Source organism: Variovorax sp. AC103, from assembly GCF_979254005.1.
This window is the reverse complement of record NZ_CEEDFC010000029.1, coordinates 1-57,671: the sequence shown is the minus strand read 5'-3', so window position 1 is coordinate 57,671 and position 57,671 is coordinate 1. Positions and strand designations below refer to the sequence as shown.

At 69.1% G+C, this 57,671-nt stretch carries 41 protein-coding genes (1 of these 41 running past the window's edge); 20 read left to right on the top strand and 21 right to left on the bottom strand.

All coding sequences use genetic code 11. The features are described from left to right. Both AC0IYU_RS31070 and AC0IYU_RS31065 read left to right on the top strand, forming a co-directional pair. A protein-coding gene (locus tag AC0IYU_RS31070; RefSeq protein ID WP_435487923.1) for a UPF0149 family protein crosses the window boundary here: on the top strand, positions 1 to 264 show its end. The gene continues 546 nt to the left of window position 1, outside the view; only the last 264 of its 810 coding nucleotides appear in the window; the start codon falls outside the window, past its left edge; it ends in the stop codon at positions 262 to 264. 55 nt (positions 265 to 319) lie between these two features. Further along, positions 320 to 1,507 (top strand): MFS transporter, encoded by a 1,188-nt coding sequence (locus AC0IYU_RS31065; RefSeq protein WP_435439082.1) that lies wholly within the window; start codon positions 320 to 322, stop codon positions 1,505 to 1,507. Here AC0IYU_RS31065 and AC0IYU_RS31060 read toward each other — a convergent pair. Genes AC0IYU_RS31060 through AC0IYU_RS31045 form a run of 4 tightly spaced genes read right to left on the bottom strand, consistent with a single transcriptional unit; the run spans position 1,497 to position 3,407 of the window. Further along, positions 1,497 to 1,811 carry a GNAT family N-acetyltransferase gene (locus tag AC0IYU_RS31060; RefSeq protein ID WP_472125219.1) on the bottom strand — a complete coding sequence of 105 codons (315 nt, stop codon included), beginning with the start codon at positions 1,809 to 1,811 and terminating at the stop codon, positions 1,497 to 1,499. The two genes, AC0IYU_RS31065 and AC0IYU_RS31060, sit on opposite strands and share 11 nt — an antisense overlap. Next, a complete protein-coding gene (locus AC0IYU_RS31055) occupies positions 1,808 to 2,302 on the bottom strand; it encodes a nuclear transport factor 2 family protein (protein WP_472125217.1) in 495 nt (164 codons plus the stop codon). The genes AC0IYU_RS31060 and AC0IYU_RS31055 overlap by 4 nt, the downstream gene beginning before the upstream one ends. A 26-nt stretch (positions 2,303 to 2,328) precedes the next feature. Continuing rightward, positions 2,329 to 2,844, bottom strand: a complete 516-nt coding sequence (locus AC0IYU_RS31050; protein WP_472125215.1) for a CinA family protein — start codon at positions 2,842 to 2,844, stop codon at positions 2,329 to 2,331. A gap of 35 nt (positions 2,845 to 2,879) precedes the next feature. Then, positions 2,880 to 3,407 (bottom strand): phosphatidylglycerophosphatase A family protein, encoded by a 528-nt coding sequence (locus tag AC0IYU_RS31045; RefSeq protein WP_472125212.1) that lies wholly within the window; start codon positions 3,405 to 3,407, stop codon positions 2,880 to 2,882. Between the two features lie 183 nt (positions 3,408 to 3,590). Between AC0IYU_RS31045 and AC0IYU_RS31040 the strand changes: the two genes are divergently transcribed. Both AC0IYU_RS31040 and AC0IYU_RS31035 read left to right on the top strand, forming a co-directional pair. Then, positions 3,591 to 5,039 carry an MFS transporter gene (locus tag AC0IYU_RS31040; RefSeq protein WP_472125210.1) on the top strand — a complete coding sequence of 483 codons (1,449 nt, stop codon included), beginning with the start codon at positions 3,591 to 3,593 and terminating at the stop codon, positions 5,037 to 5,039. A 106-nt stretch (positions 5,040 to 5,145) separates the two neighbouring features. Further along, positions 5,146 to 5,856 (top strand): DUF3053 domain-containing protein, encoded by a 711-nt coding sequence (locus AC0IYU_RS31035; RefSeq protein WP_472125207.1) that lies wholly within the window; start codon positions 5,146 to 5,148, stop codon positions 5,854 to 5,856. Between the two features lie 35 nt (positions 5,857 to 5,891). Here the strand turns inward: AC0IYU_RS31035 and thiL are convergent, their stop codons facing one another. The 7 genes from thiL to apaG are packed head-to-tail and all read right to left on the bottom strand — an operon-like array spanning position 5,892 to position 13,425. After that, positions 5,892 to 6,848 carry a thiamine-phosphate kinase gene (thiL, locus tag AC0IYU_RS31030; RefSeq protein WP_472125204.1) on the bottom strand — a complete coding sequence of 319 codons (957 nt, stop codon included), beginning with the start codon at positions 6,846 to 6,848 and terminating at the stop codon, positions 5,892 to 5,894. Between the two features lie 24 nt (positions 6,849 to 6,872). Further along, the gene (locus tag AC0IYU_RS31025; protein ID WP_472125201.1) at positions 6,873 to 7,370 is read right to left on the bottom strand and encodes a DUF4411 family protein; all 498 of its coding nucleotides are present in this window, start codon (positions 7,368 to 7,370) and stop codon (positions 6,873 to 6,875) included. After that, positions 7,367 to 8,506: an ImmA/IrrE family metallo-endopeptidase gene (locus AC0IYU_RS31020; RefSeq protein WP_472125199.1), complete on the bottom strand. Its 1,140-nt coding sequence runs from the start codon at positions 8,504 to 8,506 to the stop codon at positions 7,367 to 7,369. Before AC0IYU_RS31020 ends, AC0IYU_RS31025 begins: the two co-directional genes overlap by 4 nt. A 39-nt stretch (positions 8,507 to 8,545) precedes the next feature. After that, positions 8,546 to 9,754: a YbdK family carboxylate-amine ligase gene (locus AC0IYU_RS31015; protein ID WP_472125196.1), complete on the bottom strand. Its 1,209-nt coding sequence runs from the start codon at positions 9,752 to 9,754 to the stop codon at positions 8,546 to 8,548. Next, entirely contained in the window at positions 9,751 to 11,022 is a 1,272-nt protein-coding gene (locus AC0IYU_RS31010) for a cation:proton antiporter (RefSeq protein WP_472125194.1), read from the bottom strand. Before AC0IYU_RS31010 ends, AC0IYU_RS31015 begins: the two co-directional genes overlap by 4 nt. After that, on the bottom strand, positions 11,019 to 12,992 hold the full coding sequence (locus AC0IYU_RS31005; RefSeq protein ID WP_472125191.1) for a site-specific recombinase: 1,974 nt from the start codon (positions 12,990 to 12,992) through the stop codon (positions 11,019 to 11,021). Before AC0IYU_RS31005 ends, AC0IYU_RS31010 begins: the two co-directional genes overlap by 4 nt. A gap of 37 nt (positions 12,993 to 13,029) precedes the next feature. Then, complete coding sequence (apaG, locus tag AC0IYU_RS31000) at positions 13,030 to 13,425, bottom strand: Co2+/Mg2+ efflux protein ApaG (RefSeq protein WP_435439050.1); 396 nt, start codon at positions 13,423 to 13,425, stop codon at positions 13,030 to 13,032. 59 nt (positions 13,426 to 13,484) lie between these two features. Between apaG and rpe the strand changes: the two genes are divergently transcribed. Next, entirely contained in the window at positions 13,485 to 14,180 is a 696-nt protein-coding gene (gene rpe, locus AC0IYU_RS30995) for a ribulose-phosphate 3-epimerase (protein WP_435487915.1), read from the top strand. A gap of 3 nt (positions 14,181 to 14,183) precedes the next feature. Here rpe and AC0IYU_RS30990 read toward each other — a convergent pair whose 3' ends face one another. After that, positions 14,184 to 14,441, bottom strand: a complete 258-nt coding sequence (locus AC0IYU_RS30990) for a hypothetical protein (RefSeq protein WP_472125188.1) — start codon at positions 14,439 to 14,441, stop codon at positions 14,184 to 14,186. Positions 14,442 to 14,606: 165 nt separating this feature from the next. Here AC0IYU_RS30990 and AC0IYU_RS30985 point away from each other — a divergent pair, with 165 nt between their 5' ends. From AC0IYU_RS30985 to ligD, 3 genes are all read left to right on the top strand, one after another. Then, complete coding sequence (locus AC0IYU_RS30985; protein WP_472125185.1) at positions 14,607 to 15,617, top strand: M14 family metallopeptidase; 1,011 nt, start codon at positions 14,607 to 14,609, stop codon at positions 15,615 to 15,617. A 73-nt stretch (positions 15,618 to 15,690) separates the two neighbouring features. Next, positions 15,691 to 16,665: a non-homologous end joining protein Ku gene (ku, locus tag AC0IYU_RS30980; protein ID WP_472125182.1), complete on the top strand. Its 975-nt coding sequence runs from the start codon at positions 15,691 to 15,693 to the stop codon at positions 16,663 to 16,665. Positions 16,666 to 16,680: 15 nt separating this feature from the next. After that, positions 16,681 to 19,233: a DNA ligase D gene (gene ligD, locus AC0IYU_RS30975; RefSeq protein ID WP_472125179.1), complete on the top strand. Its 2,553-nt coding sequence runs from the start codon at positions 16,681 to 16,683 to the stop codon at positions 19,231 to 19,233. A gap of 139 nt (positions 19,234 to 19,372) precedes the next feature. On the opposite strand, the gene AC0IYU_RS30970 is transcribed toward ligD, so the two are convergent. Further along, positions 19,373 to 20,188: a transglutaminase-like domain-containing protein gene (locus AC0IYU_RS30970; protein ID WP_472125176.1), complete on the bottom strand. Its 816-nt coding sequence runs from the start codon at positions 20,186 to 20,188 to the stop codon at positions 19,373 to 19,375. A gap of 347 nt (positions 20,189 to 20,535) precedes the next feature. Here AC0IYU_RS30970 and AC0IYU_RS30965 point away from each other — a divergent pair, with 347 nt between their 5' ends. Beyond that, entirely contained in the window at positions 20,536 to 20,685 is a 150-nt protein-coding gene (locus AC0IYU_RS30965; RefSeq protein ID WP_435437749.1) for a hypothetical protein, read from the top strand. Between the two features lie 32 nt (positions 20,686 to 20,717). Further along, complete coding sequence (gene katE, locus AC0IYU_RS30960) at positions 20,718 to 22,904, top strand: catalase HPII (RefSeq protein WP_472125173.1); 2,187 nt, start codon at positions 20,718 to 20,720, stop codon at positions 22,902 to 22,904. 36 nt (positions 22,905 to 22,940) lie between these two features. On the opposite strand, the gene AC0IYU_RS30955 is transcribed toward katE, so the two are convergent. From AC0IYU_RS30955 to AC0IYU_RS30945, 3 genes are read right to left on the bottom strand one after another with little or no spacing between them, the layout of a single operon-like run. After that, positions 22,941 to 24,602, bottom strand: a complete 1,662-nt coding sequence (locus AC0IYU_RS30955) for an SEL1-like repeat protein (protein ID WP_472125170.1) — start codon at positions 24,600 to 24,602, stop codon at positions 22,941 to 22,943. Between the two features lie 5 nt (positions 24,603 to 24,607). Then, a complete protein-coding gene (locus AC0IYU_RS30950) occupies positions 24,608 to 26,659 on the bottom strand; it encodes a phospholipase D-like domain-containing protein (protein WP_472125167.1) in 2,052 nt (683 codons plus the stop codon). Next, positions 26,656 to 29,487: a type VI secretion system Vgr family protein gene (locus AC0IYU_RS30945; RefSeq protein WP_472125164.1), complete on the bottom strand. Its 2,832-nt coding sequence runs from the start codon at positions 29,485 to 29,487 to the stop codon at positions 26,656 to 26,658. Before AC0IYU_RS30945 ends, AC0IYU_RS30950 begins: the two co-directional genes overlap by 4 nt. A 401-nt stretch (positions 29,488 to 29,888) precedes the next feature. Here AC0IYU_RS30945 and AC0IYU_RS30940 point away from each other — a divergent pair, with 401 nt between their 5' ends. Genes AC0IYU_RS30940 through AC0IYU_RS30930 form a run of 3 tightly spaced genes read left to right on the top strand, consistent with a single transcriptional unit; the run spans position 29,889 to position 39,290 of the window. Beyond that, positions 29,889 to 31,961: a CHAT domain-containing protein gene (locus AC0IYU_RS30940; protein WP_435488179.1), complete on the top strand. Its 2,073-nt coding sequence runs from the start codon at positions 29,889 to 29,891 to the stop codon at positions 31,959 to 31,961. A gap of 37 nt (positions 31,962 to 31,998) precedes the next feature. Then, on the top strand, positions 31,999 to 33,714 hold the full coding sequence (locus tag AC0IYU_RS30935; protein WP_472125161.1) for a ShlB/FhaC/HecB family hemolysin secretion/activation protein: 1,716 nt from the start codon (positions 31,999 to 32,001) through the stop codon (positions 33,712 to 33,714). Positions 33,715 to 33,716: 2 nt separating this feature from the next. Beyond that, positions 33,717 to 39,290, top strand: a complete 5,574-nt coding sequence (locus AC0IYU_RS30930) for a two-partner secretion domain-containing protein (protein WP_472125159.1) — start codon at positions 33,717 to 33,719, stop codon at positions 39,288 to 39,290. A gap of 10 nt (positions 39,291 to 39,300) precedes the next feature. On the opposite strand, the gene AC0IYU_RS30925 is transcribed toward AC0IYU_RS30930, so the two are convergent. After that, positions 39,301 to 40,167, bottom strand: a complete 867-nt coding sequence (locus tag AC0IYU_RS30925; RefSeq protein ID WP_472125156.1) for a glycosyltransferase family 25 protein — start codon at positions 40,165 to 40,167, stop codon at positions 39,301 to 39,303. Between the two features lie 80 nt (positions 40,168 to 40,247). Here AC0IYU_RS30925 and AC0IYU_RS30920 point away from each other — a divergent pair, with 80 nt between their 5' ends. Further along, a complete protein-coding gene (locus AC0IYU_RS30920; RefSeq protein WP_472125153.1) occupies positions 40,248 to 42,071 on the top strand; it encodes a glycosyltransferase family 2 protein in 1,824 nt (607 codons plus the stop codon). Here the strand turns inward: AC0IYU_RS30920 and AC0IYU_RS30915 are convergent. The 4 genes from AC0IYU_RS30915 to AC0IYU_RS30900 form a co-directional block, all read right to left on the bottom strand. Next, entirely contained in the window at positions 42,020 to 42,823 is an 804-nt protein-coding gene (locus AC0IYU_RS30915; RefSeq protein ID WP_472125151.1) for a hypothetical protein, read from the bottom strand. The two genes, AC0IYU_RS30920 and AC0IYU_RS30915, sit on opposite strands and share 52 nt — an antisense overlap. 33 nt (positions 42,824 to 42,856) lie before the next feature. Continuing rightward, positions 42,857 to 44,821, bottom strand: a complete 1,965-nt coding sequence (locus tag AC0IYU_RS30910; RefSeq protein ID WP_472125148.1) for a hybrid sensor histidine kinase/response regulator — start codon at positions 44,819 to 44,821, stop codon at positions 42,857 to 42,859. Further along, positions 44,818 to 45,891 carry an ABC transporter substrate binding protein gene (locus AC0IYU_RS30905; RefSeq protein ID WP_472125146.1) on the bottom strand — a complete coding sequence of 358 codons (1,074 nt, stop codon included), beginning with the start codon at positions 45,889 to 45,891 and terminating at the stop codon, positions 44,818 to 44,820. The genes AC0IYU_RS30910 and AC0IYU_RS30905 overlap by 4 nt, the downstream gene beginning before the upstream one ends. Before the next feature lie 154 nt (positions 45,892 to 46,045). After that, positions 46,046 to 47,983 (bottom strand): ATP-binding response regulator, encoded by a 1,938-nt coding sequence (locus AC0IYU_RS30900; protein ID WP_472125144.1) that lies wholly within the window; start codon positions 47,981 to 47,983, stop codon positions 46,046 to 46,048. Between the two features lie 161 nt (positions 47,984 to 48,144). Between AC0IYU_RS30900 and phnD (AC0IYU_RS30895) the strand changes: the two genes are divergently transcribed. From phnD (AC0IYU_RS30895) to tagF, 6 genes are all read left to right on the top strand, one after another. Continuing rightward, positions 48,145 to 49,194 (top strand): phosphate/phosphite/phosphonate ABC transporter substrate-binding protein, encoded by a 1,050-nt coding sequence (phnD, locus tag AC0IYU_RS30895; protein ID WP_472125142.1) that lies wholly within the window; start codon positions 48,145 to 48,147, stop codon positions 49,192 to 49,194. Next, complete coding sequence (gene phnD, locus AC0IYU_RS30890; RefSeq protein ID WP_472125140.1) at positions 49,191 to 50,267, top strand: phosphate/phosphite/phosphonate ABC transporter substrate-binding protein; 1,077 nt, start codon at positions 49,191 to 49,193, stop codon at positions 50,265 to 50,267. The genes phnD (AC0IYU_RS30895) and phnD (AC0IYU_RS30890) overlap by 4 nt, the downstream gene beginning before the upstream one ends. Positions 50,268 to 50,396: 129 nt before the next feature. Further along, positions 50,397 to 51,728, top strand: coding sequence for a type VI secretion system baseplate subunit TssK (gene tssK / locus AC0IYU_RS30885; RefSeq protein ID WP_472125138.1), 1,332 nt, complete (start codon positions 50,397 to 50,399; stop codon positions 51,726 to 51,728). A gap of 121 nt (positions 51,729 to 51,849) precedes the next feature. Continuing rightward, positions 51,850 to 53,181 carry a DotU family type VI secretion system protein gene (locus tag AC0IYU_RS30880; protein WP_472125135.1) on the top strand — a complete coding sequence of 444 codons (1,332 nt, stop codon included), beginning with the start codon at positions 51,850 to 51,852 and terminating at the stop codon, positions 53,179 to 53,181. Further along, entirely contained in the window at positions 53,178 to 56,780 is a 3,603-nt protein-coding gene (gene tssM / locus AC0IYU_RS30875) for a type VI secretion system membrane subunit TssM (RefSeq protein ID WP_472125133.1), read from the top strand. Before AC0IYU_RS30880 ends, tssM begins: the two co-directional genes overlap by 4 nt. Then, positions 56,777 to 57,436, top strand: a complete 660-nt coding sequence (tagF, locus tag AC0IYU_RS30870) for a type VI secretion system-associated protein TagF (RefSeq protein WP_472125130.1) — start codon at positions 56,777 to 56,779, stop codon at positions 57,434 to 57,436. The genes tssM and tagF overlap by 4 nt, the downstream gene beginning before the upstream one ends. Positions 57,437 to 57,671: the final 235 nt, after the last annotated feature.

The window sequence follows — 57,671 nt, the reverse complement described above, 5'->3', positions numbered from 1 at the left end:
GCGCTCGACAACATCGTGGCGCTCACCGAGGACGACACCGCCAAGCCCACGCTGTCGATGTACAGCGACGACGCCCCGCCCAGCGTGAGCCAGCAGCGGCTGGACGACTTCGGCGCCGCCATCTGGGCCGTGTACGACCTGCGCCAGCTCTGGAAGAGCCTGGGGCCGAAGGTCGAGACCCTCCGCAAGGAGGCCGAGCCGGGCCGCAACGACCCCTGCCCGTGCGGCAGCGGCAAGAAGTACAAGAAGTGCCACGGTGCCTGACACCGCGGCCGGCAGCGCGCCCCTGGCGCCCCTGACGGCACGTGCGGCCTGGACGATGGTCCTGGCGCTGTGCGCCGGGGTGGCGCTCAGCCAGGCCTTCCGCACGGTCGGCGCCATCATGGCGAGCCCGCTGCAGACCGACTTCCACCTCTCCGCGCAGGCCCTCGGGATCTTCTCGGGGGCCTTTCACTTTGCGTTCGGCGCCATGCAGCTCTTCATGGGCATCGGCATCGACCTGCACGGCGTGCGGCGCACCGTGCTGGTGGCGTTCCCGATCGCCATCGTCGGCGCGCTGCTGTCGGCGGTGTCGTCCAGCTACCTCGTGCTGGTGGCCGGGCAGGCGCTGATCGGCGTCGGCTGCGCGCCGGCCTTCCTGGTGTGCACCGTGTTCATCGCGCGGCACTTTCCGGCGGCGCGTTTCGCCACCGTGTCGGGCATGGTGCTGGCCATTGGCGGCCTGGGCATGCTGGTCACCGGCACGCCGCTGGCGTGGCTGGTGCAGGCGTATTCGTGGCGCGCGGGCTTCGTGGTGCTGGCCGTGGCCGCGGCGCTGGCCTGGCTGGCCATCTGGCACTGGGTGCACGAGCCGGCCTCCGCCACGCCGCGCACCCAGGAGTCGATTCCCGAGGCCATCCGCCAGTTCGGCGCGCTGTTCGCCATGCCGCACACGCTGGGCATCGTGGTGCTCGGCGCCGTGACGTATGCCGCCTTCATCTCGCTGCGCGGCCTGTGGCTCGGCCCGCTGATGATGGAACGCCACGGCTACTCGCTGGTGCAGAGCGGCAACGTGGCGCTGGCGGTGTCGGTGATCTCGCTGTTCGGCGCGCCGCTGTTCGGCCGGCTCGACCGCGACGGCGCCTCGCGCCGCCGCTGGATCGTGATTTGCGCGCTCGGCTACGCGGCCCTGTTCGCGCTCATCGCGGTGCTGCACTCGGCCTGGCTCGACATTGCGGGCATGGTGCTGATCGGCGTGCTCTCGGGCTTCATCGTGTGGCAGTACGCCGACGTGCGCGGCGCCTACCCGGCCACGCTCACCGGCCGTGCGATGGCCGTGTTCACCATGGCCATGTTCCTCGGCGTGGCCCTCATGCAGTGGGTGACCGGCGTGGCAGCCTCGGTGGCGTCGGCGCACGGCGGCGACCCGCTGACCGCCGTGCTGGGCACCATCGCCGCACTGCTGGTGCTGGGCATCGCGGCCTTTGCGTGGCTGCCCGCGCCGAAGGCCGACGCCCTCAGATCTTGAAGGCGCGCTGGATGTCCGGCCGCACCAGGTCGGCGTACTCGCGGTGCTTGCGGATGTACCCCGCGATGAACTGGCACACCGGAATCACGTGCAGCCCCTTGGTGCGGGCCTCGTCGAGCACGTGTTTCGCAATGCCCGAGCCCACGCCCTTGCCTTCGTGTTCCGGCAGCACCTCGGTGTGCGTGAACATGATCGCGTCGGTCAGCAGGTTGTATTCGGCATAGGCCGCGAGCTTGCCGTCCAGCGCGGCTTCGTAGCGGTGCTGGGCTTCGTTGTTCGAAAAGACGAGGTCGGTGGTGCTCATGGCTGGCGTGCAAGGTAGTTGACAAGGTTGGCCGAGGCGGTGGCGCGCACCTTCTTGCGCAGCATCGGGCTCCAGCCCAGCAGCAGGCCCGGCGTACCGAGCGCCTGGCGCGACCAGGTCCAGAACGCGAAGCTGTCGCGGTGCGTGGCGATGAGCCCGTCGGGCGTGAAGGTGAAGCGCGCGTCGACGCTGTTGTCCACGATGCGCCCGGTGGCGCTGAAACGGTAGTGCGCGTCCCAATGGGCGCTGCCGGCGGTGTCGTCGGCCTTCACGTCGCGCCAGGTCAGTCGCCACACGTCGGCGCCCTTGGCCTGCGTGGCCGACGCCAGCATGCGCCACATGCCGCCCACCTCGCGCCGCCCGCGCAGCGAGAAGGCCTCGTCGTCGAACACCGCGTCGCTGGCGTAGCACGCCTGCATGGTGGCGGCGTCGAGCTTGGCGAACGCGCCGTAGAAGCGCTCGATGGTCTGGGCATTGGTGGCTGCGGTCATGGGGCCTCTCGGGGTTGCAAAAAAGGTCAGCGGCCGAGCAGCTCGACCAGCGTGTTCAGCGCGTGCCGTACCGTGGCCGAGCGCACCGTGGCGCGGTCGCCGTCGAAGCGGCGGCGCTCGGTGCGCACGCTGCCGTCGACCGACCAGCCGAACCACACCGTGCCCACCGGCTTGTCGGGGGTGCCGCCGGTCGGGCCGGCCACGCCGGTCACGGCCAGCGCCACGCGCACAGGCACCGAGCGGGCCGAATGCGCGATGGCGCCCGTGGCCATGGCGCGCGCCACCGGCTCGCTGACCGCGCCGTGGGCGGCGATCACCGCCGCATCGACGCCCAGCAGTTCGGACTTGGCTTCGTTCGAATAGGTGATGAAGCCGCGCTCGAACCACGCGCTCGACCCGGCCAGCTCGGTGCAGGCGGCGCCGATCAACCCGCCGGTGCAGCTCTCTGCGGTGGCGAGCATCCAGCCCTTTTTCTGCAGCAGGCCGGCCAGCGCCACCACGAGCTCGGGCGTGTCGAGGTCGGCGGCGGATGCCGAGGACATGGGCAACGTCGAGGAAGAAGAGGAATCCATCAGGTTCACCAAGCGCGCCACAGCGCAATGACCAGCAGCGTGCAGAACGCCGCCACCAGGTCGTCGAGGATGATGCCGAAGCCCGCGTGCCACCAGCGCACCTGTGCCGCGTCGCGCTGCTTGAAGAGCGCGTCGGCCCAGGCCACCGGGCCGGGCTTGGCGGCGTCGAAGTAACGGAACAGCGCGAAGGCGATGGCCTGCGCCAGCAGCCCGGCCGGCGTGACCAGCCAGAGCACGATCCAGAAGGCGACCACTTCGTCCCACACCACGGCGCCGGGGTCGGCCACGTTCATGTCGCGCGCGGTCACGGTGCAGGCCCACCAGCCGACGGGCAGCGACGCCAGGATGATCCAGCCGATGGTGGCGGGCGTGAACCACAGCTGCATCACCGCGAAGGCCGCCCAGGCCCACAGCGTGCCCACCGTGCCCGGCGCGAAGCGCGGCATGCCGGAGCCCAAACCCAGCGCGATGAAGTGCGCGGGGTGCGACAGCAGAAAGCGCAGCGTGGGGCGGCGCATGGAGGGTCGGGGCATGGCGCCGGCGTCGGGTGTCGGTGTGGAAGAAGCGGCTTGCATCAGGGGCAGGAGTGTCGCGCATCTGTGGCGGCTGCTGCGGCGGCATCTGCACGGTGGCTTTTTATTTATCAAAGCAATAGCTTGTTTAATTGGCGCGCGCCGCCTAGTATCCGGGCTTCTTCTCGACCTTCGCATTCCCTCATGTCTTCCTCTTCCGCCGCCTTGCATCCACCCCCCGCCACTGCCGCCTGGAGTGAACTTTTCAGCGGCCGCAACGGCTGGCGCGCGCTGGCACTCACCGGCGGTGTCGCACTGCATGCCGTGAACGTGCACATCGTGACCACGGTGCTGCCGTCGGTGGTTCGCGAGATCGGCGGGCTCGACTGGTATGCATGGAGCACCACGCTCTTCGTGGTCGGCTCGATCCTCGGGGCCACGCTGTCGGTGCGGCTGCTCGCGGTGCTCGGGCCGCGCGGCGCCTGCCTGGCCGCGCTGGCGGTGTTCAGCGCCGGCTCGGTGGGCTGCGCGCTCGCGTCTGCCATGCCCTGGCTGCTCGCGGGCCGCACGGTGCAGGGGCTGGGCGGCGGGCTGCTGGCGGCGCTGAGCTACGGGCTCATCCAGCTGGTGTTCGAGCAGCGGCTGTGGCCGCGCGCGGTGGCGCTGGTGTCGGGCATGTGGGGCGTGGCCACGCTGTGCGGGCCGGCCGTGGGCGGGTTGTTCGCGCAGGCCGGGCATTGGCGCTGGGCCTTCTGGTTCCTGCTGCCGGTGGCGGCCGCGCAGGCGGTGCTGGTGCTGGTGCAGTTGCGCCCCTCGGCGGGGGTGACCCACGAGCCGCCGGCCACGCTGCCGCGCGTGCCCGGCGTGCAGATCGGCCTGCTCGCGGCCTCGGTGCTGGTGATCGCGGCCAGCGGCCTGTGGTCCAGCCTGCTGTGGCAGGCCGCCGGCGTGGCGGCGGGCCTGGCCATCGGTTTCGCGGCCACGCGCATCGACAGCCGGGCCACCGTGCGCGTGCTGCCGAGCGGCGCCTATGCGGTGAGCGCGCCGCTGGGCGCCATCTACGCGAGCGTGGCGCTGTTGCTGATCGGCACCACCACCGAGATCTTCGTGCCGTACTTCCTGCAACTGCTGCACGGCCACTCGCCGCTCGCGGCGGGCTACCTCACGGCGGCGATGGCGGGCGGCTGGAGCGCAGGCTCGCTGACCTCTTCGGGCCGCACCGGGGCGGGGGCCGACCGCATGCTGCGCGCCGGCCCGGTGGTCTGCACGCTGGGGCTCGTGGCGCTCGCGCTTTTGCTGCCGGCGCCGGGTCGCTTCGGCGCGGGGTTCGAGACCGTGCTGGTCGCCCTTGCATTGGCGGCCGTGGGGCTCGGCGTGGGCATCGGCTGGCCGCACCTGCTGACGCGCGTGATGTCGCTGGCACCCAAGGGCGAGGAAGGCCTGGCCTCCGCCTCGATCACCACCGTGCAGCTCTACGGCATGGCCGTGGGCGCCGCGGTGGCGGGCCTGGTGGCGAACGCGGCGGGGCTCACCACGCCGGGCGGCACGCACGGTGCGCAATCGGCCGCGGCCTGGCTGTTCGCGAGCTTCGCGCTCGCCCCCGCGGTGGCGGTCTGGCTTGCATACCGCGCTGTGGCCAGGCGCGGCGGCTGAGGGCCCGGCCGACCCGGCAAGACGCGGCGCTCGCCTGCATCGATGCCATTCGGCGCTCCCTATAATTTTTTGCTTTCACAACAAACACACGGGAGCGGACCGCCTCATGAGAAACATCGTTCAACGCATGGGAGCCCTGTCGCTCCTCGTGGCCTTCAGCTTCGCGCTGGTGGCCTGCGGCAACAAGGAGGCCGAGCAGCGCAAGGCCTTCACCACCTTCCTGCAGACCCGCGTGCTCGACAAGCCCGGCATTCGCGTGCCGACACCCAGCGCGGACGAGAAGGCTTCGTTCGGCGACTACGCCCAGCACTACGCCGTGATCACCGACTTCAACGAAGGCATGAACAAGTCGGTGGGCCAGCCCATGACGCAGATCATGGCCAAGGGCGGGCTGCGCTCCATCGGCGACCTGGTCTCGCGCCGCGACGACATCAAGGCCGCGAAGGACGGCCTGGCCGGCCTGCGCACCGCGCTCGACCAGCAGACCGCCAAGGCCGACGCCGCGCACGCGCAACTCAAGCAGCCCGACGACCTGAAGCAGGTCTACGACAAGGCCTACGACAAGACCGTGACGGTGCCTGCGACCACCTTCAAGGAGGTGTTTCCCGCGCTCGACACCGTGTTCGACAGTGCGCTGGCCATCGGCGGCTACATCGAGCAGAACAAGTCGAAGATCCAGGTCTCGGGCAGCACCATCACCGTGACCGACCCGGCCGTGCAGGCCGAGCTCAACAAGATGCTGCAGCAGCTGAACGCCCAGTCGAGCGCCATCAACGCGGCGCAGCAGAAACTGCAGACGGTGGTGCGCGGCTCCTGAGCGGCGCGGCGCGCAGCAGGTCGATTCGCCCCTTCTCAGATGAAGTGGTCGAACGAGCCGAAGCGCTGTGACACCGGCGCGCCGGCCGCATCCACGATGCGCAGGCCGGCATCGGCCTCGATGCGGCCGATGCGCGTGACGCGAGTGGCGCTGTTCGTGCCGGCCTGCGCGACCGCTTCGCGCGCCGAGGGCGGTGCGGTGAAGACCAGCTCGTAGTCGTCGCCGCCCGAAAGCGCGCAGGTGCGCAGGATCTCGGTGCGCAGGCCGGGCGCCTCGGCGGCAACGAGCGCCGCGGCGGCGTCGGCGTCGAGCACGGCACCGACCCGGCTGGCCGCGAGGATGTGGCCCAGGTCGCCGATCAGACCGTCGCTCACATCCACCGCCGACGAGGCGATGCCGCGCAGCGCCTGCCCCAGCGCCACGCGCGGCGTGGGCTGCTCCATGCGGGCGCGCGCGGCCTCGAAAGCCTCCGCCGACAGCGCCACCGTGCCCCGGAACACCTCGAGCGCCAGCCGCGCATCGCCCAGCGTGCCGCTCACCCAGATGTCGTCGCCCGCGCGCGCGCCCGAGCGCAGCAGCGCCGCGCCGGCCGGCACTTCGCCGAACACCGTGATGCAGATGTTGAGCGGACCGCGCGTGGTGTCGCCGCCCACCAGTTCGCAGCCGTGGGCGTCGGCCAATGCGAACAGGCCGCGCGAGAAGCCTTCGAGCCAGGGCTCGTCCACGCCCGGCAAGGCGAGCGCAAGCGTGAAGGCCAGCGGCTTCGCGCCGCAGGCCGCCAGGTCGCTGAGGTTCACCGCCAGCGCCTTGTGGCCCAGCCGCGCGGGCTCGACGGTGGACAGAAAGTGCCGGCCCTCGACCAGCATGTCGGACGACACGGCGAGCTGCATGCCCGCTGCGGGCGCCAGCAGTGCGCAGTCGTCGCCCACGCCGAGCGGAGAGCGCACGGCGGGGCGCTTGAAGTAGCGTGTGATCAGGTCGAATTCACCCATGGGGAACGTGTATCTGGCTGCGGGTCAGTCTGCAAGGACGAGGCGAGCGTCCAGCCGGTCCAACATATCAAAAGTGTTGATGCACTCAATGCCATAGTGCAGGCAGACATTGGGTATGAGGAACTTGCGTTGATTCGCCGCATTGAGGCGTTCGTGCGTTACGACGGTTTGTCTCGTGACGCGGGCTTTGGCTATCAACCATGGGTCTGCGCCGCTTAGAAACTCGTCGAGCGCGCCAACCTTCATCTTCGTTGCTTGGCTCGCGAGGTAAGCCGCTACTTCCGCGAAAGCAACCTGCGTTGCTTCATCCGACTCCGGCACGAACAGATCTGCTTGGGTCGACACCCACTTCGCGAGTTCATCATTGCCCCGGCGCAATTCGACGCTGACGCTCTCGACGCTAGAGAGTCTTCCGGCGTTCTTGTTTCGCGTAAGCCACGTCCAGTAGCCGGGGCAAAAGCTCATCTGGTAGTAGCGGTTCTTCGCCTCTATGAGCGTATTTGCATCGAGAAGGTAGCTCATATTCCCATCTGTTCCGCGAACTGCCGGATCTTGTTCGGCTGGACGCCCAGCAGGCGTCCAGCCTCTCGGAGCAGCAGACGACCGCTCAACGCTTCACTTACGACGGCCTGCGAGAACCGCAAGCTGTTCTTGGCACCCGCGGTGCGATAGAAGTTGCCGCCGCCGCTCTCTTGGTTCCTGAACGCGGCAAGCGTCGCCAGGTAGTGCTCTGTGTAGGTTTGCTGGTCCACCAGTCCCAGGTCGAAAGCGCGCCTCATGACGACGAGGCCGCTGACATGAAATCGTCGAGCCAACTCCGCGACGCGCACGCGCAGTTCGGCCTGACTGCTTTGCCAATGGGCGATAAATATCTCTCGCGGAGCCAGGAATTCTCCGGCGACCGCGTTGCAGAAAATTTCTTCCTTGCGGCTATTGCCCGGAGCAACATTCGAAACAGCGCTCCGCCCCACCCAGAGATGCGCCAGCTCATGCATGAGCGTGAAAAGTCTCGCGGCGGGCGCGTCTGCAGAGTTGATGAAAACGACGGGCGCGCGTGCGTCGCTGATGGCAAATCCACGGAACTCGCCGACATCGAGCTTCCTGTGGGTGTTGTTGCCCACAATGCCGCTGCGCATGACCAGGATGCCCGCACGTTCAGCCGCTTCGATCAACTCCCGGAAGTAGACGTCCCAGGTGCGTTGGCCTTCTTCGGGCTCAACATCCAAGACGCTTCTGATGTTTGCCGCCACCTCTGCCGCCGACGAATCGAGATCGAAACGACCAACAAATGGAAGAGGGTCCAGGCCGTGATCCTTTTGATACTCCAGGTACCACTCCTGCCGCTGCAGGGCGATACGAATCGTGTCCAGAAGATCGAGGCTTGGCCGCGGCACCGGCGCACCGCCAACTGTGCGAAGGTCGGGAAGCGGCAGAGGCTCCGCCGGGGGCTCCGGAAGAAAAAGGTAGCCAAAAGGCGCGTGAAATGCCTGCGCCAAATTTTGAGCTTGACGAAACGTCGGGCGACTTTCTCCTGCTTCCCAAGCCTGCAGCTGTTCGAGCTTGACATGGGCGCCTTGCGCTGCACCCTCGACATCCAGGCCTGCGCGTTCGCGTGCCCATCGCAACAGCGTCGGGTTAATCAGTGCTTGGGTGACCATGCGTCAAGGATAAGTGATCCCATGTCCACCCACTGCCGCTCAAGCCTGACCGCGAAACCTCAGCGCCGCCTGCCGCACCACTTCCGCCAGCAACCGCTCCTTGCCCTGCTTTTCCCGCAGCCAGCGCGCATCGTTGCGGTTGGCTTCCACGCTGGTGCGCAGCTCGCCCAGGGCCTGCGTGGCGTTGAGCGCCTCGCTGTGCCATTCGAGCTGGGTCATGGTCATCAGGATGTGGTCGCGCAGCGGCATGTGCTGGCCGGTGGCCGGGTCGACGTACACCGCGTCGAGCCCGAAGCGGCAGGCCTGGAAGCGGTTGTAGGTGTACACGAGGTAGTCGTCCTCGCAGGGCTCGAAAGGCTGCTCCTGCAGGAACCAGGCGGCCAGCGACTGCACGTAGCCCGCCAGCGCGGCGGCGCGCTCCACCGTGAGCGGCGTGTCGAACACGCGGATCTCGATGGTGCCGAACTCGGGCTTGGGGCGGATGTCCCAGTAGAAATCCTTCATGCTGCGCACGACGCCGGTGCGGGTCATGCGCTCGAAGTAGGCCTCGAATTCCTTCCAGCTCGTGGTGAAGGGCGCGCGGCCCGAGAGCGGGAACGCGAACACCGAATTCAGCCGCGCCGAGTCGAACTGCGTGTCCTGCCCCTGCACGAACGGCGAGGAGGCCGACAGCGCGATGAAGTGCGGGATGTAGCGCGACATGCGGTGCAGCATGAGCAGCGCCGAGTCGGCGTCGGGGCAGCCGATGTGCACGTGCTGGCCAAAGATGGTGAACTGCTTGGAGAGATACCCGTACAGCTCCGACAGTTCGCGAAAGCGCGGTTTGTCATAGATGCGCCGTTCGTGCCACTGCTGGAACGCATGCGTGCCGCCGCCCACCACCGCGATGTTGAGCTTGTCGGCATTGCGGATCAGCGCCTCGCGGATGGGCGAGAGCTGTGTGATCACGTCCTGCGCCGAATGGCAGATGTCGGTCGAGATCTCGATCATGCTCGACGTCATCTCGGGCACCACGCTGCCGGGCAGCGGGGTCTGCGCCATCAGGCGCAGCATGTCCTCGGCGTAGGGAGCCAGGTCGTAGTCGTGCGTGTTCACGAGCTGCAGCTCTAGCTCCACGCCGAGCGACAGCGCCTCCGACTTGTTGAAGGGCTCGAGCTTGACGACGCGGCTTGCCGGGTCGGCGGGCAGGGCGGCCGAGCGCACGTCGTCGCTGTCCGGATCGACGGGCGTGTGAAGGGTGGTGCTCATCGCTGCGTGTCCTCGGTGGTGCTGAAGGCCTGGGGCGCCCAGGGCACCGAACTCTCGCCCACCGCGTGGATGGCCACGGTGGCAAGCACCGCGCCCACCACTTCCATCAGCAGGATGGAAGGCAGCGCGACCTGCGTGATCATGGTGCCCAGCAACGGCGAGGCGGTGGCGAAATTGGAGGCGATGAGCAGCGCGATCGACGACAGCGGCGACATGGCGCAGCCGACCCAGAAGGCCTGCTTCCAGCTGGCGCCGCTGCCGGGGTTGGCAATGGCCACGCCCGCGATCTTGGCGACCAGGCGCACGCCGATCACCGCCAGCACCACGCTGGCCACGGGCAGCGTCCAGTCGGCCTGCGCCGCCACGATCGACACCAGCACGAACATCAGCATGGTGAGCAGCGAGGCGGCAGTGCCCAACTGGCGCTGCCAGGCCCAGGGCTTGGGGTTGAGCGCCTTCAGCAGCACGCCGCCGATCAGCGCGGCCAGCGGCGCCGAGCCGCCGACGTGCGCGGTGAGCGCGGCACCCGCCGCAATGATCGCCAGCAGCAGGATGGAGGTGTTCTCGCTCGTCGGGCTCATCACCCGCAGGGCCGAGCGCAGCGCCAGCGCCATGACGGCGCCCACCACGAACGACAGGCCCAGCACCACGCCCACCGGGTAGAGCTTTTGCAGCAGCGTCTGCGGCGCGCGCTCGATCAGCCCGGCCTGTGCGTAGCCCAGCGCCAGCGCATACAAGGTGTTGAGCGTGGCCAGCGTCATGGCGCGTTCGGTCACCGGGCCGGCGGCGCGGGTGTCGATGATCACGCGGCTGAGCACGGCGGGCGAGGCGACGATGGCCATCAGCGCAATGGGGTTGGCCACCGGCTCGGGCAGGCCCAGCATCGTCAATATCCAGTAGACGCCGAAGTAGGTCAGCGTGGCTTCCAGCAGGCTCTGCACCAGCACCATCGGGTTGTGGCGGAACCAGCGCAGCGGCAGCCGGCCGCCGGCCTCGAACAGCACCACCGCCACGCCGAGCTCCAGCAGGAACAGGCTCAGGCCCCGCAGCGGCCAGATGGCGCCCTCGAAGCCGGCAAAGCCGACCACCGCACCCACCAGCGAATAGCCGATGACCTTGGGCAGCCCCAGGTAGCGCTGCACCAGGTGGCCGGAGGCCGCGGCCGCTGCCAGCAGCAGCGACCAGAGGATGGTGGGCAGGCCGGCCGAAGGGCGCACCCATTCGGACCAGAAGCCCAGCATGTCGTTGATGAAGCTCGTCAAATTCATGAAGGTAGGAAGAAGCTCACCGGCCGGCTGCGCCAGCGCGCCCAGATCGCGCGGCGGATGCGCGCGCGGTCGGCCAGGCTCACGCTGTGCGCGCGCAGCGCCAGCCGGAAAGCGAAATAGAAACTCACGCTCACATTGAGCGCGCCGATGACCGGAACGGCCGCCACCGCCCACCACAGGGCGGGCTGGTGCAGCACCGCGAGACCCGTGGACGCCGCGGCAGCGGCAATCTGCCCGGCCGACAGTGTCACGTGCCGCACGTCCAGCCCGAGCCCGAAGAAACCCGTGAACGCGGGCAGCAGCCCGAGCATGAGTCCCAGGGAAATGTTGGAGGCGAAGCCTGAGATGTGTGTGCGCATGAAGTCAGCCCAGCGGCGTGCCCGGGCGGCGCCCAGAAAAGCGCCGATGCGGGGGTTGTAACGCATGGCGGAGTCCAGGCGATGCAGGACAAAGGCGTTTTCTGTCCAACCCGCGATGATGCTGGCCGAAAACAGCAGGATGCCGGTGATTGCCGCATAAAGCGCGGTGGGGCCCGCCAGGGACAGCGAATCCAGCGTGGCTGCGGCATGCGCGGCGTCGAGCAGGGGCCGGCCCAGCGCCAGTTGCACCAGCAACGCCAGGGCCAGCATGGCCGGCACCACCACCAGCACGTTGCCCAGCACGGCGGCCACCTGCGAGCGCACGAGGTTGGCGACCTCGTCGACGAAGTCGACCACCGCGCCGTCCGACTTGATGTCGCGCAGCCGCGCCGCCAGGGCTGGCGCCGTCATCGCGGGCTGCTTGGTGGCCAGCGTCAGGTGCAGCAGCTGGATCGCGACGAAGCTGGCCGCGTACATCAGGCCGGCGGCCAGCCCGCTCCAGAAAGCCGACAGCGCCAGCGCGTAAATGCCGAACTTCAGCAGCACGGTGAATGCCGTGAGCGCGCCGCCGCCTGCGGCCTTCTTCACCATCTGCGCATAGCTGGCGCGGTCGCGGGTGATGTAGTGCTCGCCGGTCTCGGCGCTGCGCTCGGTCACCTTGGCGGCCAGCATCGACGAGTTGGAGGCAATCAGCGCGCGGATGCTGTTGCGCTCGCCGCCCGCCAGCACGAGCCGGCCGACGAGCCGCGCCACGCTGGGCGCCGGCACGGGCGACATCAGGCAGTCGAGCAGCTCGCGGATGCGCAGCACGCGCTCGCGCAGTTGGCGCAACCGGAACACCAGGCCCACCGAGATGCCGTTGTCTTCCAGGTGCGTGTAGACCGACGAGGCCACCGTGCGGCAGGCATCGAGCCGGTCGCGAAAGGCGATGAAGGCGCCCTGCAGGGCTTCCTCGTTGCGCGTCTGGGCGAACATCTGCTCGCGCAGTTCGTCCAGGTCGGCCATCAGCGAATGAAAGGGCCGCGTGGCGCCCAGCTCGGCGCTCATGCGCAGCCGCAGCTCCGGCGAGAAGCCGGCCGCCACCACCTGGCTGGCGCAGTAGGTGACGGCGTCCATCACCGTGTGGCGCCAGCGCGGCGCACCGTCGTCGTCGATGGCTGCATCGGCCAGCAGCATGCCGATGCGCGCGAGCGGCGCCTCGTCGAGCAGCGCGATCCAGCCCGCGTCGAACACACCGGGCAGCACCATGCGAAACAGGTCCGACGCGTCGGTGGTCTCCGGCGTGCCCGGCAGTATCTTGCGGCGCAGCCGTTCGGCCAGTTCGCTGGCAAAGGCCGTGCGCGGCGCGAAGCCGTAGTCGGCCAGCAGCGTGGTCAGGTCGACCGACTGCGTGAACACGCGCCACCAGGCGCGCAGGCGCTCGCGCAGCTCCGGGCGCGCCTCGATGGCGTCGAGCAGCAGCTGCACGCGGCCCATGGCCGCCTGGGGCGACGCACGGTCGCCGCGCAGCCAGTCGAAGAGGTTGATGAGCCAGATGTGGCGCTGCGCCACATCGGCCGTGGGGTCGAGGCCGGCAAGCAGCCCCTGCAAGTCGCGCGAAGCGGCTGCCATGGAGGGGAAGGAAAAGAAAAAGGGAGCGTCGTGGCGCTCAATGCAGGATGCGCGACACCGGGGTGCCGTCGACATCCGCTTCCAGCACGAACATCGGCACCGGCACGTCGAAGCGTTCGCCTTCCTCCGTCACCACCAGGAAGCTGCCATGCATGGTGCCGCTGGGCGCCTGCAGGCGGCAGCCGCTCGTGTAACGGAAAGATTCGCCGGGCGCCAGCAACGGCTGCTGGCCGATCACGCCGAGGCCCTTGACCTCTTGCGGATGGCCCGACGCGTCGTTGATGCGCCAGTGGCGGGCAATCAGCTGGGCCGCCACCGAGCCCGTGTTCGTGACGGTGATCGTGTACGAAAACGTGTAGATGTGGTCCTTCGGGGAGGACTGGTCGGCCAGGTAGCGCGGTTCGACCTGGACGCTGAAGGGGCTGTTTGACATGGGGCGCATGGTAACGGAGGCCTTTCGTCGGACTTCCATCGGCTGCGAGAATCGGGGACATGAGCACCCCGTTTCGCATTGCGCCCTCCATCCTGTCCGCCGACTTCGCGCACCTCGGCAAAGAATTGACCGACGTGATCGCGGCCGGCGCCGACTGGATCCATTTCGACGTGATGGACAACCACTACGTGCCGAACCTGACCTTCGGCCCGATGATCTGCCATGCGCTCAAGCCCTACGCCAAGACCGCCGACGGCACCCCGGTGCCCATCGACGTGCACCTGATGATCCAGCCGGTCGATGCCCTCGCCGCGTCCTTTGCGGAAGCGGGTGCCGACTGCATCAGCTTCCACCCCGACGCGTCGCCCCATGTGAACCGCAGCATCCAGGCGATCAAGGGTGCGGGCTGCAAGGCCGGGCTGGTGTTCAACCCGGGGCTGGGCCTGGAGGCGCTGGACTGGGCCATCGACGACATCGACCTGATCCTGATCATGAGCGTGAACCCCGGCTTCGGCGGCCAGAGCTTCATCGACTCGGCGCTGCGAAAGATCGAACTGGCGCGCAAGCGCATCGAGCAGAGCGGGCGCGACATCCGCCTTGAAGTGGACGGCGGCATCAAGGTCGACAACATCGCGCGCGTGGCTTCCGCCGGCGCCGACACCTTCGTGGCGGGCAGCGCGATCTTCAATGCCAAGGACTACGGCGCGGTGATCGCCGACATGCGCAAGCAGCTCGCCGGCGTTGCCGCTGCCTGAGCGTCAGCGCTTGACCTGCTCGTTGTAGACGCGGTCGGCCTCCGGGCCGCGGTCGGTGTCGACCACGCCGCGCTCCACGTCGTCATGGGCCTTGCGACCCACCTCCGAGGGCTTGCCGTCCCGGGTCTGCTGGCTGTCCGACGACTGGTCGCGCTCGTTCGGCAGGCGCGGGGCCGGTTCGCCGCCTTGCTGCACCTTGGTCTTGCCGTCGTTCGCGTCCGCGGTCTTGTCGCTCGGCTGGGTCTTCGTCTTCGTGTTCATTGCGCTGCTCCTTGTGATTCGCTCCAGCGTGCCGCGAGCGCCCCAGCAGGGCGGTAGGACATGCAAGGCTGCCCCTGTAGGTGCGCGCTCGAACGCCATCGAATGCGCAGTGCCTTTGCGCAGTGCCTTTGCTCAGTGGCATGGGGCTCCGCAATAATCCCCGGCATGTCCTCCGATCCTTTTGCCGGCGTGGCCACCGACAGCCTGCGCATCCACACTTTTGCCTCGCTGACCCCCGGACCGCGGCTGCTCGTGGTGGGCGGCGTCCACGGTGACGAAATCTCCGGCACGCTGGGCATCGAGCGCATCCTGGGCGAGTTCGACGCCGGCACGCTGCAGCTGCTGCGCGGCGAGCTCACCCTGGTGCCCGTGGCCAACCCGCTTGCGCGGCGCCGCCTGCAGCGCGAGGGCGAGCGCAACCTCAACCGGCTGTTCCGCCCGAGCGAGCAGCCCGCCGACTACGAAGCCCGCATCACCAACGTGTTGGCCCCGCTGATCGCGCGGCACGAGGTGCTGCTCGACCTGCACTCCTTCCAGAGCGCGGGCGAGGCCTTCGCCATGATCGGCCCGCGCGACAACACCGGCACGCTGGAGCCCTTCGCCCGTTCGTTCGAGGAAGGCCAGCTGGCGCTGCACATCGGCACGCCCGTGGTGGTGGAAGGCTGGCTCGACATCTATGCCGCGAACCTGGCGCAGCGCGCGGGCGGCGCGCCTGCCGACGAGGCCGCGCTCGACTTCGGCCGCGGCACCAACGAGTACATCCGCAGCCGCGGCGGCTACGGCGTGACGCTCGAATGCGGCCAGCACCTGGACCCGCAGGCGCCCGAGGTGGCGTGGCGCGCCATTCGCCGCGCGCTGGCGCTGCTGGGCATGGCGGCGCTGCCGCCGGGGCTCTCGGGGGCGCCGGTGCAGGCGCCCCGGCTGCTGCGCCTGGCCAGCGTGACCGACCGCCTGCATGAAGAAGACAGCTTCGTGCGCGACTGGGCCACCTTCGACGAAGTGCAACGCGGCGAGCCCATCGGCATGCGCCACGACGGCACGCTGGTGAGTGCGCCCGACGACGGCTTCATCGTGTTTCCCAACGCCGTGGCGCTGCCCGGCACCGAGTGGTTCTACTTCGCGCATCCGAGCGAGCGGCAACTGGGGTCCGTGGCGGGTTCGACCGGCACCGCCTGACCGCGTCTGGGGCGGCGCTCCTACACCGGGCGGCCAGGGCAGGCGCAAAGTGCCATGCCGAAGGAGTGTGCCCATGCCCGTCTCTCAAAAATCCCCTGCGCCGCGCCTCCTCTGGAAAGGCGCGATCAGCTTCGGCCTGGTCCACATTCCGGTCGCGCTCTACTCGGCCACCACCGACCACGGCATCGACTTCGACTGGCTCGACAAGCGCACCATGGACCCGGTCGGCTACAAGCGCATCAACAAGAAGACCGGCAAGGAAATCGCGCGCGAGCAGATCGTGAAGGGCATTGCCTACGAAGACGGCGAATACGTCGTGCTCAGCGACAAGGAGATCGCGGCGGCCTACCCCAAGACCACGCAGACCATCGAGATCGAGACCTTCGTGCCGGTCGACGGCATTCCCTTCGTGTACCTGGAGCGGCCCTACTACGTGGCGCCCATCAACCGCGGCGCCAAGGTGTACGCCCTGCTGCGCGAGACGCTGCAGCGCAGCGGTCGCGTGGGGGTGGCGCGCGTGGTCATCCAGACCAAGCAGCACCTGGCCGTGCTGGTGCCGGTGGGCCCGGGACTGGTGCTGAACCTGCTGCGCTGGGGCGCCGACATCCGCCCCTGGGCCGACCTGCCGCTGCCCTCCGAAGACGTGAAGAAGGCGGGCCTGAGCGAGCGCGAGCTCACGATGGCCAGGCAGCTGGTCGAGGACATGAGCGCCGACTGGGACCCGAACGAATTCAAGGACGAGTTCAAGGACGAGATCCTGCGGCTGGTCGACAAGAAGGTGAAGGCCGGCCAGACCGAAACGGTGACGCAGCCCGAGCCCGAGGAAGGGCAGGCCGGCGAAGGCCGCGGCGCCAAGATCATCGACCTCACGGAGCTGCTGCAGCGCAGCCTGCGCAAGGGCGGCAGCAAGGCCAAGCCAACCGCTGACGACGACGAAGCGGAGGAGGGCGAAGCACCCCCTCCCAAGGCTGCCGCGAAGAAGCGCAAGCCGGCCGCGAAGGCGGCTGGCAAGACCGCCCCAGCCGCCAAGGCGCGCCGCGCCGCCTGACGCGGGCCGATCGCCATGGGCACCACCGCATCGGCCGCGAGCAAGGCGCTGGCGCGCTATCACGGCAAGCGCGACTTCACCCGCACGCCGGAGCCCAAGACTGGCGGCAAGGCGGGCAAGGGCGTGCTGTCTTTCGTCATCCAGAAGCACCACGCGAGTCATCTGCATTACGACTTCCGGCTCGAACTCGACGGCACGCTCAAGAGCTGGGCCGTGCCGAAGGGACCCTGCCTCGACCCGACGGTGAAACGCATGGCGGTGCATGTGGAGGACCATCCGATCTCCTATGCGGACTTCGAGGGCACGATCCCGCCCAAGCAGTACGGCGCGGGCTCCGTCATCGTCTGGGACCGCGGCGACTGGCTGCCCGACGGCGATGCGCGCCAATCGCTGGCCGCCGGCAAGCTCAAGTTCGAACTGCGCGGCGAGAAGCTGCACGGGCACTGGACGCTGGTGCGCATGCACGGCAAGGGCGACGAGTCGCACGAGCCGTGGCTGCTCATCAAGGAGCGCGACGGCGAGGCGCGGCCGATCGGCGACTACGACGTGCTCGAAGCGCAGCCCGCGAGCGTGATCACCGGGCTGGGCGTGGACGAGGTCGGCCAGCCGCCGAAGAAGGTCGCGACCAAGGCGCCCGCAAAGAAAACCGCTGCAAGGAAAGCTGTCGCAAAGAAGGCCGCCCCCAAGGCGGCGAAGAAAGTCGCGCTGCCCGCCACCCTGCAGCCCCAACTCGCCACCCTCGCGGCCTCGCCACCCGCATCGCCAGAGAACTGGCTCTACGAGCTCAAGTTCGACGGCTACCGCCTGCTGGCGCGCATCGACAAGGGCAAGGTGCGCTGCTTCACCCGCAACGGCCACGACTGGACCGCCAGGCTGCCCGCGCTGGCCAAGGCGCTGGCCAGGCTGCCCACCGATTCGGCCTGGCTGGACGGCGAGATCACCGTCGACGGCGAGAATGGCGCACCCGACTTCCAGGCGCTGCAGAACGCCTTCGACAGCGGCGCCACCTCGTCCATGGCGTACTGGCTGTTCGACGCGCCCTTTCTCGACGGCGAAGACCTGCGCGACCTGCCCGTCGAGGAACGGCGCGCGCGGCTGGCAAAGCTGTTGGGCAAGAAACCGCCCGCATCGCTGCGGCTGAGCGAGGCCTTCGACGTTTCGCCGCACGACCTGCTGGCCTCGTCCGCGCGCATCGGCTTCGAGGGCATCGTGGGCAAGCTGAAGGGCTCGCCCTATGTGTCGCGCCGCTCGGCCGACTGGATCAAGCTGAAGAACCAGCAGCGCCAGGAGTTCGTGATCGGCGGCTACACCGCACCCAAGGGTTCGCGTTCGGGCTTCGGTGCCTTGCTGATGGGCGTGCATGACGAGGCCACGGGACAACTGCGCTACTGCGGCAACGTGGGCACGGGGTTCGACGCGAACCGCCTTGCCGACATCAAGTCGCGCCTCGACAAGCTCGCCACCGAAACCTGCCCCTTCGAGCCCACGCCGGGCGGTGTGAAGGCGCAATGGGTCAAGCCCACGCTGGTGGCCGAGGTGGCTTTTGGGGAATGGACGCGCGACCACCGCGTGCGCCACGCGGTGTTCCAGGGCTTGCGTGCCGACAAGCCCGCGCGCGACATAAGCCGCGAACGGCCGCAGCCGGCCGGCGAATCCACACCATCACAAATGCGCAGGGGAGCAGGAACGCCCATGGCCCTCAAGATCACCCACGCCGACCGCGTGATCGACACGCACAGCGGCATCACCAAAGGCGAGCTCGCGGCCTATTACGACAGCGTGGCCGCGCTCATGCTGCCGCATCTGCGCGGGCGGCCCGTGTCGCTGGTGCGCGCGCCCGAAGGCGTGGGCGGGGAGCTGTTCTTCCAGAAGCACCTGCAGAACCGCGAGATCCCCGGCGTGAAGCTGCTCGATCCCGCACTCGACCCGGGGCATGAGCCGCTGCTGCAGATCGACACCAAGACAGGGCTGATCGGTGCCGCGCAGATGAACGTCATCGAACTGCACACCTGGAACGCCACCTCGCGCGCCATCGGCAAGCCCGACCGCATGACCTTCGACCTGGACCCGGGCGAGGGCGTGGCGTGGTCGCAGATCCAGGAGGCGGCGATGCTGGTGCGCACGCTGCTCGACGAGATGGGCTTGCCTTCCTTCCTGAAGACCAGCGGCGGCAAGGGGCTGCACGTGGTGGTGCCGGTGCGCCGCCAATACGACTGGGACACCGTCAAGGGCTTCTCGCAGGCGGTGGTCGTGCATCTGGCGAAGACCATTCCGCAGCGCTTCGTCGCCAAGAGCGGGCCGCGCAACCGGGTGGGCAAGGTGTTCGTCGATTACCTGCGCAACGGCTTCGGCGCGACGACCGTTGCCGCGTGGTCGGCGCGTTCACGGCCGGGGCTGGGCGTGTCGGTGCCTGTGGCGTGGGAAGAGCTGCCGGTGCTCACGAGCGCCTCGCAATGGACCGTGGCCAACGCGGCGGAGCGATTCGCCACCGGCAACAAGCCCTGGGAGGCGATGGAGCGCAGCCGCAAGGGGCTGGCCCCGGCGATGAGGCTGCTGGGCTACAAGTAGCGACTTGTCTTGCTCCCTCCCCTTCCGGGGGACGGTTGGGGTGGGGGCACGACGGCCTCAACCTTCTCACGGCGCTCGTTGGGCACTGCCCCATCCCAGCCTTCCCCCGGAAGGGGAAGGCGCAAGAAATCCAAGGCTGCTACAGCACTTCTTCCGTCGTCACATCGAAGCGCTGCAGCGTGTTCGCTCCGAACATCATCGTGATCGGCACGTCCGCCGCGTCGCGCCCGCGCGCGATCACGATGCGTCCGATGCGCGGCGTGTTGTGGCGCGCGTCGAAGGTGTGCCAGCGGTTGCCCAGGTACACCTCGAACCACGCGCTGAAGTCCATCGGGTAGCGCACCGGCGGAATGCCGATGTCGCCGAGATAGCCCGTCACGTAGCGCGCCGGAATGTTCATGCAGCGGCACAGCGTGATGGCCAGGTGCGCAAAGTCGCGGCACACGCCCGTTCCCTCGCGAAAACCCTCCAGCGCGGTGCGCGTGGCGCGTGCGTTCTGGTAGTCGAAGCGCAGGTGCCGGTGCACGAAGTCGCAGATCGCCTGCACGCGCGACCAGCCCGGCGCCACGTTCAGGAAGTTGGCCCAGGCGAACTGCAGCAGTTCGCTGTCGACCTCGCAGTAGCGGCTGGGCAGCACGAAGGGCAGCGTGGACACCGGCAGGTCGGCCGCCGCGTGCTCCATGGCGCCGAAATCGACGGGATCGGGCCAGCCGGTGTCGTACACCACGGCGTTGTTGCGCAACCGCACGCTGCTCACGCCGAACGGAATGTGCACGCGCGCGCAGTGGTTGTCGAAGCTGTCCTGGTAGTGGTCGGTGACCAGCGGCGGACTGATGGTGATGTTTTCCGGACCCTGCAGGTCCGCAGCCCGCGACGGATGGACCTGCAGCATGTAGATCAATGCCGTGGGCGCGGTCACGCCGAGTTCGATGTCGAAGCCGATCCTGATCTGCATGGGTGTCTTTCTTCCCTGGGTGATCCGGGCGGTGCGGCCGGCGCGCGAGACAAGGGACGACAAGCACGATTGATGCCGTCCCCTGCGATGTTCCGCGTCCATGCTATGCGACACAGCCCCGCGCGCCCCACGGCAAGGACGCGCGAACCCTCGTAGGCCGGGGCGATGTGCTGTCGGTGTGCTCCTACCGAAGCCGCACGTTTTCTCCCACAAATGGGGGAGGGCGGCCACTACGGGCTGCAGGCGGCACGAAACATAACCTTGCATTTCGCTTGCAGCCCCCCGATTGCAAGCAGTTCAACCCGCCGTTCGCCCGGTTCGTTCTGTTTGTTTCCTTGGAGGGAATCATGGACTTTGCTTCGCTTTTCGACACGCTCACCACCAACTGGGGCGACGAGATCCTCGTGTGGGCCGTCGCAGCCGTTGCGGGCTGCATCTGCCTGGTGGCCGTCGTCAACGTGCTCGACATGTTCCTCGACAACAACGAAATGGGCTGAGCGCCTTCCTCATGAAAGACTCCAGGTCCACGATGACGCCACAGAACAAGGCCGCAGCAGGCCGCCGCACCGGTGCCTCCAAGGCAAGCGATGGGGGCAACGCCAAGCAGCAGCAGCTCGAGGGCTTCACCACCGAGCATCCGGCGACGCTCACCACCAACCAGGGCCTGCAGATACCGGACAACCACAACTCGCTGAAGGCGGGTGTGCGCGGGCCGACGCTGCTCGAAGACTTCATCCTGCGCGAGAAGATCACGCACTTCGACCACGAACGCATTCCCGAGCGTGCCGTGCATGCGCGCGGCTCGGCGGCGCACGGCTACTTCCAGGTCTACAAGTCGATGTCGCAGTTCACCTGCGCCGACTTCCTGCAGGACCCGGATGCGAAGACGCCCGTTTTCGTGCGCTTCTCTACCGTGGCCGGCTCGCGCGGCTCGGCCGACACGGTGCGCGACGTGCGCGGCTTCGCCGTCAAGTTCTATACCCGCGAAGGCAACTACGACCTCGTGGGCAACAACATTCCGGTGTTCTTCATCCAGGACGCGATGAAGTTCCCCGACCTCATCCACGCCGTCAAGCCCGAGCCGCACCACGAGATGCCGCAGGCTGCGAGCGCGCACGACACCTTCTGGGACTTTGCCTCCCTCATGCCCGAGAGCACCCACATGCTGATGTGGGCCATGAGCGACCGCGCCATTCCGCGCAGCCTGCGCATGATGGAGGGCTTCGGCGTGCACACCTTCCGCTTCATCAACAGCCGCGGCGAGAGCCACTTCGTGAAGTTCCACTGGAAGCCCAAGCTCGGCATCCACGGCCTGGTGTGGGACGAGGCGCAGAAGATCGCTGGCAAGGATGCGGACTTTCACCGCCGCGACCTGTGGGAAGCCATCGAGAACGGCCACTTCCCCGAATGGGAGCTCGGCGTGCAGATGATCCCGGCCGACAAGGAGCATTCGCTCGGCTTCGACCTGCTCGACCCCACCAAGCTGATCCCCGAGGAAATGGTGCCGGTGCAGAAGATCGGCCGGCTGGTGCTCAACCGCAACCCCGACAACTTCTTCGCCGAGACCGAGCAGGTGGCCTTCCACCCGGGCCACGTGGTGCCGGGCATCGACTTCAGCAACGACCCGCTGCTGCAGGGCCGCCTGTTCTCGTACACCGACACGCAGATCTCGCGGCTGGGCGGCGCCAACTTCCACGAGCTGCCGATCAACAAGGCCGTGTGCCCGTTCCACAACATGCAGCGCGACGGCATGCACCGCCAGAGCATCGCGCGCGGCCAGGTGGCCTACGAGCCCAACACGCTGGGCAGCGGCACCGAGTTTCGGGTGGACGGCGGCAGCAACGGCTTCCAGTCGTTCCCCGAGGAGATCGATCCGCCCAAGGTGCGCCGCCGCAGCCCGTCGTTCGACGACCACTTCACGCAGGCACGCCTGTTCTTCAACAGCCAGAGCGCGCCCGAGAAGGAGCACATCATCGCGGCCTTCCGCTTCGAACTGTCCAAGCTCGAAGTGCCGGCCATCCGCCAGCGCATGGTCGACAACCTGGCCCACGTGGACGAGAAGCTCGCACGCCGTGTGGCCGAGCCGCTGGGCATCGGCGAGCCCGATGCCAAGGCCGCTGCCGGCCGCGCGGGCTTTCGCGACCACCGCATGTCGCTGCCCATCGACGAATCGCCGGCGCTCAGCATGGCCGACACCGGCGACGGTTCCATCCGCACCCGCAAGATCGCCATTCTGGTGGCCGACGGTGTCGATTCGGCCTCGCTGAAGCCGATTCGCGAGGCGCTCGAACAGGCCGGCGCGCAATGCAAGGTGGTGGGCCCGCGCCTGGGCACCGTGGCCAGCGCGTCGAAGCGGCAGATCGATGTCGACATGACCTTCTCGAACACGCCCTCGGTGATGTTCGACGCCGTGCTGGTGCCCGCGGGCAGCGAAGCCGCCGCAGCGATGGGTGGCATAGGCGACGCGGTGCACTTCGTGCTGGAGGCCTACAAGCACTGCAAGGCGATCTGCACGGTGGGCGAGGGCGTGAAGCTGCTGTCGTCGTTGGGCATCACGCCGGAGTCCGAGGCGCCGGCCGGTGTCGTCGTGGCGGCCACTCCGGTCACCAACATGGGCGACACGACGGCTGCGGCGCAGGTGGCGAGCGACTTCATTGCGGCGATCGCGAAGCACCGACATTGGGACCGGGCCAATGTCGACGCGGTGCCGGCATAGGCAAAAGGGCGCGGGAGAGAAGCGGAAGCGAATGGGCTAACGTTCGATCGGGGCCAACGTCACATGCACATGCCCCGAGGCGTCCGTCTGATTGGCATCGCCGATCCAATCCCATCGGATGTCCCCGGCTGCCACCGCGATCCCGCCTGCTCCGCGTAGCGCGGTTGGCACCGGGAACGGCTGGCCCTTTTCCATGTACGTTTGCTGCCCCTGCCCCTGCCCCTGCTCATGGAATACCGCGTGCTGCGCGTGTTCCTTCTTCAAGCGCGCATGCCAGATGCCTGTCTGCGGACAGAGAGCGGTCCCGCTGCAGCTGCGGGGCACTTCCGGTGCCGGCACGTATCGCGCAATGCCCTGTGCGACATGCGGATTGATCGACAAGGCTTGCTGAACCGGAATGCCCTTGTAGTGCCAGGTCACCGCGCCATACCCTGGGGGTATTTGTTCGGCCAGATCGGGGAGGGCCTCGCCGCGTTTGAAATGCGTGGGCACCTGTGCTGCGTTCCAGTCGAGTTGCCAGTCACCCCGCACCACATCGATCCGAGGTTGCCAGTAGCCGGTGAAGTGAGCGTGCTGTTTGGCTGTGAAACCCCATGGTCTGCCGTGGCTGTCGCAGGCGTTCTCGCCGGGCGGCAATGTGACGTTGCTCGCCAGCACGTAGCCTTGAGGAATGTGTGCACGGCCGGTGCGGTTGGCCCCTGGTGTGGCGGGCGTTGGTTGCTTGACGATGACCGCTTTCGCTGCGTCGATCAACGTCGCGCGTTTGCCGTCCCAGAAGGGCAGCGCAGCGGGCGGCAGGGGAAGGACCTTGTCGAGATTTGGGAGACGAAGGTCTGGGTTGAGCTCGAGGGCCTCGTAAAACGTGCTGTAACGCTCAGCACGAGCCTGATCAATCAAGTTGCTGGTAAGCGGATCCTGATTTCTAAAGCTTGACGACAAGTAGCCAGCTGCGTCCTTGCTGCCAAATTTCACGCCTTCGTGAAGGACAACGAGCGCCCGGTCATAGTCTTTGTCGATATCCAGCGTTTGCCCAAGCCTGTACGCTGCTTCCCCAAATCCCTGCGCAAACGCGCACTCCAACATCTTGAGTCCCACGATGCGATTGCCCCAAACGCCCATCTGTGAATCGTCATAGGCGGCGTCGAGTTTGTTGCCGAGATATGTCTGCGCCGCGGGATTACCCATGTCCGCTGCAAGTTGCCAGAACCCGTAAGCCCGATCGATGTCCGGGTTGACCCCGATGCCGCGCCGGTGGTAGGTGCCCATCTTGTCGAAGGCGCTCGGCACCCCCTGTTTCATCAATCCTTCAACGATCAGCACTGCTCGTTCTGTATCCCGTTGCACACCCAGGCCGCGCTCAAGCAAGCCCGCAAGATTCATCGCGGCCTTCCAATGGCCCTCGGCTGCGGCCTGCTCCCAAAGCTGAGCCGCCTTCTTGTAGTCGCGCTGGTCGGGCCAGAGTTCGTTGCTGGTCACCGCCATACCTTGCTGGAACAGCATTTCCGATTCGTTCGTGATCGCTGGCAGTTTGGACGCTTCGTGCATGCATATGAAATCGAGCCGGTGCGGGTTGAAGGCCTTGAGGTTCATGTTGCGGGGAAGATCATTCATGGCGCAGGCGGTCAGGGTGAAGAGAACAAACAGCGCTGCGGCTGCTGCGCGCGGCTGAGCGGTGTTGCAAATACGGAGTAGCTTCAAGGTGATTAACCCAAGCGAATGGTGCTTGTGCGTTCGTCGTTGAATGCGACAAGAAAGCAGGACGGAGTTTCGCCGCGGACTTTCTTCTTAAAGTTGGTGCTGGCCTCCTTGTGCCAATCTTGAAACGTCTGAAACATCACCTTCTGATCCGTCGCATTCCCCCCCGAAAACTTCCCGTCGGTATGCTGCCCCCACACCCGCTCGCGCAGATTCGCAGCCGTGACCGCATCGTCGCTTGCGATGTTGATCTCGCTGTCCACCGCAAAGCTGCGCAGGTTCAGGTTGGCACTGCCCAGTGTGAACATGCTGTCGTCGATGATCATCAGCTTGCTGTGGATGTAGATCTCGCGATAGCGCGCCTTGTAAAGCTTGTCGCTCATGCTCTTGATGCGTTGGCGGTTCAGGCTGATGTCTTGCCCGCTCTTGTCGTACGTCGAGGTGCTGCTCCACTCTTTGAGCCTGCCCAGGTCGTCTTTCTGCTTGCTCTGCCAATTCGGATCGAAAGTCCACAGGCTGGCCACCAACGTGCGCATGGCGAACTGGCCCTCCAGCTCCTTGCGTGCCGTCTCATCGTCCTTGCCGCCGCCCGCGTCCTTGTAGGCCTGGGCAATGCTGGACAGGGGAGCCGGCGGTGGAATCGTGAGGGGATCCTTGCTTCGCCTGCGGGCTTCCTGCACGGCTTCGTAGCGCGCGATTTCTTCTTCCACCATCTTCGCCTGATTGGGCATGGACGAACCATGCCCCAGCTCCGTCACGGTGTTGTGTGTTCGCGGCACCATCTGCGCGCGTTCCGGCGTGGGCGTCACGACCATCACATGCAGCTTGGGCACGTCGGCCATGTCGAGCTTGCCTTTCTGGCAACCTGCGACTTGCTCCGCACGCAGGCGCTTGAGTTCCTTGACCCAGTCAGCGTGCTGGAAGTACTGGTTCTCTACATACAGATAGTGGCGCGCAAAGCTGATCGCGTGGTCATAGAGGCGGTGGATGGACTTCTCGCTGCCGTCCTCGGCAGGCAAGGTGCGCAGGATCTGCGCGCTCTGGCGCGGAGCGACCAAGTTCCTGGTCAGGTTCGCAGGCGTCGCCTTGAAATCGAACTTGCGGTTCACGTTGCTGCCCGCGCCTTTGCCTTTGGCTCCGGCCTTGTTCCAAGCCTCGGTGAAGTTCTTGCACACCACCGCCAGCACTTCGCCCTCGATACGGCAACCGTAGTCCTGGTAGGGCTTGAGCCCGGGCTCTGCGTCGTTCGCACCCTCCCAGCTTTTGCCGCGTCGGGGGTCGTCGAACTTGTGTGACGTGGTATCCCAGTAGTCGGTGACCGAGTTCAGTCCGAGCACATAGCCGCAGGGCCTTTCGCCCTCGTAGTCGATGACGATGGTCTTCTGGTGATGCGTGGCCAGGTACTCGAAGCCCAGGCGCTCGATGCGGCCCAGGCCTTTGGCGCTCGCTTCGCCCTGCAGACTGGCCATCACGTCGGCATGAACGCCGCCGCGCGTGCGCAGCGACAGGGCGTTTTGGCGTCCCGCCACAACATCCCTGTACCAATGCGAATTGAATATTTCCCGTCGATCACGCAAGGAAGGAGATGGAGGAAACAACAAACCCGGCTTGCTGTGTTCATAGAGCGACTCAGACTTGTAGCCCGGCATGTTGTTCACAGCGGCGCTGCCAATGAAGTCGTACCACACGAGCAGACGCACCTGCACCGGCTTTCCATTGTTGAAATCGCCTCGCGCAGCGCCCAGCAACAGATCGCCCCAGGTTTCGCCGCGCGGCCAGTGGTCGGCCGTGCCGCGTGTGAGCTCCATCGCCGGATCGAAGCCCCAGCAGACGAGGTCGATGCTGTGCTGTGCTTTTCGTATGTCGGCGGCGATCTGTTTGAAAGTTTCTTCGCCGCAGATGTAGAGGCGCAGATTGTTGTGCTGAAGTACCGGCGATTTCTCGTCCTCGCCCTTCTTCTCCAGGAGCCATTGCGCGCTGCCGATGGCGGTGCCTGTGCCAGTGCACAAAGGCACCGTCGATGTGTGCTGGGTGTCGTTCACGGGTCGCGGGTCGCTCATGAGTTGCCTTCTTTGTCGCGGTGCCGCAGGTAGTGCTGCATCCGGTTTCTGTTTTCACCGTGAGCCGCGCGATACCCGGAGGCAGCGAGCCTGTCATCGTCGGATTCAATTCCTGCCCTGACGGGCAACTCGTATTCGTTGCCGTTGGCAAGGCGCACCTTGTAGGAGCCCGTATCGCTCTGATGGTCTTCAATGAGGACTCGCCCATCGGCATCGGTGATGCCGTCGGCCACCTTCGCGCCGTCCTTGTACAAGGTGTAGGGCTCCAAGCCGAGAGGCCGGCCGTCTTGCGCGTGCGAAAGAAGCACGAAGCTCAGCGCCCCTTTTTCCTTGAGGTCCAGGTTCGACATGCCACTCGCCGACCGGGTGGGTGCGTTCTTCGGCCCGACCATGCTGTGCGCGGCGGCGTATTCCACATGCTTGCCGGAGGTGGCATCTTCGATGCCTGCGGCATTCAGGCGTATCGTGCTTCCGCCGCCATTGAGAACGAGTTCCTCCTTGGCGGTGATGGTGATTCGGTTGGCGACTTGAACGATATCGAGCTTGGCCAGGATGTTGATGCTCTCCTTGAGCGCCTTGATGTCGATGTTGCCCCCGAATGCGAAGAGCCTCATCCCTGCCTGGTAGGCAAAGAGCCGAACCGCCTGCTTGGCACTGACCAGGAAGCTCTGGGCTGCGGAGATGCTGGTGTGCCCTCCGCTGGTCAGTGCGTTGTGCTTGGCGCTGGCGATATGGGTGGACCGCGACGTGGTGGTCTCGATGCCTGCGGGGCTGGCCAACACGAGATGCGGGTCGGCCAGCTCGGGGAAGCGATCTTTGCTTGCCGGGGCGCCGCCTTTGATGGCGTCGTTCTGCGCCTTCAGGGCCTGGGTGACTTCGTCCTGATCTCCCAAGGAATGCGCCTCGGCCTGCAGCGCCGATCCGGACAAGCCCTCGTGCTGTTCGCGGGCCTCTGTCAGCCGTGCCACTGTTTCGCCCATGTCGGTGATGTGGGCCCTGGCGTTGGCTCGCCCCTCGGTGGTGAGCAACAGACCCTGGGCGGCACGAATGGCGCCATGACCATCGGTGCGCAGTTCCAGGCCTTCGCCCCGAAGGTCCTTGCGCCCCGCGTTGTCCTCGATGCGCGTGATGTGCCCCAGGCTCAGCTGGCTGTGCTGGTGGTCGCTCTTGAGCTGCGCCTGGATCTTGCCGGCCGTGTCGTCGAGCGCGAGGTGGTTGCTGCGCCCGGCTGCGCTGTTGCCACCTTCCTCGGTCAGCTCCCGGCTTCGAAAACCCGACAGCGCCTGCTGGCCCGGCAACGCCCATGGCGGCAGGTTGTTCTGGTTGTAAGGCCGCCCGGTGCAGATCGGCAGGTCCGGATCGCCGCCGTAGAAATCGACGATCACCTCCTGCCCGATGCGCGGAATCTGGATGCCACCCAGCTGGTTGCCCGCCCACGGACTCGACACCCGTATCCAGCAGGTGCTGTGCTGGTGCTTCTGGCCGATGCGGTCCCAAGGAAACTGCACCTTGATGCGGCCGAGTTCGTCGGTCCAGATGTTCTGCCCGGGCGGCCCGACCACCAGTGCAGACTGGGGACCGCGGGTGAACGGCTTGGGTTGCGTGGGCGCCGGACGCAGCGGCTCGGCCATCGGGTGCGCAGTGAAATCGACCTCGACCTTCCAGTGCTGCTTTCTGCCGGGTGCGGCATCGCGGATCTGGCTGTCTTGCCCAACGTCTTCGATCAGGAGCTGGGTATCCAGGACCAGGTACTCGGTGTTGGCCTTCTCGCGCGGGTGATTTGTGAGCTGGAAGCTGCAGCCCGGAACCATGCCACGAAGATTGCCACTGGCCTTGGCCCGGGCACCGTGCGTGCGCAGGGCCTGCATGCGCAGCAGGGCCAACTGGCGGCCTTCGCCCTGCGGGTCGTTGGGCTCGGCACTGCCTGCCTTGGGCTGTGCGCAGTGGCTGCCACCTTGGTCCGCATGCCATTGGTAGACCTCGGCGTCAGCCTGCCCGGTCGGACGCGGGTCGCTGCGCCCAACGCCCAGATCGGCCCTCGGTCGCGTGTAGTCGTAGTCCCGGCTGGTGTATCGCCCGCTCGTCAGTTGGTGGTACGGCACGAAGCTGTGGATGTACTCGGCATCGATCTTCCAGCCCGGCGCGTGGTACTCGACCTCCTGGTAGGCGGCGCTGTCGTTCTTCTTGTACGCGCCCATGTTGTCGATGAGCACCAGGCGGTGCCTTTCTTCGCCGTGCTCGAAGAAGTAGCTGATGCCCCATTCCTCGCACAACCGGCTGAAGAACTCGAAGTCGTTTTCGTTGTACTGAACCTGGTAGTCGCGTATCGGATAACTCTCGATCAGACGCTTGTCGACAGGGAAGTCGTAGCCGCCCAGCAGTTCATCGAGGATCTGGACGACGGTCTTGTTCTGGAAGATCTTGCAGTCGGTGGTGAGCGTGGCCAGGTGAAGCCAGGGGCGCAGCGTGAGCTTGTATTGCACATGGCGGCCTTCCTCGCCCAGCAGGCACGCGTCGGTGATCAGGGCGTTGATCTGGCGCACGCCCGCGCCGACATGGCCGATCGACGCACCCACGATGCCGGCAACGAACTGGCCCGCACCATCGAGCTGGACCGAACAGCAGATCTCGCGGCCGATGAATCCATCGAGATCGAAATCCATCGCGCCGCTGGCGCCGAGGTTCAGCGCATCAGGGGTCTTGAGCAATAGCTCGTAATCGAACAATGAGTTCAAGCCCTCGCGCCCTGACAAGCGAACGGGCTCCAGCGCAGGCTGTTCAAGAAAAAGAGGGATCGCGCTGGCGCGAACAGTGAGCGTGCGGGGCATCGGCGTCTTCCGTGACAGGAGAAGAAGCCGCGCAGTTTGCGAGAACCCATCCACTCACACTGCTAACAATGGTCACCCCGCCCAGGAATCGGCCTGTCCCTGCGAATTCAACGCGCAATGTGTGACGTATTGGACATTGACAAGTCAACTCTCCGATCCGGGTCGTAGTCCGTTTGCGCTAGACCTTCTTGCGAATAGCCGCCGCAGGAACCCCCTCCTAGACTTTCCCCACGAGGCCTGAACGGCGCGCACTTCTGCGACGCCGGCGGCCCGCCTCCGGCGGGCACACATGGGCCATGTGCGGGGGTGCAATGGTTTGGTTTTCGAGATGGGGATGTGCGCGCCCGGCGCTTCGCCGTGCGCGTGTCGCTGGCGAACTGGGTCTTGCGTTCCTGCTGGCCATGGGCTTCGGCCCGTGGGCCTGGGCGCAGCAGCAGCCTTCGGCGCAGGCCGTGTCGAACGCCGAGGCCGCAGGCAACCGCATGGAGCAGGCCCGGCTCGACGACACCGACAACCTGCTGGCACTGACCAGCCAGGGCGCCGTGCTGTACGGCGAGGACGCGGTCAAGCTCTCGGGCTACCAGTACTGCAGCCAGGCGGTCGCACTGGCCGAGGCCGGCGAGTTTCGCCAGAGCGTGCGTGCCGCCAGCAAGGCGCTGCACCTGGCCGGCGCCACCAACGACCCCAACCTGCTGGCCATGGCCAACCGGGACCTGGCCATCGTCTACAGCTACTCCGGCCAGCTCGAGAAGGCCGAGGAGTTCGCGCGCGAAGCGCTGCGCCACCCGGCCCGCGACCCGAAGCTGGTGGTCGGCCCGGTGCAGAAGGTGATCGGCGACGTGCGCACGCGCCGCGGCGATTTCGCGGGCGCCGTGCTCAGCTACGACGAGGCGCTGGCCAACAGCTCGGCGCGCTACGCACCGCTGGTGCAGGCCTCGCTGGTCAACGCGTTGATCGAGTCGGGCGATCCGGTGCGCGCACGGCAGGTGCTCGGCACCATGGCGCAGCCCAAGGATGCCCCCCTCACCGCCTTGCTCGACCGCACCCGCGCACGCCTGCTGCTGGCCGAGGACAAGCCGGGCGAGGCGCGCGACATGTACCGCGCGCTCACCGCGCGCCAGGTCGGCGCCGACACCGAGTACTACCGCCTCTGGGCCTGGGACGGCGTGGCGCGCAGCGAACTCGCACTGGGCCAGAAGCAGGCCGCCGCCGAGGCCGTGGGCCGTGCGCTGGGCGACGTCGACAAGGTGCGTGCCAAGTTCCGCAGCGAAGAATTCAAGATGGGCCTGTTCTCCGACCTGCAGTCGGTGTTCGAGCGCGGCGTGGCCATCTACAGCGACGCGGGCGATGCGCGCCAGGCCTTCGAGGTGAGCGAGCACAGCCGTTCGCGCGCGCTGCTCGACGCGGTGCGCGGCCGCGCGAAGATCAGCGAGCAGGCCGCCACCACCATCGACCTTGCCGCGCTGCAGCGCACGCTGGCGCCCGACGAGCGCGTGGTGCAGTTCCACGCGCTGCCCGACCGCCTGGTGGTGTGGATCGTGAGCCCGGACGGCATCGCCGAGAAGACGGTGGCGGTGAAGCGCGACGACCTCACCGAGCTGGTCGAGACCTTCCGCAACTCCATCGTGCGCGGGCGCCGCACGGCCATCGCCAACGCCGACAAGCTGGGCGCCGCGCTGCTCGGCCCGCTCGGCCTGGTGCCGGGGCAGCGGCTGATCGTGGTGCCGCACGGCCCGCTGCACTACCTGCCGTTCCAGGCGCTGCGGCTGGACGGCCGCTACATCATCGAGACGCACCCGGTGGCCGTGGCGCCGTCGATCAGCATCGCGGTGCAGCTGGCGCAGCGCACGCCGCGCGTGAACGCCGCGCTGGTGGCCTTCGGCAATCCGCGCATCGAGGACAAGTACGACCTGCCCGGCGCCGAGACCGAGGTGAAGCAGCTCGCGCAGCTGTTCCCGCGCAACACGGTGTACATGGGCGCGGCCGCCACCAAGACCCAGTTCCGCGACGTGGCCGCGCGCTCGCCGCTGATGCACGTGGCGGCGCATGCGGAGGCCGACGCGGTCGATCCGCTGTACTCGCGCATCCTGCTGGCCAACGAGGGCGGCAAGCAGAACTTCCTGGAAGCCCACGAGATCCTTGGCCTGCCGATGGACGGCACCGCGCTGGTCACGCTGTCGGCCTGCGAGTCGGGCCTGGGGCGCATCGCGCAGGGCGACGAGGTGCTGGGCTTCACACGCTCGTTCCTCTCGGCCGGCAGCTCCAGCCTGATCGCGTCGCTGTGGCCGGTGTCGGATGACGCAACGGCGGTGCTGATGAGCACGCTCTACGGCGAGCTGGCGAAGGGCCGCGACATCCAGAAGGCGATGCAGGCCGGGCAACTCGCCGTGTTGAAGGACCCGAAGATGTCACACCCCTTCTTCTGGGCGCCGTTCAACCTGATCGGCAACTGGCGCCTCACCGTGGGGAGCTGACCACATGTTGCCCGCCCCCCGAAAAAGAAGAACTGCCATGGTCACCGACATGCGCTTCAGCCAACGGTCCACGCCGATCGCCCTCGCAGTCACCGTTCTGGTAGGCGCGACGCTGCTGGTCGCCGCCCAGCGCACGCACGCTGGCGACACGACCGAACTGCTGACCACGCAAGACCCGTGCGGCACCTGCGGCCGGCCGCTCGCGCAGGCCACCGGTGCCGTGGCGCCGCAGAGCCTGCCCGCACCGCCGCGCCCCGCGGGCACGTCGTTCACGCTCAACGACCTGCGGCTCAACGGCGTGAAGGCGCTGAGCAACGAAGAGCTGCAGTCCATCACCGGCCCCTACATCGGCCGCGACGTCACGCTCGGCGACCTCGAAGCGCTGGCCAAGGCCATCACCGCGCGCTACAAGGAGCGCGGCTACTTCCTCGCGCAGGCCGTGGTGCCGGTGCAGACCGTGCGCGACGGCATCGTCGAGATCAGCGTCATCGAAGGCCGGCTGGGCAAGGTCGACGTCGTCGTCGCGCCCGATGCGCCCATCGGCGAGGCGCGCGTGCGCGGCTTTCTTGCACCGCTGCAACCCGGCGAGGCCGTGAACGCACCGGCTTACGAGCGCGCCATGCTGCTGCTGTCCGACCAGCCCGGCATCAAGGTGTCGTCAGGCCTGCAGGAAGGCGGGCAGACCGGCACCACCGACCTGGCCGTCGAAGTCACGGCCGCGCCGCGCTGGGCCTTCACCGGCGAGGCCGACAACCACGGCACCAAGGAGTCGGGCCGCTACCGCGTGGGCGGCACCGCGCGCTGGCTCAGCCCGTTCGGCATCGGCGACAACCTGGACGCGCGCGTGATGGTCTCCAACAGCAACGCGCTGCAGTTCGGCCGCGTGTCCTACGAGGCGCCCATCGGCACCAGCGGGCTGCGCGCCGGCGTGGGCCTGGCGCGCGTGAGCTACGAGCTGGGCGGGCAGTTCGCCGACCTGGAGGCACAGGGCCGCGCCAACGTGTTCGATGTGTCGCTCAACTACCCGCTGATCCGGCAACGCCAGCAGAACCTCTTCCTGCGCCTGAGCGCCGACAGCAAGGACCTGAACGACGAGATCCGCACGTTCGAATTCAACTCGAAGAAGCGCGTGCGCGGCCTCGGCCTGGGCTGGACCTGGGAGCGTCGCGACGACGTGCTCGGCGGCGGCTACTGGGCGAGCTCGGGCACTCTGTACCACGGCTCGCTGTCCATCCGCGACCCGCAGAGCCTGGCGGACGACCAGGCCTTCGGCGGGCGCCGCACCGAGGGCGGCTTCAGCAAGCTGAGCTTTCAGTTGTCGCGCCTGCAGGCCATCGTGCCGCAGCATTCGCTGTACCTGTCCGTCGGCGGCCAGTGGGCCAGCAAGAACCTCGACGCGTCGGAGAAGCTCGCGCTTGGCGGCGCGCGCGCGGTGCGCGCCTACCCCTCGGGCGAACTGCTGGCCGACCAGGGCCTGATCGGCACCGTCGAATGGCGCTGGTCGGTGAACGAAGAGCTCACGCCCTTCGTCTTCTACGACGCGGCGCGCGGCAAGCTGGCGCGCCGCCCCTCGCCGGCGGACGGCGAGAACTCCCGCAGCCTGCGCGGCTATGGCATCGGCATGAGCTGGTCGCGCCCCGGCAATTTCTCGATCAATGCGACCCTGGCATGGCGCGACGGCACGCCGCGGGCGCAGACCGATGGCGGCAGCCGCGGCCCGCGGCTGTACGTCCAGCTTCAAAAGGCGTTCTGACCATGAAGCCACGCACACGCTCATCCCGCCATCCGCTGCACCATCCGCCGCACAACCCGCCGCACAACCCGCTGTGCCTGACGCTGCGCCCGCTGGCCTTCTCGCTGGCCTGCATCGGCATGGCACCCGCGCTGGCGCAGGTCGTCCTGCCGAGCTACCAGCCGGGCATGTTCGCGACGCAGGGCATGGTGACGGTCAACCCCGTCACCACTGTCGCGCCGCGCGGCGGCCAGGCGCTCGGCATCACGCAGGGCTCGCTGCGAGCGATCATCGACTGGAACAGCTTTTCCATTGGCGCGAAGGACGCGGTCAACATCCAGCAGGCCCTGGGCCCGTCGAGCATCCTGCTGAACCGCGTGACCGGCGGCGAGCTCTCGACCATCGCGGGCCAACTCACCGCCAACGGCCGCGTGTTCCTCATCAACCCGAATGGCGTGCTGTTCAGCCAGGGGGCGAGCGTCAACGTGGGCGGCCTGCTGGCCTCGACGCTGGCAATGACCACGAGCGACGCGAACTTCCTCGAGGGCAAGACCAGCCTGGCTTTCGAGCGCGCCAACGCCGACACCACCACAGTGCGCAACCTCGGCGACATCACGGCGAGCGGCGGGCCGGTGGTGTTGATGGGTGCGGGCGTGAGCAACGAAGCCACCGGCACCATCACCGCCGACGGCCAGACCGTGGCGCTGGCCTCGGGGCGCAAGATCACGCTGGACATCGGGGGCGACGGCCTCACCAGCCTCCACATCCTGGCGGACTCGATGGCCACCAAGGCCGCGGTGACCAACAGCGGCACGCTGCAGGCCAACGGCGGTCGGGTGGTGCTGGTGGGGCAGTCGACCACGGTGGGCGACCTGGTGGTGAACCAGAGCGGCACCGTGCGCGCCCATTCGCTGGGCATGAAGAACGGCGAGATCGTGCTGAGCGCAGGCAGCGACAACGAAGTGCGCGTCGGCGGCACGCTGGAAGCCACGTCTGCCGGTGCCGTGGCAGGCGGGCGCATCGACGTGGCCGCGGGCCGCGTGCGCGTCGAGAACGCCACGCTCGACGCCAGCGGCGAGGCCGGCGGCGGCACGGTGCGGCTCGCGGCCCTCACAGGCCTGTCGGTGGCGCCCAGCGCCACGCTGCGCGCCGACGGCAGCGCCGGCAATGCCGCGGGCGGCGAGATCCGCATCGAAGCGGCGAACTACGCGGCGCTGCCGGGCGTGGGCAACGAGGTGCCACCGGCCACCGTGCTGGGCCTGCACCTGTCGGGCGAGTTGTCGGCACAGGGCTCGGGCAGCGGCAAGGGCGGGACCATCCTCACCAGTGCGAATGCGGTCGAGGTCGGCAGCGACCTCTCGGTGTCCGCGGCAGGCGGCACCCATGGCGGCGCCAACGGGCGGTGGACCTTGCAGTCCGAAAAGCAGATCGTCGTCACGCCCGCCGCACCGCTGTATGACGCGGGCGGCTACCTCAGTGCCGGGGGCGCGGCCTCCAGCCAGGTCAGCGACAAGGCCGTCGGCGATGCGCTCGGACGCTCGACCGACGTGGTGCTCGGCAGCAACGCGCGCAATGCCGAAGGCGGGCAGGAAGCGCTGGGCGTGGTGTTCGACACCGCGGCCCAGGTGGTGAAGAACGAGGGCGGCAACGCCTCGCTGCGGGTCGATTCGGCCACGGGCATCGCCATGTCCGAGCGCTCGGCGATCCAGTCGAAGGCCGGCGCCCTGAATGTCGATTTCAACGCCGACGCGTTCGGTGCGCCGCTGCCGGCCGGAGACATGCCGATCGCGAGCCTGTCCGGCCTGCACGCCGCTCCGATCGTGCTGACCGGCGCGAACATCGAGACCCGCGGCGGCAACGTGCGCTTCTACGGCCAGAGCGACGCGCAGAACGGGCGCGCCATCGGCTACACCGACGACACCTACAGCGGCGTGCAGTTCGAGAGCGCAGGCGTGCAGGTGACGGGCGGGCGCATCTCGACCTGCGAAGCAGGCGCCACCAGCTGCACGCTGGGCGGCTCCATCAGCCTGCGCGGACAGGGCGGGACCGTGGTGTCCAGCTCGACCTACTCCGGCAGCGTCGGCGTGTTGCTTGCGGGCACCGAGGTGCTCAGCGGCAGCGGCGGCATCACGATCGACGGCGTCGGCGGGCTGGGCGGCACGGGCGTGGCGATCGGCCAGTCGTTCAACGACGGCATCCCGGGAGCGCGCAGCCGCATCGCATCGGCCAGCGCGGATGTGACCGTGCGCGGCGCCACCCGCGGATGGACCGATGGCGACGGGGTCGCAAGCTGGTCGTCGCGCGCGGCGCCGGTCGGCGTCGCGGTGAGCGGCACCGACATCGCCACCGGTGGCAACGTGCGCATCGAGGGCAAGGGTGCCGACCTGGGCGCGCTGCTGGCCAACGACGCGTTCCGCAAGCTGTCGGCCTCGTCCACCATAGATGCCTCGCACGGCGTGACCGTGGGCGATTCGAGCATCGCGGCGGGGCAGGGACGGCGCATCGACGTCGTCGGCACCACCGGCAGCGCCGGCGTGGCGTTCGACTTCAACGGCGATCCGCTGCCGCAGCCCGGCGGCATCGACGAAGGCCTTACGCCTGCGGCCGTGTGGATCCGCGCAAGCGGCGCCGGCCAGGGCTTGCGCGCGGAAGGCGGGCAGATCGCGGTGAACGGCGGCACCGGCGACGTGCTGCTGCAGCGCGGCACGCAGGCCGACGCCCTGCTGAGCACGGCGAGCGACAAGGTGGCGGGTGGCGCCATCACCGTCACCGGACGCAACATCTACGCAGGCGGGCTTGCTGATGCAACCGGCACGCTTGCCGATGCGCGCGGCGTGGGCGCCGGCGGCGACGTGCGCTTCGTGGCATCGACGCGCACGAGCGACAGCACGGGCGGCATGCTGGCGGTGGCGCCGGGGCTGTCCGTGCTGGCGGACAGTGCCTCCGCCACCGGCAGCGGTGGCAGCATCCGCCTGCTGGCGGACAACAGCCTGCGCGCGCATGGCTCGCTGTCGGCGCGTGGCGGTGCGGCGGGCGGCAACGGCGGCTTTGTCGAGACCTCGGCCGGCAACCTGGACCTGACCGGCATCCGCGTCAACACGGGTGCGCCGGCGGGCACCGCCGGCACCTGGCTCGTCGATCCCTTCGCGGTGGCCATCGTGAACGGCGCAGGCGGCGGCACGCTGCCGACCAACCCCTTCGACGCGCTGGCGAACTCGACCATCCAGGACGGCGACATCAACGCCGCGCTCAACGGCGGCTCGAGCGTGAAGATCACCACAGGCACCGGCGGCGCCGGCGCGGGCAGCATCACGCTGGCCAACGACGTGCTCATCGACTACACCGCCGCGGCCGGCCCGCTGAGCTTCGAGCTCGACTCGGGCAACAGCATCCAGGCCAACGGCGTGGGCACGACGATCCGCTCGTCGGGCGCGGGCGGGCCGCTCAGCGTGGTGTTCAACGCGGGCGTCAACCCCGACGGCACGCCCTCCGCGTCCACCGGCAGCATCACGTACAACGGCAGCATCGACACGCGCGGGGGCAGCGTCACGATGACCGCGCGCGGCGACGGCACGCCGACCAGCGGGCAGATCGGCATGAACGGCGCGCAGGTGCAGACCGGCGGTGGCGCCGTCACCCTCTACAGCGGCCAGGCGGGCGCGCCCACGGGCTATGTCACGCTGGTCGATTCGCAGATCGACACGCGCGTGGGCCAGAGCGACGCCGGCGCGGGCGGCGCGGTGCAGATCGCGGGCGGCAACGTCACGCTGGCGGGCGTGCAGATCGCGAGTTCCACCGGCGCCATCGACATCCGCGGCAGCTCGGCGGACTGGAACAGCGGCGTGGTCATCACCGACGGCCGCGTGCTCTCGGCACTGTCGACGACCAGCGGCAACGTGACGGTGCAGGGCGTGGCGCGGCGCCAGCCCTCGTCGACCTTTGCCGGCTCGCACGGCGTGCTGGTGAACGGCGGCAGCACCCTCACGACCGGCAGCGGCAACATTGCGCTGCGCGGCTACAACTTCAACAACGACGCCACCGCGCCCGCCGTGGGCGGCGACAGCGGCGTGCGGCTGGAGAACGGCGCGCGGCTCGTCACCACCGGCGGCGGCGGCATCGAGATCACCGGCCGTTCGCAGAACGGCGGCACGGGCGTCGCCATCGAGGCCGGCGGTTCGCCCACCGTGCCGGGCGCGCAGCCGGTGGTGCAGGGCAGCGGTAACGTGGTGCTGCGGGCAGTGAACGACGGCAGCACCGACGCCATCGTGATCGGTGCGCCGGTGAGCGCGGCCGGCGCCATCGACCTGCGCCCGGGCGGCATGGACGGCAACTTCGCGGTGTCCGACGCCACCGCCACGCCCATCGTCCTCGGCGGCGCGGGCACGGGCGGCTTCTCGGTGTCGGGCGCCGAGTTCGCCCGGCTCGGCGCGCCCACCATCGTGGCGGGCAGCAGCACGCATGCGGCGGACATCACCGTGGCCGGGGCGCTGGCCACGCCGGGGGCGTTGACGCTGCAGAACGATGGGGGCGGCAACATCGCGGTCAACGGCGCGATCAGTGCGTCGCAGGTGGGGCTGCTGTCGGCCGGCAACATTGCGCAATCGGCGGCGGGCGCCATCGCCGCCAACCGCCTGCTCGCGCGCTCGCTCAAGGGCGACGTCGACCTGCGCAACCCGGCGAACGACGTGGCCACCGTGGGCGGCGGCGCCGCGGGCGGCTTCGGCTATGTGGACGCCAACGCGGTCACCCTCGGCGCCTTGAGCGTCACCGGCTTCGACGCGGCCACCAACCAGGCGGTGCCCAGCGGCGTGGCGTCGATGGCGGCCGGCACGGTGTTCGTGCGCACGCTGGCGGACGACCTCACGCTGGCCACGGCGGTGGTGGCCGGCACGGGCACCGACCTGGTGGCGGCGGCGCGCTTCCAGAACCCGGGCAGCTTCGCCATCGGCGGCGGCGCGTGGCGCATCTGGGCCGACACCTGGGTGGGCGAGACGCGCGGCGGCCTCGCCGGCACCGGCACGCTGCCCAACCTGTACCACTGCGCCTACCTGGGCCTGTGCACGGTGACGGTGCCGGCGGGCGGCAACCACTTCATCTACGCGCAGCAACCGACCGCCACCGTGATCATCGACAACGCCGCGCGGCCCCAGGGCGCGCCGAACCCGAGCTTCACGTACAGCGTGATCGGGTTGATATTGGGCGACGGCGCGTCCAGCTTCAGCGGCGCGCCGGGCACCAGCGCCAACATCTTCAGCCCGGCGGGCAACTACCTGATCGACGGCGCCTTCGCTTCGGCCGCAGGCTATGCGGTGAAGGTGGTGCCGGGCAACCTGCGCGTGGATGCGGGCCCTGCCGTGCCGCTGTTCCAGCGTCCCGATCTGCCCTCGGTGGACGTGGTGCGCGAGATGCCTTCGACCTACCTCTACGACCGCAACATCGGCCAGGCGCCGATCTGCCTGGCGACAGGCCCGCTGGACGGCGACCGCGCCTCGCAAGCCGGCGACGTGCTGGCGCGCGAGTGGTCGCGCGTGCGTTCCCGGCCCAACCTGCTGAGCTGCGTCAACACCGAGCGGCGCAACGGCTGCTCGGACTTCTGAGCCGGCGGGCTCACTCCACCGGCCGCGCCGCGATGACGAACAACTGCGCCATCAGGTCGGCCAGCAGCCGCAGTTGCGGGTCTGGCGTCAGCGGCGCATGGCGGTAGGCGGCCACGTGGGCCTCGAGCCCGTCGACCGGACCGGCGAAGAACAGGCGCCGCAGCGCGCCGCCCAGCGCATCGTTCTCCGCGGCGCGCGGCCGGTCGCCGATGGTGCTTTGCGCATGGCTTTCGAGCGCGGGCGTGGCCAGGAACGGCGCAAGCACCGCCGCGCGGATGCGCTCGCCGTGCACCAGCGCGTTCAGCGTCATGTCGAAGGCCAGGGCCGGGCCCGCGGCCAGCGCTTCGCGCAGCAGCGCGGGCAGCGTGCGCAGGCCCTTCGGCGTCACCAGGTAGGCCACCGCGCCCCAGTTGTAGAGGCCCCGCGCGTCCAGCACCTCGATGCCGCCGATCGCATCGCGCGGCGCAGCCGCATCGTGGGGGCCGTGCTTGCGCAGGGCCTGCCAGAGCGCCAGCAGCCCGGGTGCGGCAATGCTGGGCAGGCATTCGAGGAACACCAGGTCGAAGCCTTCGAGCTGCGCCAGCGCCTCTTCCCGGCCCAGCAGGGACGGCAGCGCGCGACTCAGCAGCGCGTCGTCCTCGAGCACCAGAAAGAAGCGCCCCGGCGGCGCGCTCTCGATGGCCTGGACGTGCGAGGCGAAGCAGGCGTGTTCGCGCGGGCTCACGGCCGCGTCGGGCAGGGCCGCCGAAGCGGGCAGGCCGCGCGTGTCGATCGCCTCGAAGCGGGCGATGCCCGTCAGGCCGAGCGTGCGCAACTGCGACTCCATGGTGGCGCGGCGCGCGGTGCTGTCTTGCAGATTGATGAAGCAACCGTTCATGATGGCGTGATGACACAGGTCCGTGGGGCATTCTCTCCCGGCGGGGGCGCCGGCAGTGGCCCTTTGCAGCGGGGCGCGGCATGACGGCGGGCGGCGGCGCGAGGCCGTGGCTGAGCGTCGTGATGCCGTTCTATCGCAAGCTGGCGGAGTTCGAGCGCGTCGTGGCGCTCCATGCGCCGAGCTGGTCGCGCCCCGGCATCGAGGTGGTCGTTGCGCTGGACGACAACGCCGAAGAGAGCGGCCTGCAGCGCGTGCTCGCGCGCTTTCCCTCGGTGTGCTGGACGCTGGTGGTCAACGACCGGCCGCACCCGTGGCGCCCGCCCAGCTGTGCGATCAACGTGGGCGTGCGGCACAGCGCGGGCCGCTTCGTGTTCGTGCATTCGCCCGAGTCGGCCTACGTGGGCGACGCGCCGGCCATCGCGCTGCATGCGGCCATGGCCGGCGAGCGCGGCGTGGCAATAGGCCGCGTGGGCTTTGCGCGCTTCGGTGCGCTGCAAGAAGCGCAGGGAGCGGGCCAGGACATGGCCGCGCCGTTGCGCACCCTGTTTGCTCACGCGGTGCCCGATGCGCTGTACCTGCGCACCTTCTACGGTTCGCTGTGCTGCGCGCGCGAGGCCTTCGATGCGGTCGGCGGCTACGACGAGTCGTTGGCCGAATGGGGCGGCGACGACGACAACTTTCGCGTGCGCCTGGAAATGGCTGGGTGGCAGCTGAAGGCCTGCGCGGAACTGAAGCTGCTGCACCTGTCGTTCGACGCGCGCGACGGCGGCGAGCTGTTCGACCTGGACAACGACTGGGCGCGGTGCACGCCGCAGGCCGCGCGCGCCAATGGGGACGCCACGGGCGACTGGGGCCGCGACTTCGCGCGCATTGCCCGCAAGGACACGCCGGCGCTGCACCACCCGCACCAACCGCACCACCCGCCCGACCTCGCGCCGCAAGCGGTGCCGGATTGGCTGCGCCCCGCGCCGGTGTTCGCGATGGGCTCGCGCCTGCAGTGCGAGATCTGCGCGCGCATGGTCCACCACGAGCCCGCGCCCCCCTTCCATTGCCCGCGTTGCAGCGCGGTGCCACGCGAGCGCCTGACCGCGCGCCCGCGCATCGTCTGCGTGATGCAACTGCACAACGAGGCGCGGCTGCTCGAAGGATGCCTTGCGCACCTGCGCGCGCACGTCGACGGTTTCGTGCTGCTGGACGACGGCTCGACCGACGGCACCGCGCACATCGCGCAACGCGAGCTGAAGCTGCTCGAACTGCTGTCGAACCCGCGCGCCGCGATGCCGGGTGAACCGCACGCGTGGAACGAGCCCGAGAACCGCCGCCGCCTGCTCGAATGCGCCCGCGCGCACGGGGCCGGCTGGGTGCTGGCGTGCGATGCGGACGAGCGCTACGAGACGCTCTTTCTCGACAACCTGCACGCCATCGTCGATTCGCTGTCCGAGGCGCAGCTGTCCTGCCTGTCGCTCGCGATGCGCGAGCTCTGGGACGCGCCGGACCGCTTCCGGGTCGATGGCCCGTGGGGGCGCAAGTCGCGCGCCTGCCTGTTCCGTCTTCCGCAGCAGATCGGCTTCGAGCAGGCGCCCGCGCTGCACGGGCCGTGGTACCCCGACGCCGTGGCGCGCCACGGCGTGATGTACCGCAGCTACTACCGGCTCTACCACCTGAAGATGATCCGGCGCGAAGACCGCCTCGCGCGGCGCGACCTGTACCGCCGCCTCGACCCGCAAGGCCGTTTCCAGGCCGCGGGCTACGACTACCTGGCCGAGGAGGGCCCCGCGCTGCGGCTCGCCGCCGTGGATGGCGAGCGCGGCTACGACATGGCGAGCCTGCCGCAAGACCTGGCGGCGCTGCTTCAGGCCGGCCCTGCGGCCGCTGCCAGCGAGCGCGCAAAGTCGCCGCGGTAGGTGCGCGTGCCGGTGTGAGTGAGGCGCGAGCGCGTGTCGACGAACACCTGCCCGCCGATCGACTGCCAGCGCCGGCAGAAGGCGAAGTCTTCGCTCAGGTAGCGGCCGTTGCCGGGTTCGGCCCAGACGTCGAAGAAGCGGTGGTGCGCCCGGGAGGCAGCGGCCGCGTCGTCCATGTGGTCCGGCGTGTAGCGCAGTTCGGGCATGGCCTGCGCAAGCCGGGTGAACACGTTGCGTTCGATCAGCATGAAGCCGGTGGGTGCGTCCAGCACTTGGGCAAAGCCGTCGGCATCCACACGCTGGGCCGCCTGCGCCGCACCGGGGCCTCCAAGGTTCACGGGGAACACGGCGTGGCGGGCCTCGAAGTCTTCGCGCGTGCTGCCCGCGGGCAGCGGCTGAGCGAGCCCCTCGCGCGGCCAGCCGTCGCTCTTGTGCGGATACACGCCGGCCACCACCGCGCGGTTTGCCAGCAGCAGGCGCAGCGCGGCCTCCGGCTCGAAGCCGATGTCGGCGTCGATCCAGAACAGGTGCGTCCAGCGCTCGTCGGCCATGAACTCCGCCACCAGCCGGTTGCGCGCGCGCGGGATCAGGCTGTCGCCGTCCAGAAAGCGCGTCTGCATCGCAAAGCCGTGTCGCCACGCGAGGTTGACCAGCCCGAGCAGGCTGCGCACGTAGTCGCTGGTGAGGGTGCCGGTGTAGCTGGGCGTGGCAACGAAGGGGCGGATGTCTTTCAGGGCGGCAGGGTCGAGCATCGTGTGGTGTCCTGCAATCGGTGGGTGTGCTGTTCAGGCCACGTGCGCGTGCCGCCGCGTGGTGAGCAGTGCGCGCAGCTTGGCCGGTGCCACGGGCTTGGTCAACAGCATCACGCCGCCGTGGCGCAGGCGCTGCAGCACCTCGGGCCCTGTGGCGCCCGACACCAGCACGGCGAGCGCGTCGGGCTGAAGGCGCTTGGCGGCGTCGATCACGTCGACACCGTCGCCTTCGCCGGCCAGCTGCAGGTCGCACAGCACCGCGTCGTAGGGGGTGTCGGCGGTGCCCAGGCGCGCGATGGCTTCCGCGCCGGTGGTCACGCATTCGACCTGGCAGCCCCATTGCGCCAGCAGCGTGCGGCTGCCGTCGAGGATGGCGGGGTCGTCGTCCACCACCAGGCAGCGCAGGCCTGCCAGCGGCGCCGATGCCAGCAGCGGCGGTTCGGGCGGCACCACGTCGGCGGCGCGCGCCGCGGGCAGCGTGAAGGCGAAGGTGCTGCCGGCCTGCAGCGCCGAGCGCACGGTGATGCGCGTGCCCAGCAGCGCGGCGATGCGCGCGCAGATGGCCAGCCCCAGCCCGAAGCCGCGGCGCCGGTCGCGCTCGGTGTTGGCCACCTGGTAGAACTCTTCGAAGATGCGGCCCTGGTGGATGGGCGCGATGCCCACGCCGTTGTCGCGCACCTCGATGCGCACTTCGTCCTGCGGGCGTTCCGGGTGGCGGGCGGCGGCGCGCCGCGCGGCCACCAGCACCGTGCCGCCTTCGGGTGCGTGGCGCAGCGCATTGGCCACCAGGTTGCCGACGATGCGCTGCAGCATGGCCGCGTCGGTGCGCACGGCCAGGCCGCGGTCGCTCCAGCGCAGCCGCACGCGGGCTTCCGCGGCGGTGGCGGCGTGCTGCGCGTCGAGCTGGTCGAACAGCGCGGCCAGCGACACCTTGGCGATCGAGGGCGTGAGCACCTGCGCGTCGAGCCGCGAGATCTCGAGCAGGTCGTCCAGCAGCACGCCCATGAACTCGGTGCTCTCCTGCAGGCGCAGCACGGCCGGGCGCTGCGCGGGCGAGGCGCCCGGCAGCAGGCCGTCGATGAACAGGCCCATGGCATGCAGCGGCTGGCGCAGGTCGTGGCTGGCGGCGGCCAGGAAGCGTGCGCGCGACAGCGCGGCCTGCTCCGCCTCGGCCATGCGTTGCAGCGCGACGGCGGTGGCCTCGCGCACGCGCTCCTCGCTGATCCGGCGGTTGCTTTGCAGGCGCTCGGCCAGGCGGTCGATGTCGTGCGCGAGCGTCGCGACCTCGTGCGTGCCGGGCGTGCCGCCTTCCACCACGCCGCAGCGCACCTCGAAGTGGCCCGACTCCAGCGCCGCCACCGTGCGCGACACGCGCCGCAGCGGCCGCGCCACCGTGCGCGCCATGTGGCGCACCGAGGCCCATGCCGCCAGCAGCGCGACCAGCGCGATGCCGACGCCCGCGAACAGCGAGCGGCTGCGCTCGCGCGTGTAGGCCGTGGTGTCGCGAAAAGTCTGCACCAGGCCGATGGGCGCATCGCCCGCCGCGGTGGAGCCCGCGGGCGCGAAGGCGCTGGCGCGCGAAGCCTCGCGCAGCGTGACCGGCGAGGTGAACATGCGCAGCTGTGCGAGCGACGTGGTCCTGGGCCCGGCCGTGACGTACACGCCGGCGCTGTTGCTGATTTCCACCCGCGTCACCTGCCCGCCGCGCAGCGCGGCGTTGGCCACGTTCTGCAGCGCCGGCAGGTCGCCCGCATAGAGGCTCAGGTCGGACATGGCCGCCACCTGGCGCGCCACGGCCTGGCCTTCGGCGTCGAACGCGGCTTCGAGGGTCTGCAGGCGGTTGTGCGTGAACCAGCCGGTGAGCGCCAGCGCCACCGCGGCGCACGGCACCACGCCCAGGCGGAACAGGTCGTGCTGCAGGTTGCCGCGCACCACCAGCGTGTGGGCGCCGGCGGTCCCTGCGGGCACCGGGCCTTCGGTGAGCGGGGGGGTGCTCATCGCGGGGCCGCGAGCCGCTCGGTCAGTTCCCGTTCCTCCGGCAGGCGCAGGCCGAGTCCGCGTGCCACGGTGGCGTTGACGCGCACGGTGGCGGGCGTCGCCGCTTCCACCAACGGCGCGTTGTTGTTGCTGTTGGTGTTGCTGCCGGCCGCGCTCGCCACTTTCTGGCCCAGCAGCCGCGCCTGCTGGGCGAGCTGCGACGGCGTGGAGACCGCCGCGGCGAGGCCGCCAGAGCGCACCATCCCCTCGCTGGCGCCGAACACCGGCAGGCCCGCGCCCGCGCCCGCGCGCAGGACCGACAGCGTGGCCGCCTGGCTGTCGCCGATCAGGTCGGGCAGCACCATCAGCGCATCGCTTTGCGGCACCACCTGGCGCAAGGCGCTGGCCAGCGACTTCGCGTCCGGCGCGTATTCCACGCGCACGTCCCACGCCGGGTTCGCACCCTGCGCGGCGCGCTGCAGCTCGCGCACCAGCGGCTCCGACTCGGGCGTGGCCACCACGCCGATGCGGTGCTTCTGCGGCAGCACCGCGTTGATCAGCGCGAGCTGGTCGGCCATGGCCGGGTCGCGCAGCAGCACGCCCACGCGGCGGTCGCCGCGCCGCAGGGCCGGGCTGCTGGCCTTGAGGGTTTCGTAGTCGAGCCGGCTCAGCATCGCCAGCACCAGCGGTTCCTGGCCCGGCCGCTCGACGGCGGCGCGGGCGGCGGCGGGACCCACCGCCATGGTGAGGGGCGCGTCGGCGGCGGCGCGCAGGCCGCGCGTGCGCACGCCGGCGTTGGCTGCGCGTTCGATGTCGGAGCCCGCGATTTCCGCTGCAGGCTGCGGCTCGGCGCCGCCGGGGGACAGCCGCACCAGGTCGAACTTGCCGTCCGGTCCCTGGTCCGCGCGCAGCTGCTGCACGAACTCGGAAGACGCCGCGGCGTCGTCGCCCATCAGCACCGTGAGGCTGGTGGCCGATGCGCAGGTGCCCAGGCAGGCCGCGCTCACGGCCAGTGCGGCCAGCACCGTGTGCACGGCGCGGCTCGGCCTTGCGGCAAGGGGCGACAGGACGGGGTTCAAGGCGACGGGCATGGACTGCTTTCGCAGCAAGGGGCGATGGTCCAATGTACGGACGGGCCCCGCATCGCGCGATAAGGCAGAGGGCTTATGTCAGGCCCCGCGAGGGCCTGCCCGCGTGATGAATTCCACAGCGCGGCAGCCGCACGGCCTATGTCCGACGGACTACCTACGCCCCTACCTTCACCCCGGCAGGCAGGTCGACCGGCCTGCCGCCCGGCATGTCCGCCCTCTGCCCGGTCGCCGCGCGCTGCGCCTGGATGGCCTGGCGCAGCACGCGCGGCGACACCGGCTTGTAGAGCACCGTGATGCCCGCGCTCGCCACTTCGCGCAGCCGGTCGGGCTTGGTCTCGCCCGTCACCAGCAGGCGCGCGGTGTCGGCGCCGATGCCGCGCGGATGGCGCTCCAGGGCCGCAATCACGTCCAGCCCGCTGTCGCCGCCCTGCAGCAGCAGGTCGCTGATGACCACCTCGGGCGGCTGCGCCCAGGCGTCGGCCAGCGCCAGCGCCTCGGCACGCGTCTGCGCAGCCAGCACCTCGGCGCCCCAGTTGGCCAGCACCACGCTCAGGCCTTCGAGGATGGTGCGCTCGTCGTCGATGATGAGGATGCGCACGTTCGCGAGGCTTTCCTCCTCCACCATGGCGGCCGCCGCCGGCGAGGCGCCCGGCGCAGGCAGCACCGCCTGGGCCGCGCGCACCAGCACCCGCACGCAGGTGCCCTTGTGCAGCGTGGAGCTGAGTTCCACGCGCGTGTTCAGCAGTTGCGCCAGCCGCTGCACCGTGGCCAGGCCCAGGCCCATGCCGCGCGCCCCGCGCGCCGCCTGGCGGCCGGTCGGCTCCACCTGGTAGAACTCTTCGAACACCCGCGCCTGGTGCTGCCTGGCAATGCCCACCCCGGTGTCGGCCACGTCGATGCGCACGCCCTTGCCGCGGCGCCGCGCGCCGATCAGCACGCCGCCGTCGATGGTGTGGCGCAGCGAGTTCGACACCAGGTTGTTCAGGATGCGCGAGAGCATCACGTAGTCGCAGCGCACCCACACGTCGGTCTTGCGCACCACCAGCCGCAGGCCCTGCTGCTCGGCCACCGGGCGGAAGTTGCGGCTGATCTCGTCGAACAGCCGGTCCAGCGGAAAGTCGGTCCACTGCGGCTGCAGCACGCCGGCGTCGAGCTGCGACAGGTTGAGCAGCTCGGAGAACAGCCGGTCGAGCGAATCGACGCACTCGCGGATGTGGCCGATGCGCTGCAGCTTCACCGGGTCGGTCTCGCCGTTGGCCAGGCCGTCGGAGAACAGCGTGAGCGCATGCAGCGGCTGGCGCAGGTCGTGGCTGGCGGCAGCCAGCAGGCGGGTCTTGGCCTGGCTGGCCACTTCGAGCTGCGCGTTCTTGCGGGCCAGCTCGGCCGTGGCCTCGTTGATGCGGCTTTGCAGCAGGCCGCGGCTTTCCGCAAGCGCGCGCGCGGCCTGGTTGAAGCCGTGCTGCAGGTGGCGCACCTCGGACATGCCCTCGATGGCCACGCTGGCATCTTCGCCCGCGCCCAGGCGGTCGACCGCCTTGCCCAGCGCGCGAATCGGCTCGCTGATGCGCCGCGCCGCCCACCAGCCCGCCAGGCCCACCCCCACCAGGCTGATCGCCAGCACCAGCCCCACGTTGAGCCAGACCGAGCGCCGCGCGCCCTGCACGGCGGCCAGGCTCATCTCGACCATCACCTTGCCGCTGTGCAGGCCGTCGTCGCTCACGATGGGCACCACCACCTGCAGGCCCTCGCCGCGCGCGCGGTCCACCGTTTCGGAGTTGGCCACGATCTCGCCGTCTTCCGTCCAGATCTGCACCTGCTGCACATGCGGCTGGTAGGTGCCCGACTGGGCGGTGCGCTGCAGCGCGCGGCGGTCCATGCGCGCCAGCGGGGCCTGCGCCACCGTGGCCACCTGCATCGCCACCGTCTGCGCGTTGGCGCGCATCAGTTCGGTGAGGTTGCCCAGGTGCTGGCGCGTCAGCACGGCAATGGCCGCCAGCGTGGCCAGCGTGGCCGGCACCAGCGCCAGCAGGATCAGCTGCTGCGCGAAGGTGAGGCGGGCCAGGCCGCGCAGGACGCGAAAGTTCCAGTTCATGGGGGCAGTGCAGGCATGGGTGCCGAGCTTAGGGGGGTTCACCGTCACAGGGAAGACATGAAAACATCACCGAAAAAGTTTGCATTTGTTATCTAATTGCAGCCGCTTTGACTTTGCCCGGTCCCGGCAGCCGTCGGGTTCATGGGTCTTCCGGTTCAAAAATGCAGCCTTTCGCGCGCCGCTTCACCGATGCCTTCCGTGCCCTGCGCACCTCGCGCAAGGCCGTGCTCGCGCTGCTGCTGTGGCTGGCTGTTCCGCTGTGGGCCGGCGCGCAGGCGGGTGCCGCCGACACCGCCGTGCGCTTCGGCATCCTCCCGCTCGGGGGTGCCTTCGAGTCGCGCAGCGACTGGGACCCGCTGCTGGCCGAGCTCAGCCGCGCCATCCGCCGCCCGGTGAGCGTGCTGTCGGTCAACTCGTACGAGGCGCTGGAGCAGGCCATCCAGCGCGACGAGGTCGACATGGCCTTCCTGTCGGGAAAGATGGCGCTCGACGCCGTGACCCAGCGGCGCATGAAAGTGGTGGCGCAGGTGGTGCGCCACGACGGCCTGCCCGGCTACCGCGCGCTGCTGCTGGCGCGCAAGACGCCGCCGCTGAACTCGCTCCAGGCCCTGCTGGCGCAGCCCGAGCGCTGGCGGCTGGCGCGCGGCGAGAAGCAGTCGGTGTCGGGCTTCATCGTGCCGCAGCTGCAGCTCTTTCTGCCGAACCACATCGCGATGGAGACGCGCTTCCAGAGCGAGATCGTCGGCACCCACCAGGCCACCGCGCTGGCCGTGGCCAACAACGAGGCCGACGTGGCCACCAACAACACCGCCGACTTCGAGCGCTTCAAGCTGCGCTTTCCGGCCGAGGCCGAGCGGCTGCAGGTGCTGTGGGAGTCGGAGTTGATTCCGCATGCGCAGATCGTGGTGCGGCGCGAGTACCCGCCCGAGCTGCGCAAGGGCCTGCAGGCCTTCCTGACCGGCTACGGCCGCGCCAAGGGCCCGCGCGGCGACGCCGAGCGCGTGGTGCTCAAGTCGCTGCACGACCTGGCCGGCTTCGTGGCGGCCGACAACAGCTCGCTGCAGCCCGCGGCCAAGCTGGCCTACCAGCTGGCCCGGCAGAACGCCATGACCGCGCAATGGGTGAACGACGCCGCGCGGGAGGCGCGCCTGCAGCGCATCGACAGCGGGTATGCGCAGCAGGTCGGCGTGCTGCAGGACGTGTCGCCTTGACCAAGCCCGCATGGCGCCGGTGCGCGGGGCTGCTGGTGCTTGCGGCCCTGTGGTGGGCCGGCATGTCGCCTGCCATGGCGCAGGGTGCGGCCCAGAAGCCCGAGAAGAGCGACACCCCCGGCAAGTCCGCACCGGCCTCCACCCGGCTGATCCGCTTCGGCGTGCTGCCATTGGGCGGCACCGTCGAGTCGCGCGCGCTGTGGACGCCGCTCATGGCCGACATGAGCCGCGCCCTGGGCATTCCGGTGAGCGCCTATTCGGTGCCGTCGTACGAGGAACTCGACCGCGCCATCGGCCGCGACGAGATCGACATGGCCTTCCTGTCGGCCAAGATGGCGCTCGACGCCGTGATGCAGCGGCGCATGAAGGTGGTGGCGCAGATCGCGCGGCACCCCAGCGTGCCCGAGCACCGCGCCGTGCTGCTGGCGCGCAAGGCGGGCCCGCTGAACTCGCTCGAGGGCATGCTCGCCCAGCCCGAGAAATGGCGGCTCGCGCGCGGCGACAGCCGCTCGGTCACCGGCTTCATCGTGCCGCAGAGCCAGCTCTTCCTGCCGAACCACATCGAGATGGAGACGCGTTTTCGCAGCGAGTTCGTCGGCACGCACCAGGCCACCGCGCTGGCCGTGGCCAATGGCGACGCCGACGTGGCCACCAACAACACCACCGACCTGGAGCGCTTCCGCCAGCAGTTCCCGGTGGAGGCCGAGCGGCTGCAGGTGATCTGGCAGTCGGAGCCGCCGCCCGGCGCGCCGATGGTGGTGCGGCGCAACTACCCGCCCGAGTTCCAGGCGAAGCTGCAGAACTTCCTGACCGGCTACGGCAGGGCCAAGGGCGCGCGCGGCGACGCCGAGCGCGAGGTGCTGAAGAACCTGCGCGCGGCCTACGGCTACGTGGCGGCCGACGACAGCGCCCTGCTGCCGGAAGCGCGGCTGGAGTACCAGCTCGGCAAGCAGCGCGCCATGGCCGCGGCGTGGGTCAACGACGCGGCGCGCGAGCAGCGGCTGCAGCGCATCGAGAAGGTCTATGCGCAGCAGGTCGAGACGCTGCGGGCTTCGGCGGGCGCTGAGCGCTGAGCGCTTCCTACTCCCTTCGCCGTACCTCCAAAACCCCCCGCCTAGACCTTTAGGCGGATTTGCCTCCCGCCCCCCGCGCCGGAAACTTCGTGTTTCTTTTCAGGCACCCTTGCCGTTGACGGAGTGCGGATGAGTTGGCGAACCAAAGTGGTCTGGAGCGAGGGGATGCTGCTGCAGCCTCAGCACCTGCAGCAAAGCGAGCGTCATGGCGACCATGCGCGGCATGTGCTGTTGCGCTCGACCACCCCGTACGCCTGGGGCTTTGCCGAGCTCGAGATCGACACCGCCGCGCTCACGCTGGGCAAGCTCGCCCTGGTGCGCGCGGTCGGCATCTTCGGCGACGGCACGGTGTTCGACATGCCGGCGGTCGATCCGCTGCCCGAGCCCATCGACATTCCCCCCGCCATGCGCGACGAGGCCGTGGTGCTTGCGCTGCCGCTGCGCCGCGCCGGCGCGCGCGAGGCCGACGCGGAGGACTATGAAGAGCTGGTGCGCCACCGCGTGCTCGAGTCGGAGGTGCCCGACTCCAACACCGCCGGCGAGCGCACCGCGATGCTGCAGCTCGGCCAGCTCCACACGCGCCTGATGCGCGCCGGCGAAGCCACCGACGCTTGGACCACGCTGGGCGTGGTGCGCGTGGTCGAGCGCCGCGTCGACAACCAGGTTCAGCTGGAGCGCGCCATGCTGCCGCCGCTGCTCGACGTGGCGGGCCACGCGGTCATTCGCGCCTGGCTCGACGAACTGCTGGGCCTGCTGCGCCAGCGCGGCGAGGCGCTGGCCGGGCGCATGACGCAGGGCGGCACCGGCGGCGTGGCCGAGATCGCCGACTTCATGCTGCTGCAGGCCGTGAACCGCAACGAAGCCGTGTTCGCGCACCTGGCCAAAAGCGCGATGCTGCACCCGGAGCGGTTCTTCGCGCACGCGTTGGCGCTGGCGGGCGACCTGTCGAGCTTTCGCGACTCGCGCCGCGTGGCGCGCTTCGGCCCGTACATCCACGACGACCTCGCGCTGAGCTTTCGCCCGGTCATGGACGACCTGCGCCGCAGCCTGTCGATGGTGCTGGAGCAGTCGGCCATCCGTATCGAACTGCACGACCGCAAGCACGGCGTGCGCGTGGCGATGGTGACGGACGTGGAACTGCAGCGCAAGGCGACCTTCGTGCTCGCGGTGAACGCGAACATGACCAGCGAGGCCCTGCGCGCGCGCTTTCCCACGCAGGTCAAGATCGGCCCGGTGGAGCGGATACGCGACCTCGTGAACCTGGCGCTGCCGGGCGTCACGCTCACGCCGATGCCGGTCGCGCCGCGCCAGATTCCGTTCCACACGGGTGCCAACTACTTCGAGCTCGAAACACGCAACAGCGACCTGTGGCGCCAGCTGGAGCAGTCGGGTGGCATCGCGATGCACATCGCGGGCGACTTCCCTGGCCTGGACCTCGCATTCTGGGCGATAAGAGCATGACCCCCAGTCTTCGCGCACTTCGTGTCGCTACGCCAACCCCCTTCCAGGGGGCAACACCAGCGGCCCGGCAAAGCCGGTTCCGCGGTGTTTCACGAACTGGTGCCCTCAGCGTGGAGCCATCATGAGCACACCTCCCGATCCTTTTGCGGCGTTCGAGTCCGAGCGCACGGTCATCAAGCCCAAGCCGCGCACGCCGGGCGGCATGCCGAGCGCACCGGCGAGCGCGCCGTTCTTCGGCGGTGCCGATCCGACGCCCGCCGCCGAGGTCGGCGAGCTCGGCCTGCTCAATCCGCTGGTCTCCGCCGCCGGCAAATTGCTGGTGCTGACGGCCAAGCTGCGCCACCTTGCGCAGCCGCCCAACGTGCCGGCGCTGCGAGCCTCCACCGCCGAAGCGGTCAACCAGTTCGACGCCGGCGCGCGCCGCGCGGGCGTGAGCAACGAATCGGTGCTGGCCGCGCGCTACGTGCTGTGCACCGCGCTCGACGAGGCGGTGGCCAACACCCCGTGGGGCGTGCAGGCCGGCTGGAACAAGCAGAGCCTGCTGGTGCAGTTCCACAACGAGACCTGGGGCGGCGAAAAGGTGTTCCAGCTGCTCGCCAAGCTCGCGCAGGACGTGCCCACGCACCGCCAGCTGCTGGAGCTGATCTACAGCGTGCTCGCGCTCGGCTTCGAAGGCCGCTACCGCGTGGTCGACAACGGCCGTGCGCAGCTCGACTCGGTGCGCCAGCGCCTGGCCGACCTGATCGCCAAAGACCGTCCCGCCGTGGAGCCCGAACTCTCGCCGCACTGGCGCGGGCAGGGCGCGGGCACGGTGCGGCTGCGCGAGTCGCTGCCGCTGTGGGTGTTCGCGGCCGGCTTCGCGCTGCTGCTGGCGCTCGCATGGTTCGGCCTGCGGCTCACGCTGAACTACCGCTCCGACACCACCTATGCGGCGGTGTCCAGCCTGCGCGCGCCCAACCTGCAGATCGCGCCGCCCGCCCTGCCGGCGAAGACGCCGCGGCTGGCGCGCTTTCTCGAACCCGAGATCAAGCAGGGCCTGGTTACGGTGACCGACGAGGCCGACCGCAGCGTGGTGCGCCTGCGCGGCGACTCCTTCTTCGGCTCCGGCAGCGCCGAGCCCATGTCGCAGTCGCTGCCGGTGCTGCGCCGCATCGGCCAGGCGCTGGCCGAGGTCAAGGGCGAGGTGCTGATCACCGGGCATTCCGACAACCAGCCGATCCGCTCGCTGCGCTATCCCTCGAACTGGCACCTGTCGGCCGCGCGCGCCGACGCGGTGAAGGGCGCGCTCGCCACCCTGGTCGACCCCGCGCGCATGCGTTCCGACGGCAAGGCCGACGCCGAGCCCGTGGCCGCCAACGACACGCCCGCCAACCGCGCGAAGAACCGCCGCGTCGACATCGTGCTGCTGAGCGAGCCCGACCGCGTTGCTGCCGCCACCGGAGCGACGAAATGATCAAGAAAATCTTCGGCTTCCTGTTCAGCCCGTTGCTGCTGACACTGCTCGCGTTGCTCGTCGTCGCGGTGCTGGTGTGGTGGATCGGCCCGCTGGTGAAGATCGGTTCGCTCGCGCCGCTGGAGAGCGAGACGGTGCGCGCCGTCGTCATCGGCGTCATCGTGCTCATCGTGGTGGTGCGCGCGCTGTACCGCCGCTGGCGCGCACGCCGTGCAAGCCGGCACCTGACAGACGGGCTCATGAAAGCGCCCGCCGCCAAGACCGGCGCTCCGGTCAACGGCGAGCAGCAGATCCTCGACACCCGCTTCAGCGAGGCCGTCGCCACGCTCAAGCAGATGCGCCTGCACGCCGCCGGCAAGAAGCCGGGCTGGCGCGACTGGATGTCGATTTCGGGCGGCAGCTACCTGTACGACCTGCCGTGGTACGTCTTCATCGGCGCGCCCGGCGCGGGCAAGACCACCGCGCTCGTCAACTCGGGCCTCTCGTTTCCGCTGGCCGAGAAGTTCGGTCCCGGCGCCATCCGCGGCGTGGGCGGCACGCGCAACTGCGACTGGTGGTTCACCGACGAGGCCGTGCTCATCGACACCGCGGGCCGCTACACCACGCAGGACAGCCACCAGTCGGAAGACAAGAGCGCGTGGGAAGGCTTCCTGGGCCTGCTGAAGAAGGCGCGCCCGCGCCGGCCGCTGAACGGCGTGTTCCTGACCGTGAGCGTGGCCGACCTGCTGAGCCAGGGCCCGGAGGCGCGCACCCAGCTCGCGGCGTCGATCCGCGCGCGCCTGCTCGAGCTCGACAGCAAGCTCACCACGCGCCTGCCGGTGTACGTGCTGGTCACCAAGAGCGATCTGCTCTACGGGTTCACCGACTACTTCGACGACCTCGGCAAGGAGCAGCGCGCACAGGTCTTCGGCTTCACGCTGCCGGCCGACGAGAACGTGCAGCTGGAAGAAAAGGGCCTGTCCGAGGCCTTCCACCGCGAGTTCGCGCTGCTGCACAACCGCGTGAACGACGGCCTCATCGCGCGCATGCAGCGCGAGACCGACGGCACGCGGCGCGCGGCGATCTTCGGCTTTCCGGCCCAGTTCGGCTCCATCGGCTCGCTGCTGTCCGACCTGCTCGACCAGGTGTTCACCGGCTCGCGCTTCGCGCAGCCGCCGTGGGTGCGCGGCGTGTACTTCACCAGCGGCACGCAGGAGGGCAGCCCGATCGACCGCGTGATGGGCAGCCTGGCGCGCAGCTTCGGCATCGAGCGCGCCATGCTCGCGCCGCAAAAGAGCAGCGGGCGCAGCTACTTCCTCACGTCGTTGCTGCGCGAGGTGGTGTTCCCCGAGCAGCGCCTGGCCGGCGCCGACGTGAAGCTGGAGCGCCGCCGCCACACGCTGCGCGTGGCCGGCGTCACCGCGATGACGCTGCTCACCGTCGGCCTGCTCGCGGCCTGGGGCTACAGCACGCTGCAGAACCTCAACTACCTGAAGTCGGTCGAGGCCCGCGTCGAGCCCGCGAAGCAGAACCTGGCCGCGCTGCCCGCGCGCGTGCAGAACCTGGTCGAGGTTGCGCCCGTGCTGCAGAGCCTGCGCGACATCTGGAAGACGCCCGACAACCGCCAGGGCGACGAGCCGCTGTCGATGACGCTGGGCCTCTACCAGGGCGACAAGCTCGACGCCGCGGCCATGCTCACGCACCAGCGCGCGCTGAACGACGCCTTCCTGCCGCAGATCGCCAAGCGCATCGAGGACCAGCTGCGCACCGCGCAGAAGGACAACCTCGAGTTCACCTACGAGGCGCTCAAGAGCTACCTGATGCTCTACCAGCCCGAGCACTTCGACCCCGAGGCGCTCAAGGCCTGGATCACGCTGGACTGGTCGCGCAACCTCGACCGCGGCATTCCCGAGGACCAGCGCAAGGCGCTGGAAGACCAGCTCGACGTGCTCATCGCGCAGGGTCCGCCGCGCTCGCCGCTGAAGATGGACGAGAACCTGGTGCGCAGCGTGCGCGCCGTGCTCGCGAGCTACCCGCTGGAGCAGCGCGTGTTCAGCCGCCTGAAGCGCCAGCGCGCCACCAAGGACATTCCGGCTTTCAGCGTGGCCACGGCCACCGGCCCTTCGGGTCCGCTGGTGTTCGAGCGCATCAGCGGCAAGCCGCTGACCGAGGGCGTGCCGGGCATGTTCACCTACGACGGCTACCACAAGCGCTTCCAGAACGAGGTGACGGTGCTCACCGGCCTGCTGGCCAACGAAGACCCGTGGGTGCTGGGCCAGGACCGCAACGCGGCCGACCGCCTGCGCGACGTGGCCGCGCTCGGCGCGCTGACCGACCGCGTGCGCCGCCTGTACCTGGAGGAATACGTCAAGCAGTGGGAAGCGCTGCTGGCCGACGTGCGCCTGATCCGCGCCACCGGCCTGGAGAAGAACATCGAGACCGCGCGCATTCTCTCGGGCGTCGATTCCCCGCTCGCGAACTTCCTGCGCGCGGTGGTCCGGCAGACCACGCTGATCCCTGCGGCCGACGCCAACAAGGACGTGGTCAGCAAGGCGACCGAGACGGTGCGCAACACGCGCAAGGGCCTGGAAGACCTGTTCGGCAGCGACCCCGGCCGCCAGGTGGCACCGGGCAAGCGCATCGAGAGCATCGTGGACGACCGCTTCGAATCGCTGCGCCGCCTCGTCACCGCCGGCGGCCCCAACCAGCCGGCACCCATCGACGATGCGCTCAAGCTCTTCAACGAGGTGTACGTGTACCTCAACGCGGTCGACACGGCCGTGAAGGGCCGCACCTCGCCGCCGCCCGGCGACGTGGCCGGCAAGCTCAAGTCCGACGCGGGCCGGCTGCCCGAGCCCGTGCGCTCGATGGTCGAGAACCTCAGCCAGTCGGGTGCCGCGCAGGCGCAGACCGCCGAGCGCGGCAACCTGAGCCAGGACCTGCGCCCCGTGGCCGAGTTCTGCGCGCGTGCCATCGCGGGCCGGTACCCCTTCGTGGGCACCAGCAAGCGCGACGTGCTGCCCGAAGACTTCGGCCAGATGTTCGGCCCCGGCGGCCTGATGGACGACTTCTTCCAGAAGCGCCTGGCCGCGCTGGTCGACACCAGCACCAGGCCCTGGCGCTACAAGCCCGTGGCCGAGCGCGGCGCCGTCACCACGCAGGCGCTGGCGCAGTTCGAGCGCGCCGCGCGCATCAAGGACATCTTCTTCCGCGGCGGCGGGCGCGGCCCGTCGATGCGGCTGGACTTCAAGCCGGTGGAGATGGACGCGGGCATCACGCAATTCATCCTCGACGTCGACGGCCAGCTCGTGAAGTACGCGCACGGGCCGGTGGTGCCGATGGCGGTGCAGTGGCCGGGGCCCAAGGGCAGCAACCAGGTGCGCATCCAGGTGAGCCCGCCGTCGACCACGGGCAGTTCGGGTGCGGCGGTGGACGGGCCGTGGGCGCTGTTCCGTGCGCTGGACGACGGGCAGCTCGAGGCGGGCGATGCGCCGGAGAAGTTCTTCATCACCTTCCAGGTGGGTGCGCGCAAGACGCGCTTCGAGGTGACGACGAACAGCGTGCAGCATCCGATCCGCTTGCGCGAACTGCGGGAGTTTTCCTGTCCGGAGGGGCTGTGAACCTGGCCTCTTCTTCGCTCTTCGTTTCGGCGGAGCTTCCCGGGTGGTACGGCAAGTTGCCGGGCATGGGGGACTTTGCGCACCGGCGCTTGCCCGAGTCGTTTCGCGCGGTGTGGGACGCGTGGCTGCAGCGCGGGTTGGCGCGGCTTCGGGAGCGGCATGCGGACTGGACCGACCGGTACCTCGAGGCGCCGATCTGGTGCTTTGCACTGGGCCCCCGGGTGGTGGGCGAGCGTGCGTGGATCGGGGTGTTGATGCCGTCGGTCGATGGGGTGGGGCGGTACTTTCCTTTCACGCTGGCGGTGGAGCTGGATGCGTCGGCGGGGACGTCGCTGCAGGGCGAGGCGCTGGGCGTGGCGCTGCGGTGGTGGGGGCTTGCGACGCTGGCTGCGTTGGAAGGGCTCGAAGGGGATCTGGATGCGCTGCGGTTCGATGCGGTGCTGCAGCGGTTGTTTGTTGCTGCAGAGGCTTCCGAGGCCTCCGAGGCCTCCGAGGCCTTGAGGAGCACCGTCGAGGTTGTTGCTTTGCCTGCGGCGGGGGCTTCTGTGTGGCTGGGGGATCCTTCGGTGGTCGAAGGGGTTCGGATGCTGAGTGCCGGGCTGCCTCTGGATGCGCAGTTCGAGGGCTTGTTTCTTGGCTTTGCGGAGGAGGGGTGAGATGAACGCTGCTCTTTCTCTTGTCTTCCGAGGCCGGGTCTCGCCCCGGCAGGCGACTTACTTTCTTTTGCTTCGCCAAAAGAAAGTAAGCAAAGAAAAGGCGACCCTGCTGGCTGCGTCCCTCCGCTTCGCTACGGGCAACCTGCGGTGCTCGCGTTTCGCGGGGTCTCGCAGAACTCGCTTCGCTCAAACAGCTGCGAGCCCTGATCCGCGAAACGCTCCGCTCCTCGGCGCA

Coding starts and splice junctions, on each gene's coding strand:
- AC0IYU_RS30930 (WP_472125159.1), top strand. CDS start 33,717: ATGAAGCCACGCACACGCTCATCCCGCCATCCGCTGCACCATCCGCCG.
- AC0IYU_RS31045 (WP_472125212.1), bottom strand. CDS start 3,407: ATGCCCCGACCCTCCATGCGCCGCCCCACGCTGCGCTTTCTGCTGTCG.
- AC0IYU_RS30935 (WP_472125161.1), top strand. CDS start 31,999: ATGGTCACCGACATGCGCTTCAGCCAACGGTCCACGCCGATCGCCCTC.
- rpe (WP_435487915.1), top strand. CDS start 13,485: ATGAGCACCCCGTTTCGCATTGCGCCCTCCATCCTGTCCGCCGACTTC.
- AC0IYU_RS30905 (WP_472125146.1), bottom strand. CDS start 45,891: ATGCCCGTCGCCTTGAACCCCGTCCTGTCGCCCCTTGCCGCAAGGCCG.
- tssK (WP_472125138.1), top strand. CDS start 50,397: ATGAGTTGGCGAACCAAAGTGGTCTGGAGCGAGGGGATGCTGCTGCAG.
- AC0IYU_RS31020 (WP_472125199.1), bottom strand. CDS start 8,506: ATGGTCACCCAAGCACTGATTAACCCGACGCTGTTGCGATGGGCACGC.
- AC0IYU_RS30940 (WP_435488179.1), top strand. CDS start 29,889: ATGGGCTTCGGCCCGTGGGCCTGGGCGCAGCAGCAGCCTTCGGCGCAG.
- AC0IYU_RS31055 (WP_472125217.1), bottom strand. CDS start 2,302: ATGACCGCAGCCACCAATGCCCAGACCATCGAGCGCTTCTACGGCGCG.
- AC0IYU_RS30965 (WP_435437749.1), top strand. CDS start 20,536: ATGGACTTTGCTTCGCTTTTCGACACGCTCACCACCAACTGGGGCGAC.
- AC0IYU_RS31050 (WP_472125215.1), bottom strand. CDS start 2,844: ATGTCCTCGGCATCCGCCGCCGACCTCGACACGCCCGAGCTCGTGGTG.
- AC0IYU_RS31025 (WP_472125201.1), bottom strand. CDS start 7,370: ATGAGCTACCTTCTCGATGCAAATACGCTCATAGAGGCGAAGAACCGC.
- AC0IYU_RS31040 (WP_472125210.1), top strand. CDS start 3,591: ATGTCTTCCTCTTCCGCCGCCTTGCATCCACCCCCCGCCACTGCCGCC.
- ligD (WP_472125179.1), top strand. CDS start 16,681: ATGGGCACCACCGCATCGGCCGCGAGCAAGGCGCTGGCGCGCTATCAC.
- AC0IYU_RS31005 (WP_472125191.1), bottom strand. CDS start 12,992: ATGGCAGCCGCTTCGCGCGACTTGCAGGGGCTGCTTGCCGGCCTCGAC.
- AC0IYU_RS30925 (WP_472125156.1), bottom strand. CDS start 40,167: ATGAACGGTTGCTTCATCAATCTGCAAGACAGCACCGCGCGCCGCGCC.
- tssM (WP_472125133.1), top strand. CDS start 53,178: ATGATCAAGAAAATCTTCGGCTTCCTGTTCAGCCCGTTGCTGCTGACA.
- AC0IYU_RS31035 (WP_472125207.1), top strand. CDS start 5,146: ATGAGAAACATCGTTCAACGCATGGGAGCCCTGTCGCTCCTCGTGGCC.
- AC0IYU_RS30985 (WP_472125185.1), top strand. CDS start 14,607: ATGTCCTCCGATCCTTTTGCCGGCGTGGCCACCGACAGCCTGCGCATC.
- AC0IYU_RS30990 (WP_472125188.1), bottom strand. CDS start 14,441: ATGAACACGAAGACGAAGACCCAGCCGAGCGACAAGACCGCGGACGCG.
- ku (WP_472125182.1), top strand. CDS start 15,691: ATGCCCGTCTCTCAAAAATCCCCTGCGCCGCGCCTCCTCTGGAAAGGC.
- AC0IYU_RS30950 (WP_472125167.1), bottom strand. CDS start 26,659: ATGAGCGACCCGCGACCCGTGAACGACACCCAGCACACATCGACGGTG.
- AC0IYU_RS31060 (WP_472125219.1), bottom strand. CDS start 1,811: ATGAGCACCACCGACCTCGTCTTTTCGAACAACGAAGCCCAGCACCGC.
- AC0IYU_RS31010 (WP_472125194.1), bottom strand. CDS start 11,022: ATGAATTTGACGAGCTTCATCAACGACATGCTGGGCTTCTGGTCCGAA.
- AC0IYU_RS30970 (WP_472125176.1), bottom strand. CDS start 20,188: ATGCAGATCAGGATCGGCTTCGACATCGAACTCGGCGTGACCGCGCCC.
- AC0IYU_RS30900 (WP_472125144.1), bottom strand. CDS start 47,983: ATGAACTGGAACTTTCGCGTCCTGCGCGGCCTGGCCCGCCTCACCTTC.
- thiL (WP_472125204.1), bottom strand. CDS start 6,848: ATGGGTGAATTCGACCTGATCACACGCTACTTCAAGCGCCCCGCCGTG.
- apaG (WP_435439050.1), bottom strand. CDS start 13,425: ATGTCAAACAGCCCCTTCAGCGTCCAGGTCGAACCGCGCTACCTGGCC.
- AC0IYU_RS30910 (WP_472125148.1), bottom strand. CDS start 44,821: ATGAGCACCCCCCCGCTCACCGAAGGCCCGGTGCCCGCAGGGACCGCC.
- AC0IYU_RS31015 (WP_472125196.1), bottom strand. CDS start 9,754: ATGAGCACCACCCTTCACACGCCCGTCGATCCGGACAGCGACGACGTG.
- katE (WP_472125173.1), top strand. CDS start 20,718: ATGACGCCACAGAACAAGGCCGCAGCAGGCCGCCGCACCGGTGCCTCC.
- AC0IYU_RS31065 (WP_435439082.1), top strand. CDS start 320: ATGGTCCTGGCGCTGTGCGCCGGGGTGGCGCTCAGCCAGGCCTTCCGC.
- AC0IYU_RS30945 (WP_472125164.1), bottom strand. CDS start 29,487: ATGCCCCGCACGCTCACTGTTCGCGCCAGCGCGATCCCTCTTTTTCTT.
- AC0IYU_RS30920 (WP_472125153.1), top strand. CDS start 40,248: ATGACGGCGGGCGGCGGCGCGAGGCCGTGGCTGAGCGTCGTGATGCCG.
- AC0IYU_RS30880 (WP_472125135.1), top strand. CDS start 51,850: ATGAGCACACCTCCCGATCCTTTTGCGGCGTTCGAGTCCGAGCGCACG.
- AC0IYU_RS30915 (WP_472125151.1), bottom strand. CDS start 42,823: ATGCTCGACCCTGCCGCCCTGAAAGACATCCGCCCCTTCGTTGCCACG.
- phnD (WP_472125142.1), top strand. CDS start 48,145: ATGCAGCCTTTCGCGCGCCGCTTCACCGATGCCTTCCGTGCCCTGCGC.